53 protein-coding genes are annotated in these 57,671 nt (G+C 66.9%); 27 read left to right on the top strand and 26 right to left on the bottom strand.

Annotated features, from left to right (window positions below):
• From N5079_RS14525 to N5079_RS14535, 3 genes are all read left to right on the top strand, one after another.
• Positions 1–491, top strand: a 491-nt coding sequence (locus N5079_RS14525; protein WP_261584270.1) for an acyl carrier protein, incomplete at its 5' end; no start/stop codon positions are given.
• A gap of 113 nt (positions 492–604) precedes the next feature.
• The gene (locus N5079_RS14530) at positions 605–1,786 is read left to right on the top strand and encodes an acyl-CoA dehydrogenase family protein (protein WP_261584271.1); all 1,182 of its coding nucleotides are present in this window, start codon (positions 605–607) and stop codon (positions 1,784–1,786) included.
• A 129-nt stretch (positions 1,787–1,915) separates the two neighbouring features.
• On the top strand, positions 1,916–2,152 hold the full coding sequence (locus tag N5079_RS14535) for a ferredoxin (protein ID WP_261584272.1): 237 nt from the start codon (positions 1,916–1,918) through the stop codon (positions 2,150–2,152).
• A gap of 241 nt (positions 2,153–2,393) precedes the next feature.
• On the opposite strand, the gene N5079_RS14540 is transcribed toward N5079_RS14535, so the two are convergent.
• Entirely contained in the window at positions 2,394–3,314 is a 921-nt protein-coding gene (locus N5079_RS14540) for a prephenate dehydrogenase (RefSeq protein WP_261584273.1), read from the bottom strand.
• 210 nt (positions 3,315–3,524) lie between these two features.
• Between N5079_RS14540 and N5079_RS14545 the strand changes: the two genes are divergently transcribed.
• On the top strand, positions 3,525–4,316 hold the full coding sequence (locus N5079_RS14545; RefSeq protein WP_261584275.1) for an alpha/beta hydrolase: 792 nt from the start codon (positions 3,525–3,527) through the stop codon (positions 4,314–4,316).
• 299 nt (positions 4,317–4,615) lie between these two features.
• Here the strand turns inward: N5079_RS14545 and N5079_RS14550 are convergent, their stop codons facing one another.
• Positions 4,616–5,131 carry a hypothetical protein gene (locus N5079_RS14550; RefSeq protein ID WP_261584277.1) on the bottom strand — a complete coding sequence of 172 codons (516 nt, stop codon included), beginning with the start codon at positions 5,129–5,131 and terminating at the stop codon, positions 4,616–4,618.
• 371 nt (positions 5,132–5,502) lie between these two features.
• On the opposite strand from N5079_RS14550, the gene N5079_RS14555 reads away from it, so the two are divergent.
• The 3 genes from N5079_RS14555 to N5079_RS14565 all read left to right on the top strand — a co-directional run bounded on the left by N5079_RS14555 (position 5,503) and on the right by N5079_RS14565 (position 7,634).
• Positions 5,503–6,444, top strand: a complete 942-nt coding sequence (locus tag N5079_RS14555) for a DUF5996 family protein (RefSeq protein WP_261584512.1) — start codon at positions 5,503–5,505, stop codon at positions 6,442–6,444.
• Positions 6,445–6,496: 52 nt separating this feature from the next.
• Positions 6,497–7,270: an SDR family NAD(P)-dependent oxidoreductase gene (locus tag N5079_RS14560; protein ID WP_261584278.1), complete on the top strand. Its 774-nt coding sequence runs from the start codon at positions 6,497–6,499 to the stop codon at positions 7,268–7,270.
• A gap of 145 nt (positions 7,271–7,415) precedes the next feature.
• On the top strand, positions 7,416–7,634 hold the full coding sequence (locus N5079_RS14565; protein WP_261584279.1) for an EF-hand domain-containing protein: 219 nt from the start codon (positions 7,416–7,418) through the stop codon (positions 7,632–7,634).
• Between the two features lie 79 nt (positions 7,635–7,713).
• On the opposite strand, the gene N5079_RS14570 is transcribed toward N5079_RS14565, so the two are convergent.
• The gene (locus tag N5079_RS14570; RefSeq protein ID WP_261584280.1) at positions 7,714–8,475 is read right to left on the bottom strand and encodes an SDR family NAD(P)-dependent oxidoreductase; all 762 of its coding nucleotides are present in this window, start codon (positions 8,473–8,475) and stop codon (positions 7,714–7,716) included.
• 319 nt (positions 8,476–8,794) lie between these two features.
• Here N5079_RS14570 and N5079_RS14575 point away from each other — a divergent pair, with 319 nt between their 5' ends.
• From N5079_RS14575 to N5079_RS14605, 7 genes are all read left to right on the top strand, one after another.
• Positions 8,795–10,804, top strand: coding sequence for an ATP-binding protein (locus tag N5079_RS14575; RefSeq protein ID WP_261584281.1), 2,010 nt, complete (start codon positions 8,795–8,797; stop codon positions 10,802–10,804).
• Positions 10,805–11,024: 220 nt separating this feature from the next.
• Positions 11,025–12,014, top strand: a complete 990-nt coding sequence (locus N5079_RS14580) for a hypothetical protein (protein ID WP_261584282.1) — start codon at positions 11,025–11,027, stop codon at positions 12,012–12,014.
• Between the two features lie 268 nt (positions 12,015–12,282).
• Positions 12,283–12,552, top strand: a complete 270-nt coding sequence (locus N5079_RS14585; protein ID WP_261584283.1) for a hypothetical protein — start codon at positions 12,283–12,285, stop codon at positions 12,550–12,552.
• A 258-nt stretch (positions 12,553–12,810) separates the two neighbouring features.
• On the top strand, positions 12,811–13,050 hold the full coding sequence (locus N5079_RS14590; protein ID WP_261584285.1) for a hypothetical protein: 240 nt from the start codon (positions 12,811–12,813) through the stop codon (positions 13,048–13,050).
• 283 nt (positions 13,051–13,333) lie between these two features.
• Positions 13,334–14,503: a DNA cytosine methyltransferase gene (locus tag N5079_RS14595; RefSeq protein ID WP_261584286.1), complete on the top strand. Its 1,170-nt coding sequence runs from the start codon at positions 13,334–13,336 to the stop codon at positions 14,501–14,503.
• 115 nt (positions 14,504–14,618) lie between these two features.
• Positions 14,619–15,437: a GIY-YIG nuclease family protein gene (locus N5079_RS14600; protein WP_261584287.1), complete on the top strand. Its 819-nt coding sequence runs from the start codon at positions 14,619–14,621 to the stop codon at positions 15,435–15,437.
• Between the two features lie 7 nt (positions 15,438–15,444).
• Entirely contained in the window at positions 15,445–15,996 is a 552-nt protein-coding gene (locus tag N5079_RS14605) for a very short patch repair endonuclease (protein ID WP_315967834.1), read from the top strand.
• A 216-nt stretch (positions 15,997–16,212) separates the two neighbouring features.
• Here N5079_RS14605 and N5079_RS14610 read toward each other — a convergent pair whose 3' ends face one another.
• The 8 genes from N5079_RS14610 to N5079_RS14645 form a co-directional block, all read right to left on the bottom strand.
• On the bottom strand, positions 16,213–17,127 hold the full coding sequence (locus tag N5079_RS14610) for a DUF3883 domain-containing protein (RefSeq protein WP_261584288.1): 915 nt from the start codon (positions 17,125–17,127) through the stop codon (positions 16,213–16,215).
• Between the two features lies 1 nt (position 17,128).
• Positions 17,129–19,012, bottom strand: a complete 1,884-nt coding sequence (locus tag N5079_RS14615; RefSeq protein ID WP_261584289.1) for a DEAD/DEAH box helicase — start codon at positions 19,010–19,012, stop codon at positions 17,129–17,131.
• Positions 19,009–20,322, bottom strand: a complete 1,314-nt coding sequence (locus N5079_RS14620; protein ID WP_261584290.1) for a hypothetical protein — start codon at positions 20,320–20,322, stop codon at positions 19,009–19,011. Before N5079_RS14620 ends, N5079_RS14615 begins: the two co-directional genes overlap by 4 nt.
• Positions 20,323–20,324: 2 nt before the next feature.
• On the bottom strand, positions 20,325–21,167 hold the full coding sequence (locus tag N5079_RS14625; protein WP_261584291.1) for a hypothetical protein: 843 nt from the start codon (positions 21,165–21,167) through the stop codon (positions 20,325–20,327).
• Between the two features lie 993 nt (positions 21,168–22,160).
• Positions 22,161–22,685, bottom strand: coding sequence for an NUDIX domain-containing protein (locus tag N5079_RS14630; protein ID WP_261584292.1), 525 nt, complete (start codon positions 22,683–22,685; stop codon positions 22,161–22,163).
• A complete protein-coding gene (locus tag N5079_RS14635) occupies positions 22,660–23,571 on the bottom strand; it encodes a hypothetical protein (RefSeq protein WP_261584293.1) in 912 nt (303 codons plus the stop codon). The genes N5079_RS14630 and N5079_RS14635 overlap by 26 nt, the downstream gene beginning before the upstream one ends.
• A gap of 712 nt (positions 23,572–24,283) precedes the next feature.
• Positions 24,284–25,771, bottom strand: a complete 1,488-nt coding sequence (locus N5079_RS14640; protein WP_261584294.1) for a serine/threonine-protein kinase — start codon at positions 25,769–25,771, stop codon at positions 24,284–24,286.
• A 7-nt stretch (positions 25,772–25,778) separates the two neighbouring features.
• Positions 25,779–27,191 carry a DUF4407 domain-containing protein gene (locus tag N5079_RS14645; protein WP_261584295.1) on the bottom strand — a complete coding sequence of 471 codons (1,413 nt, stop codon included), beginning with the start codon at positions 27,189–27,191 and terminating at the stop codon, positions 25,779–25,781.
• A gap of 249 nt (positions 27,192–27,440) precedes the next feature.
• Between N5079_RS14645 and N5079_RS14650 the strand changes: the two genes are divergently transcribed.
• The 3 genes from N5079_RS14650 to N5079_RS14660 all read left to right on the top strand — a co-directional run bounded on the left by N5079_RS14650 (position 27,441) and on the right by N5079_RS14660 (position 32,023).
• A complete protein-coding gene (locus N5079_RS14650; RefSeq protein WP_261584296.1) occupies positions 27,441–28,862 on the top strand; it encodes a hypothetical protein in 1,422 nt (473 codons plus the stop codon).
• Positions 28,863–28,961: 99 nt separating this feature from the next.
• A complete protein-coding gene (locus N5079_RS14655) occupies positions 28,962–29,978 on the top strand; it encodes an ATP-binding protein (protein WP_261584297.1) in 1,017 nt (338 codons plus the stop codon).
• Positions 29,979–30,358: 380 nt separating this feature from the next.
• Complete coding sequence (locus tag N5079_RS14660; RefSeq protein WP_261584298.1) at positions 30,359–32,023, top strand: hypothetical protein; 1,665 nt, start codon at positions 30,359–30,361, stop codon at positions 32,021–32,023.
• 77 nt (positions 32,024–32,100) lie between these two features.
• On the opposite strand, the gene N5079_RS14665 is transcribed toward N5079_RS14660, so the two are convergent.
• Positions 32,101–33,150 (bottom strand): SDR family oxidoreductase, encoded by a 1,050-nt coding sequence (locus N5079_RS14665; protein ID WP_410007789.1) that lies wholly within the window; start codon positions 33,148–33,150, stop codon positions 32,101–32,103.
• Positions 33,151–33,336: 186 nt separating this feature from the next.
• Between N5079_RS14665 and N5079_RS14670 the strand changes: the two genes are divergently transcribed.
• Entirely contained in the window at positions 33,337–33,813 is a 477-nt protein-coding gene (locus N5079_RS14670; RefSeq protein ID WP_261584300.1) for a vitamin K epoxide reductase family protein, read from the top strand.
• Between the two features lie 112 nt (positions 33,814–33,925).
• The gene (locus N5079_RS14675) at positions 33,926–36,247 is read left to right on the top strand and encodes an ATP-binding protein (protein WP_261584301.1); all 2,322 of its coding nucleotides are present in this window, start codon (positions 33,926–33,928) and stop codon (positions 36,245–36,247) included.
• Positions 36,248–36,290: 43 nt separating this feature from the next.
• Here N5079_RS14675 and N5079_RS14680 read toward each other — a convergent pair whose 3' ends face one another.
• The 4 genes from N5079_RS14680 to N5079_RS14695 form a co-directional block, all read right to left on the bottom strand.
• Positions 36,291–37,079, bottom strand: a complete 789-nt coding sequence (locus tag N5079_RS14680) for an SDR family NAD(P)-dependent oxidoreductase (RefSeq protein ID WP_261584302.1) — start codon at positions 37,077–37,079, stop codon at positions 36,291–36,293.
• Positions 37,080–37,469: 390 nt separating this feature from the next.
• Complete coding sequence (locus tag N5079_RS14685) at positions 37,470–38,477, bottom strand: acetylxylan esterase (RefSeq protein ID WP_261584305.1); 1,008 nt, start codon at positions 38,475–38,477, stop codon at positions 37,470–37,472.
• The gene (locus tag N5079_RS14690; RefSeq protein ID WP_261584306.1) at positions 38,474–40,990 is read right to left on the bottom strand and encodes a glycoside hydrolase family 95 protein; all 2,517 of its coding nucleotides are present in this window, start codon (positions 40,988–40,990) and stop codon (positions 38,474–38,476) included. The genes N5079_RS14685 and N5079_RS14690 overlap by 4 nt, the downstream gene beginning before the upstream one ends.
• Positions 40,991–41,116: 126 nt before the next feature.
• A complete protein-coding gene (locus tag N5079_RS14695; protein ID WP_261584307.1) occupies positions 41,117–42,286 on the bottom strand; it encodes an ROK family transcriptional regulator in 1,170 nt (389 codons plus the stop codon).
• Positions 42,287–42,407: 121 nt separating this feature from the next.
• Between N5079_RS14695 and N5079_RS14700 the strand changes: the two genes are divergently transcribed.
• Together N5079_RS14700 and N5079_RS14705 are read left to right on the top strand one after the other, a co-directional pair.
• Positions 42,408–44,537: an alpha-galactosidase gene (locus tag N5079_RS14700; protein ID WP_261584513.1), complete on the top strand. Its 2,130-nt coding sequence runs from the start codon at positions 42,408–42,410 to the stop codon at positions 44,535–44,537.
• 208 nt (positions 44,538–44,745) lie between these two features.
• Positions 44,746–45,006, top strand: a complete 261-nt coding sequence (locus N5079_RS14705) for a hypothetical protein (protein ID WP_261584308.1) — start codon at positions 44,746–44,748, stop codon at positions 45,004–45,006.
• A gap of 64 nt (positions 45,007–45,070) precedes the next feature.
• On the opposite strand, the gene N5079_RS14710 is transcribed toward N5079_RS14705, so the two are convergent.
• Complete coding sequence (locus N5079_RS14710) at positions 45,071–45,550, bottom strand: hypothetical protein (protein ID WP_261584309.1); 480 nt, start codon at positions 45,548–45,550, stop codon at positions 45,071–45,073.
• Between the two features lie 106 nt (positions 45,551–45,656).
• Entirely contained in the window at positions 45,657–46,175 is a 519-nt protein-coding gene (locus N5079_RS14715) for an NUDIX hydrolase (RefSeq protein WP_261584310.1), read from the bottom strand.
• A gap of 174 nt (positions 46,176–46,349) precedes the next feature.
• Here N5079_RS14715 and N5079_RS14720 point away from each other — a divergent pair, with 174 nt between their 5' ends.
• Positions 46,350–46,973, top strand: coding sequence for an HAD-IA family hydrolase (locus N5079_RS14720; RefSeq protein WP_261584311.1), 624 nt, complete (start codon positions 46,350–46,352; stop codon positions 46,971–46,973).
• Positions 46,974–47,116: 143 nt separating this feature from the next.
• Here N5079_RS14720 and N5079_RS14725 read toward each other — a convergent pair whose 3' ends face one another.
• Together N5079_RS14725 and N5079_RS14730 are read right to left on the bottom strand one after the other, a co-directional pair.
• Positions 47,117–48,694 (bottom strand): aldehyde dehydrogenase (NADP(+)), encoded by a 1,578-nt coding sequence (locus tag N5079_RS14725; protein ID WP_261584312.1) that lies wholly within the window; start codon positions 48,692–48,694, stop codon positions 47,117–47,119.
• Positions 48,691–49,320 (bottom strand): isochorismatase family cysteine hydrolase, encoded by a 630-nt coding sequence (locus N5079_RS14730; protein ID WP_261584313.1) that lies wholly within the window; start codon positions 49,318–49,320, stop codon positions 48,691–48,693. The genes N5079_RS14725 and N5079_RS14730 overlap by 4 nt, the downstream gene beginning before the upstream one ends.
• Before the next feature lie 22 nt (positions 49,321–49,342).
• Between N5079_RS14730 and N5079_RS14735 the strand changes: the two genes are divergently transcribed.
• The gene (locus N5079_RS14735) at positions 49,343–50,092 is read left to right on the top strand and encodes a TetR/AcrR family transcriptional regulator (RefSeq protein WP_261584314.1); all 750 of its coding nucleotides are present in this window, start codon (positions 49,343–49,345) and stop codon (positions 50,090–50,092) included.
• Positions 50,093–50,226: 134 nt separating this feature from the next.
• Here N5079_RS14735 and N5079_RS14740 read toward each other — a convergent pair whose 3' ends face one another.
• Entirely contained in the window at positions 50,227–50,655 is a 429-nt protein-coding gene (locus N5079_RS14740) for a VOC family protein (protein ID WP_261584315.1), read from the bottom strand.
• Positions 50,656–50,740: 85 nt separating this feature from the next.
• On the opposite strand from N5079_RS14740, the gene N5079_RS14745 reads away from it, so the two are divergent.
• A complete protein-coding gene (locus tag N5079_RS14745; protein ID WP_261584317.1) occupies positions 50,741–51,697 on the top strand; it encodes a helix-turn-helix transcriptional regulator in 957 nt (318 codons plus the stop codon).
• A gap of 206 nt (positions 51,698–51,903) precedes the next feature.
• On the opposite strand, the gene N5079_RS14750 is transcribed toward N5079_RS14745, so the two are convergent.
• From N5079_RS14750 to N5079_RS14760, 3 genes are all read right to left on the bottom strand, one after another.
• A complete protein-coding gene (locus N5079_RS14750) occupies positions 51,904–52,902 on the bottom strand; it encodes a hypothetical protein (RefSeq protein WP_261584318.1) in 999 nt (332 codons plus the stop codon).
• 300 nt (positions 52,903–53,202) lie between these two features.
• On the bottom strand, positions 53,203–53,373 hold the full coding sequence (locus N5079_RS14755) for a hypothetical protein (protein WP_261584319.1): 171 nt from the start codon (positions 53,371–53,373) through the stop codon (positions 53,203–53,205).
• 23 nt (positions 53,374–53,396) lie between these two features.
• Positions 53,397–54,032, bottom strand: a complete 636-nt coding sequence (locus N5079_RS14760; protein WP_261584320.1) for a CGNR zinc finger domain-containing protein — start codon at positions 54,030–54,032, stop codon at positions 53,397–53,399.
• Between the two features lie 154 nt (positions 54,033–54,186).
• On the opposite strand from N5079_RS14760, the gene N5079_RS14765 reads away from it, so the two are divergent.
• Both N5079_RS14765 and N5079_RS14770 read left to right on the top strand, forming a co-directional pair.
• Complete coding sequence (locus tag N5079_RS14765; protein ID WP_261584321.1) at positions 54,187–54,993, top strand: SDR family NAD(P)-dependent oxidoreductase; 807 nt, start codon at positions 54,187–54,189, stop codon at positions 54,991–54,993.
• Between the two features lie 146 nt (positions 54,994–55,139).
• Complete coding sequence (locus N5079_RS14770) at positions 55,140–55,355, top strand: hypothetical protein (RefSeq protein WP_261584322.1); 216 nt, start codon at positions 55,140–55,142, stop codon at positions 55,353–55,355.
• Here the strand turns inward: N5079_RS14770 and N5079_RS14775 are convergent.
• Both N5079_RS14775 and N5079_RS14780 read right to left on the bottom strand, forming a co-directional pair.
• Positions 55,341–55,631 carry an HAD-IA family hydrolase gene (locus N5079_RS14775; protein ID WP_261584515.1) on the bottom strand — a complete coding sequence of 97 codons (291 nt, stop codon included), beginning with the start codon at positions 55,629–55,631 and terminating at the stop codon, positions 55,341–55,343. The genes N5079_RS14770 and N5079_RS14775 overlap by 15 nt on opposite strands.
• Positions 55,632–55,640: 9 nt before the next feature.
• Positions 55,641–56,741: a hypothetical protein gene (locus N5079_RS14780; protein ID WP_261584323.1), complete on the bottom strand. Its 1,101-nt coding sequence runs from the start codon at positions 56,739–56,741 to the stop codon at positions 55,641–55,643.
• Positions 56,742–56,863: 122 nt separating this feature from the next.
• Between N5079_RS14780 and N5079_RS14785 the strand changes: the two genes are divergently transcribed.
• Entirely contained in the window at positions 56,864–57,037 is a 174-nt protein-coding gene (locus tag N5079_RS14785; protein WP_261584324.1) for a hypothetical protein, read from the top strand.
• Positions 57,038–57,671 lie beyond the last annotated feature (634 nt).

Below are 57,671 nucleotides of genomic sequence, written 5' to 3' on the forward strand. Positions count from 1 at the left end.
CGATTTCCGCGCATCCCCCGTCGAGCCTTTCCCGGTCTTCGGCGGGGGATGTTCTGTTCCGGCTTTCTCGTGAATTGCGCAATTGGTCGGGCAATCTCAGAGATGCAGGTCATTCGTTCGGCCGAGACGATGTGACGAGAATCCGAATACAGGTCAGCAGGCGACAGATCTGCGCACGCCTCATGGACATTCGTCTGGCAAATGGAGGGCATCGGATGACTGGCAACCTTCCCACCGAGCTCAGTTTCTCCGCGATTGAGGAGAAAGTCACGGAGATCTGGAAGCACGTACTCGATGTGCCGAACGGGATGGAGGATGCCACGTTCTTCGACCTGGAGGGCGAGTCGATTTCCGCGGTCCGGCTTGTCTCGCGGATCGAGGAGCAGCTCGGCATCTCGGTTGATGTGGGGGACATCTTCGAGGAGGACCCGAACCTGGAGGCCCTCATCCGAAGGGTGGCCGCCAAGGCGGAGATCTCGTCCCTCGCGTAAGCGGCTTCGCCGTACATGGCTTCCGCCGTACTTGGCTTCCGCCGTGAAACCGGCGGCTCTCGCGTAACCGGCCGCGCACGGCGGCCGCGGGTCATTCCCCAGGAGGAAAAACGATGTTGACGACCGACGTGACGACGCGGGAAGAGCTCGTTCGCCGCGCATCCGAGCTCGTGCCGACATTGCGGAAGAACGCGGCCTGGTCAGAAGAGAACCGGCGCATTCATGACGAGTCGATCGAGGCCCTGGCCGACGCCGGGATATTCAAGATGCGGGTGCCCGCACGCTACGGCGGCTACGAGTCCGACACCCGCACCCTCGTCGAGGTGGCCGCCCAGCTCGGGCGGGCCGACGGCTCGACCGCGTGGACGGCGTCCGTCTACTGGATCCCGACCTGGATGACGTGCCTCTTCCCGGACGAGGTCCAGGACGAGGTGTTCTCGACCCCGGACGTGCGGGTGTGCGGGACGCTCAGCCCGACCGCCATGGCCGCGCCGGTCAGCGGCGGCGTCGTGGTGAACGGCAAGTGGGGATTCGTCAGCGGCGCCTGGCACGCCCACTGGCAGGAGATCGTCGCCATCCAGGTGTCGCCCGAAGGCGAGCCGATGCCGATCATGGCGCTCGTCCCGCGGTCGGAGCTGGAGATCATCGACGACTGGCACACGTCGGGCCTGCGGGGCACCGGCAGCGTCACCACCGTCGCGCAGGACCTGTTCATCCCGGCCGAGCGGGTGCTCCCGCTGCCCGCGATCCTCACCGAGCAGTACGCGTCGAAGCTCAACGCCGCCTCCCCGATCTACCGGGCGCCGCTGCTCCCCGTGGCCTCCGCGTCCTCGGTCGGGACCGTGCTCGGCCTGGCGAACGCCGCGCGGGAGGCGTTCTTCGAGCGGCTCCCCGGACGCAAGATCACCTACACGAACTACGAGAGCCAGAGCGAGGCCCCGCTCACCCATCTGCAGGTCGCCGACGCCACCATGAAGATCGATGAGGCCCGGTTCCACGCCGAGCGCCTCGCGGCCACGGTCGACACCAAGGGCGAGCGGGGCGAGCCGTGGACGCTGGAGGAGCGGGCCAGGGTCCGCGCCGACATGGGCGCCGTGTGCCGGCTCGGCAAGGAGGCCGTGGACATCTTCGCGCTGGCGAGCGGCGGATCGTCGATCTACACCGACGTGCCGATCCAGCGCATCGCCCGCGACGTCCAGAGCGTCAACCTGCACGCGCTCATGCACCCCAACACGAATGCCGAGCTGTACGGCAGGATCCTCTGCGGCCTCGAGCCCAACACGTTTTACATCTAGAGGTCGTGGGCGTTGCCGTACCGGACGCGGACCCCCTGTGGGCGACGCGAAGGTACGGCAGCGCCTGGACGACGCGGGTGCGCAGCAAAGGGCGACACGACCGAGAACCGAGCCGTTGGGACACGTGCGATGACCGAAGCTCCCCGATGGAAGCTGGTCGTGGACCAGCGGGTCTGCCACTCCTCCGGCGTCTGCGTCGCGATGGCGGACGGCCGGTTCGAGCTCACGGCCACCGGGTCCCGCCCGGTCTCGGACGAGATCCCTCCGGACGAGGACGTCATCGACGCCGCGGAGTGCTGTCCCGTGCAGGCCATCCGGGTCCTGGACGCCGCGACCGGCGCCGCCATAGTCCCCGAACCCCTGTGACCCCCGTGCCGGACCGGCGCTGACGCGATGGTCCGGAAGCGACGCCCCTCCATGGCCGCCGAGCGGCGCGGGTCACCCCTGCGCCGCCGGCGGCCAGCCCATGTTCGACTCCCAACCGCTCCGCCACCGGCCACCGGTCGCTGATCACCGGCCACCGGCCATCGACCGCTGGTCACCGGCCATCTACCGCCGGCCATCTACCGCCGGGCATCGACCGCCGGGGCATCGGCCTACCCGGCTTTCAGGCCGCCAGCTGCGCGTCGCGGCTCGCCGCGTCCGCCGCGTCCGCCGGGGCCGGCGCGCTCGCCTGGTCCGCGTGGAGGATGAGGGCGCGGCCCCGATTACCTCTGACGAGCAGGTCGGCGAGCACGTCGGAGACGCCGTGGCCGGGGCTCCGCAGGGCGGCCGCGGCCGCGGAAAGGTCCCGGATCACCGCGTCGAGCACCGCGGCCACCGAATCGGCGTTCTGCCGGAGGATGTCGGACCAGAGGCCGGGGGCGCCGCTCGCGACCCGCGTCACGTCCTGCAGCCCCCGGCCCACCAGCGAAAGCGTGATCTCGTCCGCACCGGCGAACCGGGCCGCGACGGCCGCCGACACGAGATGCGGCGCGTGCGAGACCATGGCGACGGCCTGGTCGTGGACGTCGGGCTGGACCAGCGTGTGCCGCGCCCCGCACAGCGCCGCCAACTCCGCCGCCAGACGGACCCGCCCCGGCGGGGTCGCCGGGTGCGGGCACAGCACCCACCGCCGGCCGGTGAACAGATCCGCCTGCGCGGCGCCGGGACCTGAGAGCTCCCGGCCGGCCATCGGATGTCCGGGGACGTAGCTCGTGAAATCGCATCCGGCCGACTCGGCGTCGGCGAGGATTCCCGCCTTCGTGCTGGCGACATCGGTGTACACGCCGCCCAGCCCGCGTGCCTGGGCGTCGCGCAGCACGGCGACGACCGTGGAGGGCGGAGTGGCGATGACCACCACGTCGGCGGGAGGGTCGTCCGATGTCAACGCGACCCCCGCCCCCATCCGTACGGCTTTCGCCACCGACTCCGGGTCACGGTCCGACAGCCGCACATGGACGCCGGCTTTCCGGAGCGCGAGCGCGATCGACGTTCCGATCAGGCCGCAGCCGAGCACCGAGACGTGGCGAATCGTCGTCGCAGTCATCAATCCTCCCGAGGGGCATTCCTTCAGGTGCGATACTGCGCATTTCACGGTCTGGGAACCAGGGAAATCGGCATCAGTAAGATGCCGGTCCCGAACAACTTCCTGCCACCGCGTGCCCAGGACGGCTGTTCGGCTATTCATGAGGTGGCTCGGCGGATAAAGAGCTGTAGAAAAGATGGGCCATTTTCCCAGGGGAAGTACGATCTGCTCATGGCCTACCGCGACCTGCTGACCCGTCCGTCCAGGTCTCCGGACTCCGTCATCCGCTACGGCGAGCACCCCGACCAGATCATCGATCTGCGGTCCGGCGGGAGCGAGCCGGACGCGCCCGTCGTCGTCCTGCTGCACGGCGGTTTCTGGCGAGACCGGGTCGACCGCATGCACACCCGTCCCATGGCGGACGCCCTGGCCGCCGCGGGATACACCGTGTGCTCGGTCGAATACCGGCGGACCGGCGGGGAGGGCGGCGGCTATCCGGGCACGTTCGACGACGTGGCCACGGCGGTCGACGCGATCCTGGCCGCGCCGCCGACCGGGGGAGGTGTCGTCCTCGTCGGGCACTCGGCGGGCGGGCAGCTCGCGCTCTGGTCGGCCCTGCGCCAGCGGCTTCCCGTCACGTCGCCGTGGCACGAGACGTTGAAGATCGACGGAGTGGTGGCGCTGGCCGCCGTGTCCGACCTGGGGGGGTCCATCGAGACCGGCCTGGGCAAAGGAGCGGTCTCCGACCTGCTGGGCGGCCGGCTTGAGCTGCTCGGTGAGACGGACCCGCTCCGGCTGCTGCCGTACGGCCACGATCGTCTCGTCCTGCTGCACGGAACCGAGGACGATGTCGTTCCCATCGCGCTCAGCCGCCGCTTCGCCGAGCGGGAGAAGTCGGCCGTGCTCGTGGAGTTGGAAGGCGTCGAGCACTTCGGGTTGATCGACCCGCTCTCCGACGCCTGGCCGTACGTGCTGGAAGCCATCAGGTCGATCGTCGGGGACCCGTCGAAATCACCGGCCTGACCACCGGTCCGATCACTGGTCTTATCACCGGCCTGAGCTCTGGCCCGAGCGCTGGCCCGAGCGCAGCGGGCCCGGTCGCACGGCGTGCGGCGTGCGGCCGGGGAGACGGCTGACCGGCCGGGGGCGTCCAACGGTGTGGGGTCCAGCCGGGGCGTCCTACCGCGGGTCCGGCCAGGGGCGTGCAATCGTGTGGGTTCCGGGATGCGCGAAGGCTCCGGCGGAGTTCCGCCGGAGCCCTTGAACCGCACGTGCTGGGAGATGCGGGGCCGTATGGGTGCGGCCTCGGCCTCCTCATCGCGTCAGTCGTCGCAGTCGTCGTCCCGGTCGTCGTCGCAGCCCCTGGCCCAACTGTCGATCTCGTTGAGCCAGTTGCTGTCGTCGCACCTGCTCCGGCTGTCGTTGTTGCCGCAGGCGTTGTTTCTCTTGAAGCTGATGCCCTTCCCGAGCCCGCCGCCGAGGCCGCCGCCGACGCCGCCGAGGCCACCGCCGAAGCCGGTGCCGCAGTTGCCGAAGCCGTTGCCGCCGCCGAAGCAGAAATTCTTGCTGCAGCAGGAGGCTTCACAGCCGTTATTGCAGTTGTTGCAGTTATTGCAATTGCTGTTGCAGTTGTTACAGTTATTGTTGTTGCAGTTGTTCTCGTTACACTCGTTGTTCTTGTTGCAGTTGCTGTTACACCCGTTGTTGTTGCCGGGGTTACAGCCCCAGCTCCCGTTGGCCGGAATCGTCGTGGCATTCGCGGCCGTGGCGCTCATGGCCAGGGCGCCGCCGGCGAGGGCGGTGCTGAGCGCCATCCCGGCGAGAATTTGCTTGAACACGGGCGGTCCTCCTTAATGGATTCGATTGCCCAAATTCTTCTGGTTCTCTCCCGAGTGGGAAGAAAAATGCGCCGTCGCCCTCTAGTGGGCTATCTTCCGGCGCTGTCTTGATTTCCAGGCTTGACTTGCCACAAACGAGGACTCGGCGCTTTGAATCTCTTATTATCAATTTATATACTGCTTAAGACCACTAATGACGGCTTTGTGTCTAAATATCCGATTCCATGTGTACGGGGGACCGAGTGGGCCGTACAGCGCCTCGACGACGCGCGGTCTCGGCAGGCGATCACGGCGGCGCTCGTGAGGTGAAGATCTTGCTTTCCGCGGTCCTGACGGTCTTCGAAACGAGCAGCAGGGGAACGGTGGGTCTCATGGAGTTGTTCGGGGCCATGCCACTGGCCGAGTGGCAGGACACCAAGGCCACGCTGCACCGGTTCGCTCAGGTGGTGGGCAAGATCCGGCTCGCCTCCGGAGTCCGGCGCAACCACTGGTGGCACGCGCCGTTCCATCTCACCGGGCGAGGTCTCACCACCCGGCCGATGGGACAGGCCGACGGCAACCCGATCTTCACGATCGACTTCGACTTCGTCGGACACCGGCTGATCGTCACCACGGTCGACGGCCGGGCGGTGTCCTTCGCCCTCTACGGCCAGTCGGTGGCGTCCTTCTATCGCGACACCATGCGGGCGCTGGAGGCGCTCGGTGTGCGGGTGCGCATCGACATCCCCCGGCCGTACGACCTGCCCGACTCCGACCGGCCGTTCGCCGACGACACCGAGCACGCCGCGTACGATCCCCTCCTGGTGACCCGTTACTGGCAGGTCCTCAGCCAGGTCAACCTGGTGCTGGAGGAGTTCGCCGCGGGCTACTCCGGCAAGATCAGCCCGGTGCACCACTTCTGGCACACGTTCGACATCGCATGCACGAGGTTCTCCGACCGGCTGGTCGATCAGCCGGCGCGGGTCGATCCGGTGACCCGGGAGGCCTACTCCCGGGAGTTGATCAGCTCGGGCTTCTGGTTCGGCGACGACAACTTCCCCGAGCCGGCGTTCTACTCCTACACCGCCCCTGAGCCCGAAGGACTCGACGGGGAGGCCCTGCGGCCCGAGGCTGCGGAGTGGATCACTCAGCGAGGCGGTCATCTGGCCGTGCTGCGCTACGCCGACGCGCGGTCCGCGCCGGACCCGTGCGCCGCCGTACTGGCCTTCTACGAGAGCGCGTACCTGGCCGGAGCCCGGCGCGCCGGCTGGGACATCGTGGGGCTCGCCTGTCCCGGCGGAGTCACCGATCCCCAGCTCATCGCTCCAGCGTGATGGCCTCCAGCCGACTGAGAACCGGGCGGTCGAGATCTCCGAAAGGGTGGACGTGGGCCGTTCTTACGTAGTCACAGGAGGCGGTCAGGGCATCGGCCGCGCGATCGTCGAGCGACTCCTCGGCAACACCGACACCGTGGTCGTCATCGAGCTCGATCCGGCGGCGCTCGCCTGGACGGCCGGCCACCCGGCCGGTCCACGCGTGGTCGCGGTGGCCGGCGATGCCGCGGACGAGACGGTCACCGAGCGAGCCGCTGACCTGGCGGAGGCCGCGGGGCCGCTCACCGGCTGGGTCAACAACGCCGCGGTCTTCCGGGACGCCTCCTTCCACGAGGTGCCGGCGCGCGAGGTTCTCGACCTGATCACGATGAACCTCAGTCTCGCCGTGGTCGGGTGTGCCACCGCCATCCGTCGTTTCATCGCGGCGGGGGGAGGGGGTGCGATCGTCAACGTCTCCTCACATCAGGCCCAACGGGCCGTCCGCGGGGCCCTGCCGTACGCGACGGCCAAGGCGGCGACCGAAGGGCTGACCCGCGCGCTGGCGGTCGACTACGGGCCCCGCGGTGTCCGGGTCAACGCCGTCGCGCTGGGTTCGATCGGCACGGAGCGCTATGCGGCCTTTCTCGATCAGCAGGAGCCCGCCGCGGCCGGCCGCATCGAGAACGAGATGCGGCTGCTGCATCCGCTGGGCAGGGTGGGACGCCCCGACGAGGTGGCGGCCGCCGTGACGTACCTGCTGTCGGACGAGGCGAGCTTCATCAACGGGGCGATCGTCCCGGTCGACGGCGGCCGGTCGGCGCTCGGACGCGACCCCGAGGAGACATGACGGGCTCGGGCATGGGCCGCAGCCCCGGAGCCGGGCATGGGGCGCAGCCCCGGAGCCGGGGTCGGGGCCATGTTGGAGCTCCTTCTAAGCTGGCGGAGGTTTGTCGCCGTCCGAGGCGAACGTACTGAAGGAAAGACAGGTCACGGTGTCCGAAGAACTCCCCGAAGAGCGACTGGCTGCCCTCAAGAGCGAATTCGAAGCGATCGACCGCGACGGCGACGGCTACATCACCGAAGCGGAGCTGGTCGAGTATTTCCCCCAGTTGCCCCCCGAGGCGATCGGCTCGCTGGACCTGGAGGGCGACGTCGACGGGGACGGCCGGTTCTCACTGGAGGAGTTCATCCGGCTCACGGCCTGGGAGTGAGCTCGTTGCCAGTGCGCTGACGCTCGGTTCTTCCGTACGGCCCGCACCGAAGCGGGTGACGCCCTGCAGCGAGAGCGGGTCAGGCAGTGACCCCGCCGTCGGCCACGAGGTCGTGCCCGACGACGAAGGCGGACTCGTCCGAGGCGAGCCAGAGCACGGCCGCGACGACCTCGGCCGTCTGGCCGACTCTCCCGAGGGGAACCGCGGTGGCCAGCCGGGCCGCGCGGCCGGCCTCGGTCTCCCCCGGTCGCAGCGACATGGTGGTGTCGGTGGCGCCGGGGCTCACGGCGTTGATCCGCACGCCGTCCTTGATGTGGTCGAGCGCCGCCACTCGCGTCAGCGCGCTCACGGCGGTCTTCGACGCGGCGTAGGCCGCCATGCCGGGGCGGCGGCCGTGGTAGCCGATGTTGGAGGCCATGTTGACGATGACACCGCCGCCGTGGTCACGCATGTGGCCGATCTCGTACTTCATCGAGAGCAGGATTCCGGTCAGATTGACCGCCAGGGCGGCGTTCCACGCGTCCAGATCGAGATCGGCGACCGGGGCGGGCTTGGGGAAGACTCCGGCGTTGTTGTGGGCGATGTGCAGGCCGCCGTGACGCTCGACGGCCGTCTCGACGAGCCGGGCGACGTCGTCGGGGCGGGAGACGTCGGCCACCACGGAGCTGGCCTTGCCGCCCTCCTCCCCGATCAACCGCACCGTCTCGTCGATCGGTTCCGCCCGGCTCCCCGTGGCGACCACGGTGGCGCCTTCGCGAGCGAACGCCAGGGCGCTGGCGCGGCCGATGCCCGATCCGGCTCCGGTCACCAGGGCGACCTTGCCCTCAAATCGTGCGGACATTTCCCAACTCCTCGATCTCGCCGTGTTTCGTCGTTCTTGGTCATGCTCGGTCGTGCGGTGTGTCCAGTGGTGCTCCAATGATTCCGTTGCCGAACGCCGCCAGCCGGCGGTCCTTTCTCTTTCCAATGATCGGCGCGGGAGAGTATCGTCACTACCAGGGCATATGCGGGCCGCGTGCCCGTCAAAGCCCCTCTGCGGGGCGGGCGGTTCCCGGATCGCCGCGCCATCTGAGTGGTGGATCACCATGATTGTCCACGACGAGCTCATTCGAGATCACCAGCCGGCCGAGGCCTCCAGTTTCATCGGGCGTAAGAGAGAGATGTCCGATGTCAGGCGGCTGCTGCCCAAAACGCGGCTGCTGACCTTGACCGGCGCCGGCGGGGTCGGCAAAACCCGGCTGGCGCGGCGGGTCGCCCCATCCGTGCGGGGGTGGTTCCCGGACGGGGTGGAGTTCGTCGAGCTGGCCACGCTGGAAGACGGCGAGCTGCTGGAGCCCGCCGTGGCCGCGTCCCTGGGCCTCAGCGACACCCGATGGCACGCGATGCCCGGCCTGACGGCCTATCTGATGGACAAGCGGTTGCTCCTCGTCCTGGACAACTGCGAGCATCTGCTGCAGGAGTGCGCCGACCTCGTGGACGGGCTGCTTCGCGCGGCCCCGCGGCTGCGGATCCTCGCCACGAGCAGGCAGGCGCTCGGGGTGTCCGGAGAGCAGGTCCTCAAGGTGCCGTCGCTGCCCGTCCCGGACCTCGCCGACACCGTTCGCGGCATCGCCCGGTGCGACGCGGTGCGGCTGTTCGTCGAAAGGGCGGTGAACGTACGGCCCGGCTTCGTGATCGACGCGGCCAACGCCCTGACCATCGCCCACGTGGCCCAGCGCCTGGACGGGATCCCCCTGGCCATCGAGCTGGCGGCGGGACGCCTCCGTGTGGTGCCGGTGGAGCAGCTCGTCCGTGAGCTCGACGAGCGCTTCCAGGTGCCAGCCAACGGCGACCGCGCCCTGTTGCCGCGCCACCAGACCCTGCGGGCGACCATGGATTGGAGCTTCGCCCTGTGCTCGCCCGATGAGCGGCAGCTGTGGGCCCGGCTCTCCATGTTCCCCGCCGGCGTGGACCTGGAGACGATCGAAGCGGTCTGCGGGGGTGACGGGATCGACCGTGACGACGTGTACGAGCTGGTGGCGGGGCTCGCCGACAAGTCCGTCCTGACCGTCGAACACCGGGAGCCGGAAGTCCACTACCGGATGCTGGAGACCCTCCGCGCGTACGGCCGTGAGCACATGGCCGCCGCGGAGGAGCAGGCGTTGTCCCGGCGGTACCGGGATCACTATCGGCGCCTGGCGGACCGCAACGGGATCGACCGGATGGTTCCGGACCAGTTCCAGCGGTTCCGGACTCTGCAACGCGAGCTTCCGAACATCCGCGCCGCCCTCGACCTGTGCTTCGCCCGGCCGTGCGACGGGCCGATGGGGCTGGAGATCGCCTCCTCGCTGTGGGGCTACTGGGTCGTCTCGGGTGCCCTCAACGAGGGCAGGCACTGGCTCGATAGGGGACTCGCTCTCGTGCCGGAAGCGAGCACGGCACGGATGGCCGCTTTGGCGGCCGACTGCGAGATCGCCGTCCATCAGGGCAATCTCGACGCGGCGACGCCACGGCTGAACGAATATCGCACCCTCGCACGACAGATCGGGAACGAGTCGGTCATCGCGCTCGGCGTACAGATCGAGGGGGAGGTCGCGTTGGTCTCCGGCCAGTACCGGCGCGGGCTGGCGCTCATGGACGAGGCCCTCGCCCGCCATCGGGCGATCGGCGACGTCAACGCGGTCAGCCGCACCCTCTTCCAAGCCGCCGCCTTCAGCTCGCCCGAAGACCCGGACCGGGCCAAAGTGTACGGTGAACAGCTACTCGCACTGTGTGAAACGTACGGCGCACCCCTCTACCGGCCGTACGCGCTGCTCGTGATCGGCATCTCCACATGGAGGCAGGGCGACTGGCGCCGGGCCGAGGCACTGATGAGGGAAGCGCTCATGCCCTTGAGGATCGTCAACGACCAGTGGTGCCTCACTCACTGCGTAGAGGTGCTCGCCTGGACCGCCGGCGCACGCGGCCTGCATGAACGCGCCGCCCGGCTCCTGGGCGCCGCCGACACGCTCTGGCAGGGCATCGACTCCTCGCCGACCGAGCTGAGATACACCATGAGCTCGCACCAGCGCTGCGACGAGCACGCGCGGCAGGCGCTTCCGGCCCAGGCGTACACGAGGGCCTTCCGCAGCGGGACGAAACTCAAGCTGGACCGCGCGGTCGCCTACGCGCTCCAGGACCAGGAGCACTGACCCGCCGGGCCTGATCTCGGTGTAGGCCGTGAGGCCGCATTCGGAGCACCGGCGGTCAAAGGGTACGGAGTGTCAGCACGTGGATTCAGAGTCCGGTTCACTGCGGCATACTGACGTTTCGTCATGCCTCATTCACTGACAAGTGTCTTCGCGCATCTCGACGCCCCCAACGCCTTGCTCTACCGCCGGGTGATGAGCGCCTTCATGCGACGCGGGGCGGGTGGAATACGACCCTGAGGTGCTCGACACGTTGGTGCAGGCTCGGTTCACCCGGCCCGGACTTGAGGAAGAGCGAGCGTACTCCCAGCTTCCCGTGGCCTGCCGCCCGCGGCGGAGCTCGCCGAGGCGGCGGCGAAGCGCGATCGTCCGACAGCTGGTGGCCCTGGCCGACTGGGCGGGGGCGGAGGGACGGCCGCTCACCGGCACCGGGAATCTGCGCCTGGCCGACGCGCGGGAACTGGCCGGAGTGCTCGGCACGGGCGAGCAGGACCTGAAAGTGCGCAGCTCGGCGGAGATGCGCAAGGTGAGCCTCCTGCTCGCCTGGGCCAAGGGCCCACGCCTCGTCCGGGTGAGCAAGGGCCGCCTGCTCCGGGTAGCCAAGGCCGCCGCACTCCTACGCGATCCGGAAGCGCTGTGGTCAAGGGCGTTCGAGGTGTTCTTCGATCTGGGCGACGCGGTGGCCGCGCCCGCCTCCACGTGGATGGACTCGTCGATGCTCGTCAAGGATTTCGACGAGCTGCTGCCCGACGTGCTGAACAGCGTGTACGGCATGTCGAGCCCCGTCCCCGTGGTCCGGCTCCAGGAGACGGTCTGGCTGGCCTGCCAGGATCATTTCTTCTTCAAGCCTGATGCCGTAAAGGAAGAGGTGTGGCGGCGGCAGACCGACCGAGACCTCGTCGCGGCCCTGGAGGTGCTGTCCGAACTCGGCGCCGTCGAGTTGAGCCACGGGATGGCCGATGAGTTGTACTCCAGCGAGTACGAGCACGACATCGCTGTCGAACATTTCGACGGCGAGCATCCGCTGCCGCCCGCGGTGCGTGCCCGCCTCCTCACGCACCTGGCCGAACCGGGAGCCCTCGTCCAGTTGACGCCCCTGGGGCTGCGGGCCGTACGGGAGCGGATGCTGGCCGATGGACGGGACGTCCCGCTGGTCGGAGAGTTGGTGGATGCCCCACCGGGGGAGCTGCTGGGTGTGCTGGCGGAGCGCTAGTCGCCGGAGACCGCCGCAGTAGAGCTTGAAGGCTGGCTGGCGGCGCACGGCGAGGACGTCGAGCCGCTGCTGGATTCCATACGCGCCTGCCCCTTCCGCACCCGAGCGGCCGCCATGCTCTCCACTCTGGTGGAGGCGCGAGCGGACGGACGGTCGATGCTCCTGAAGTTGCGCGGGGATCGAGTGCTGGGACCCGTCGCCGTGACCGCTCTCCTCGACGCCCGGGGATCTACGGCCCGAGGACCTCACCACTGCAGAGCAACTGTCCTTGCTGGCCGAGGGGCTGGTCACCCTCCTGGAGCTGGGCGGCCCGGAAGCGGCGATGGACCAGATCACCGAGATGGCCGGGAAGGACGCGCTCGGGTTGATCGAGACGGTCCTGGAGTCTGGCCATCCCTCCGAGGTGAGCATGGAGGAGCTGCGCACCTTGGTGGCCGAGCCGATGCGAGCCCGCGCTCACCGGTTGCGGTTCGCGAACACCCCGGCACCCGGCTCCCGTGGCCGCCGTAGCGGCCACGGCAAGAGGCACAAGCGCTGAAGCCAGCATGATCGTGCCGGCGGGACCTCCGTCTTGCCGCACGATCACACCACCCATACGTCAGCCTTCCTCGACAGCCAGCCAGTCAGCCGTGCCGAGGAGCGTCGGAAAGTACATCAACACGCTTACCCTCGCTCAGGTCAGGACCCTCGATTGCGGGCGCGAAGACGTTGCCGGAGTTTCCGGGCCAACGGCCGGCCCTCGATGCTCGTACGCCGCTGCTGAGCAAGGTGTATCGGCACCGACGCGTTCTCCCCCGTGCATGGGTTCCCGCAGAATGGCAAGGTCACCGATCCGGGCTACCGCCCGTACGTCACCAAGACGATGGTCGACGAGGCGCACAGCCTCGGCATCAAGGTGATCCAAGCACTGACACCCCACCGCCTCGCGCGGGCGCCTTTGGGGACGCCCGCACGAGGCGGTATCGGGCGCGAACGATCACACGTTGGCCAGCAGCTCGTTGATCTCGCGACGGGATCGTCAACCGCGAAGGTGTGAGGGCCTGCCGTACGGCAAGGCCTCGGCACCTCGCCGTCGCCATGGAGTTCCTGGCATCCCAAATGCCAGCGTGCGGGAGGGGGCACGCGCCGGCGGGTTGGGGTGAACCTGCATGGCTTCACCAAGGCTGCCGCAAAGGGTGATCGCAGATGGAATGCTGTCGGTTGCTGAAGGGCGGCACGGGATGTCAGTGGCAACCTGTAGAACATCTGAGCGAGAGATCCTCGCCAGGACTCGATCGACACTGGGTCGGTCAGGTACGCAAGCAAGGAGGGGGTGTCATATGGTCACTACCGTGACTCTTGCGCCGGAGCGTGTGGTTCGACCGCAGCTAAACCTGGATCTTCAACCCACTGTGGCCGAGTTCTTCGCTGGGATCGGCCTCGTCAGGATGGGATTGGAGCGCGCAGGATTTCGGTGCGTCTGGGCGAACGACTTCGACCCCCAGAAGAAGGAGATGTACCGGACCCACTTCAAAGGTTCTGGAAATCACTACTTCTCGGGTGATGTCGCCGATGTGGACATCGCCAAGATGCCTCGGAAGATCTCACTCGCGTGGGCGTCCTTCCCCTGCATCGACGTCTCCCTGGCGGGGTGGCGTCGAGGTCTCAATGGAAAGCACACGGGCACCTTCTGGCACTTCATCCGTGTGATGAATGACCTCAAGAGGCAACACAGATTGCCGGCGGTTGTCGCTCTAGAGAACGTGAGCGGACTCGCCACTAGTCATGGTGGAAAAGATCTAGTAGATGCAATCATGGCGCTCAATGAGATCGGCTACTCCGTCGACGTTCTAGCTCTGGATGCTCGACACTTCGTGCCCCAGTCGCGGCCCAGGCTATTTTTGGTTGGAGCCCTCAGCAAGCCGATAGAGACACAAGAAGACGATCTGGTTCTTCGACCTGCGCGACTTCAGGCAGTATTCGACAACCCATCTCTTGTTACGCATAAGGCGGCTCTTCCGCGGCTCCCGCCCCCTCTCACCGCCGGCCTAGCCGACGTTGTGGATCCTCTACCTGCGCATGACGAGCGCTGGTGGGATGCTAAGCGGACAACCGCCTTCCTGGAGTCACTGTCACCGGTACAGAAGAAGCGGCTGGAACAACTTATGGCCTCCAAGCGGCTTGCCCACCGCACCGCATACCGGAGGACCCGGGATGGGAAGCCGATGTGGGAGATGCGCGCCGATGAGATCGCTGGATGCCTCCGCACCGCACGCGGCGGATCGTCGAAGCAAGCTCTTGTCCAGGTGAACGGCAATGAGATCAACGTCCGCTGGATGACCGAACGTGAATACGCCCGACTGATGGGTGCCAGAGACTATAACCTCGACGGGCTTCGCCGGAATCAAGCCCTGTTTGGCTTCGGCGACGCAGTCTGTGTCGATGTGGTTGAGTGGCTGGCCAGACACTATCTGCGTCCCCTTGTCGAGGCTGCCGAGTCGAACAGATAACGAGTCTCGTGCTCAGGCGATCGCTGAACAACCCCGTCTGATTGACCGGGTGAGGTTGTTGCCTAGACTCTGAAGATCCATCAGAGTCAACGATCTCACCCGAGGAGGTCCGCGGGTGCCCAGTGGACAGGGCAAGACCGGCAAGGGGCAGAAACCGTTAAAGAGCGAGCTTCCTGCACCGGCCGTCCGGGATTTTCGTAGATCACTTGATGACGCACTTTCGCAGACTGACGAAGCAGGTCAGGTCTGGGCGAACGCGCAGTGGGGGGTCTATGCCTTCTACGACTACGACGGCGAGCCCATCTATGTCGGCCAGACCAACGAGCAGCTCAGGGTTCGAGTACGTCGCCATTTGACAAACCAGCGGACCGACGCAGTCGCAATGCGCATCCTCGACGTCTTCGAGGTCGCAGAGATCGAACTCTGGCCCCTATGGGACCTGGAGGGCACAAAGAACGCGGACAAGACTGCCCGTCGTCGCCTCGACTCTGTCGAGTACTCCGTCTACGTGCAGGCAATCGAACGGTCGCGGTTCGGCGCCATCCTCAACGAGAAGATCCCTCCCGTAAGTGCCCGCGCGCCTTTGCCTGACTCCATACGGGTCGATCTTATTGGCTCCGAAGCACGCCAGGAGCGAGGGCATGCGGACACCCGGATCGCCCGACGTGCAGAAACGCTCGCCAGACTGGCGGCTGTAGCTCATGAGCGGGGAGAAGTCTCGCCTGGTCTGCGGCGAGTGATCGTAGTCCAGGCCGTCCGTCTCGCATATCTTGCTGCTACCCGCTTGGCGTTCGTCGATGGCCGGCCCGAGCCTGATGCGAGTGCTATCGATGTGGAGGCACTGGTGGGATCTTTGTTGTCCGAGGTGTCCGACCCGACTGGTCCTACGGACACGGATCCCATGCTGCTCATCGACGAGGACCTTGGGCTATAGCCATCGGATGTCTACGGGCGCGTACCATCCTGTTGTGGCCGACTCTTGGGCAAGCACATCTGCAACTCGGAAATCGATGCAGGCGAACCGCAGCCGAGACACCGCCCCAGAGCTTGCTCTTCGTCGAGCCGTCCACGCTCTCGGTCTCCGATATCGGGTATGCGCACGACCAATCCCCGAAGTCAGACGAACCGCCGACATGGTCTTCACCAGGGCGAAGGTCTGTGTAGAGCTTCGGGGATGTTACTGGCACGGTTGTGAGCAGCATCATCGCTTGCCAAAGGCGAACCAAGGCTATTGGCAGGAGAAGCTTGAGAAGAATCGAAGACGCGACGCAGCTCTTGAAGACATACTAGCTGCTGCAGGCTGGACACTCATCGTAGTCTGGGAGCACGAGGATCCGCACGGGGCGGCTCTACGTGTTGAGCAAGTCGTCCGCAGCAAGCGCATGGGAACCGATCGGCGTCGACGGGCTATGAGTACGGATGTGCCTGAGGCCGCGACCAGCAGCGGGACCAGTGAGCGTATGAACGCAGCCCCGAAGGGAGCTGATCTCTAAGCTTCCCGCTTTTGCCACGGCCGCCACCTGACAGTCGTTTCATGAGTATGCGCCCGGATACACCAACTGACCTGTGTCTTTACAAGGTCATCCACGCCGACGAGATTCACACGCCTAGGGCAGCACCGTCATTGATCCAGCCTGCGGAGGCCGCAGCCCGGCGCAGATCCGATTCGCTGCGCAAATCCAGCCGAACGGGTTCTGGTGCCGGTCTAGTCAATCCGCGGCTCTTCCGATTCCGGGGATCTTGAAGTCCGGATCCGGGACGAGTCTCGGAGAGCACCAGGCCGTGTCTGGCAGGGATAGCAATGCGGACCCCTCCCAGGCGAACTGCGGAGTGTCCGGCGGAACGACCTGCTGAAGGGTCCCAGGGGCTAGCTGGTGGACGGCCCCGACATGCGAGGCGTCTATTTCGTCGGCCACGAATGCAGCGCTATTAAAAATGACCTGGATGAGACGCCACTGCTTGCCGTACTGCAGGCTCTTCACGTACTCGTTGCGCGTGAGATGAAAAGTTCCGCGCGTCGTGGGTCCTGCCGCCTTCACCTCGATGCGATCGATACCGGTTCCGCGAACCTCAATGTCATAGCCGTATGCGTCGGAGATCTGGGAGACACGGACCGGCTTGTGCCCCATGTGCCGAAGCGCCGCGAACACGACGAGTTCCGCGGCCTCGCCGATCCGCTTACGGATCTCTGCCTGGTCGGGCTGGTCGAGTTGTACGTAAGTATCAAGGAGTATCCGGTCTAGCTCGGGTTCGAGCCAGAGCAGGGCCTTGAGATCCTCGGCGGGGATGTACTCCCGCGAGACGCTGCCAGCGGAGACGGCGAGGCGGAGCCAGGGCGGCGGGGCGGCGGCTAATAGGACGCGCGAGACGTCCTGCAGGGTCACCGTGGCTCCGAGGTCAGCGATTCCGGCGAGCCGCGGACTCAGCAGAACGGGGTCGGTAAGACTGACGAGACCGCAAGCGGCCAGGGACCTGGCGGAGGCCTCAAGGTCAATGGCCGAGGCGAGGTAGGAGCCATGGGCGCGGGCCGCATCCGCCCAGTCATCGATGCTCCTCCGGGGGGCCAGGCTGGCCACCCGGACGAGCAGTAGGACGCTGTAGGTCAGTCCGTGCCGGGGAAGCACGTCACCCGCCGCCTTGCAAGTGCGAGATCAAGGCCACTACGTCGTCACTGGCGACTGGCTGATCGGAGGCGTCCTCATCCGGTTCTGGCAACGCGACCTGGACCAGTCCGGGATCGTCCATCAGCCGGGAGAGCGCGACAATCTTTTCGCGCAACCTCCCTTCAACGGTCTGGTCGATTGTTCCCTCGCTGAGCAGGATCGTGAAGCGGGTGATCGTGCCTTCTTTAAGACCGAGGCGGTGAATGCGATCTTGGCTCTGTAGGTAGTGCCCTGCGTTGAACGTCCTGTCGAGGTAGACCGCGTGATGGCACCAGTGGTGAAGACTCACACCCTCGCCACACGCCGCCGGATTGGCCAGAAGGACGCTGCAGTTTGGGTCGTGACGGAACCTGTCTAGTTCGGCGTCCCGTGTCAGAACCCCCGGCGGAGCACCGTCTTCAGGCGGAACTCCGCCATGAACGATCGCCGGCTGGAACTCCTTGAGGTGGCCGCCCAAGAGCTTCAGATTGCGAACGAAGGTCGACCAGACGAGCACCTTCTCGTGCCTTGCCGCAGCCTCACGGACGATCTCCGCGATTCGGTGGTACTTCCAGGGCACCTCGTGTTCACGGTATCGCTGTAGCAGGTCGGCGATCGCCTCGTTGCCGCGGAGTTCGAGGGGCGGATGTTCGAATCCCTCCTGGTCGGACTCGTCGGATCCCGCCACCAACAGCATGGGGTTCGTCGCGGCCTCGAGCAGATACATCATGATCCGCCCAAGCCGGTCGAACCGGCGTCGCTCATCTCGATCGAGCTGAAACTCCCCTCTGTACCTCCCAAGGAGAGCCTCGTAAATCGCCTGCTGAATTGGGCCCATCGATTGAACGCCTACAACGAACTGTGTGGCGGGCAGTTCCAGCCGCGACTTCGGCGTCCGCACGAAGTAGCGCGAGATCGCTTTGCTCGTCGCGTTTAGGACCTCCGGGTCTCTCCCGTCACGCTCGAAGTAGGCGCCGGCCGGAAGGATCTGATGGTCCTGCCCCGGATACAGGAACCGGATCGGCGCAATCAGGTCGTAGGCCCCTTGCGGCGCGGGTGTCCCGGTGAGCACGTCTCTGCGCTTTGCCGCATAAGCGAGGTCGAGGACCGCCCTACCATGCACCCCCTGCTCGCCCTTCTTGATCCGGTGCGCCTCGTCCAGGACGATCTGAGTTGGCCGAAGCGCCACGAACTGCCTGATCCGGTCGTAGTCGGCGGCGACCCGGTTGTAGTTGGTGAGGAGGATGTCGACATCTTCGGGGATCAGCGATCCTGGCCTGGTGTGGATGGCGACCCACGTTGCTGGGCTCAGGCACGCCGCAGAGTCCTCCTTCCAGGCTTGGAAGGCCGCGATTGGACCGATGACCAGCAGTTGTTCGACCCTGCCACGCGCCCGGTTGAGAGTGAAGTTGGCCAGTGCGACGGTCGTCTTCCCAGCACCGGGTACGGAGAAGTCCGCCCCGTGCGGCAGCCGCATGATCGTAGCCAAGTTTTCGAGCTGGAACGGCTTGAGGCCCCTGCGGAAGCCGGCTCTCTCGAGCTCTGCCTCAAGTTCCTCCAACGGGACCTCTACGGGGTCCGAGACCGCTATCTCGCGCGCCTTCCGGTCGCGGGCAAGCGATCTCAGCTGCTCTGTAAGCGTCGGCCCGAACTCGAGGATTTGGCCAAAGAGCGAGCGGACCTCTCTGACCGCGCCTAGCTCTGCGAGGAAGACATCCGCTCGTACATCTGCGCGCTTGGCCGATCCGCCGATCACGCCGCGAGACATCGCCTCCTGAAGCCGCGCCCAGGCTCCGTCGTTGGAGTCGTCCCCGCGTTCGAGGATGACGATGGGACGGCCGCCGCGATAGAGCTCAGCGAAGATCAACTATCCTCCTTGATCTTCGCGAGGAGCTTTTCCATCTGGTCGACCTTCTCCAGCAGGCTCCTCTGATCCCACTCGTTGAAGGCGCGGGCCTTAGGGAGGGTGGACAGCACCCGCTTCAACTCGGCGATGGCTCTGTTGGCTCTGACCAACGGGGCGGTTACCGCGCTCTGGTCGCGTTGCTCCTCCGCCGCCTCGTTCGCCGCTGCGGTGATGGCGCTCTTTAAGCTCGCGAGGAGGTCCTGCACTGCGACCTTGTCTCCGCTGTGGAGCGTGACGTTGGCCCCCGGTCGCTTGGTCGCGACGAAGCTGAGTAGGTTGTGAAGTGGAGACTCTGGTCCACTCCCGCCTAGCACGTCATCCAGCAAATCGTCCTCGGTGTCGCCGGAAGGGGATGGCTCGGCGATGTCAAGCACCGGCTTAAGCGCAGCGTCGTCCTCGATTTCCCGCCGTACCAGCTCCGCAGCGTCAGCTCGTCGCAGGTGGCGGAGATTCCGGTACTCAGTTCCTGCAAGTGTGCCGAGGAAGTAGACGGCCTTGACTGCGGCGGCCTCCTGGGCTGGCTTGTTCTTGATGTGTCGGGCCAGTTCGTCAAAGGCTGATTCGTTCTCGGTGAAGTCCACATGGAGACGAGCACCCTGCGACAGCTGAACCAGTTGATGAACCTGCTGCAGCTTGTCGTAGAGATCACGAACTTCGCTGACCTTACGGTGCATTCGCGCGGCCACCTGTTTCCAATCCCTGCCCGCGCCGTTGAACAGGTCCTCGATCAGCATCGCCTCGTTGACCCAGGAGTAGGCCTCCTTGAAGTCACGGGCGACCTGGAGTTCGGCTTCGAGGTACAACAGTTCCGGCTTTGTCGCGTCCTGCGGCAGGACGAGGCACTTGACGTACTGGAATCTGAGATTATGGTCCTCATAGAGAGACCGCATCGCCGCACAACGCCGGTTGCCGTTGATCAGCACCCCTTCGGCAGTCAGGATCGCCGGCTCCTGCTGGCCCCTCTCTTCGAGATCGGCCTTCAAAGCGTCGAAACCCTCCTGGCCGCGCAGGATGTCGTACTGGGCTTGCTGCGCCTCCGGGCCCAGCGGGTCTGTCCTGAAGAGATCATCACGGCCGGTTCGGTGGATTTCCCGAAGCTGCTCGGCCTTGGTCCGATGGTTCAGCGTCGAGAATCGGACCCAGGTGACGTCGACTTCGACCTGAGGAAGATCCTTGTCGCTCCGGGGCCACGCAGGCACCGTGACCTGAGACCGCTTCTCCCGGGCCTCAAGAAAGGCGGCACGGTCTGGGTCGAGGTTGGGAATGGACATCATCAGTTCCTAAAGGTGACAACTCGCCCAGGACCGAAGCGAGAGGTGATGGTGGTACGAAGGGTGCCTGTCCGCTTCTGGAACCCGATGTAGCCGGTGAAAGATGGGGCCTGCTCCGGTGAGATCCCGAACGCGCTCAGCAGGATTTGCGGAAAGAAGCGGTGTTTGCCGCCGTCCCAGTTCCATTCGGTTGCGCCGTCCGCGCGGTCCGGCATCACGTAGACACAGGGCGGAGGGGCGTCGACATCGCCAAAGCGCACCGCGTTGCTGATCTTCGGGCACGGTCGTTGTCCCGTCCCGCAGAGGTGATTGTGAAAGATCACACCGTCGACCGTGTCCGGGTAGTCGCCGAAGAACCTCTGACGGAGACGATTGATGCCCTTCGAAAGGTGTTCGCCGGGCTCGTAGCGCATGCTGTCGCACAGCCACCACAGATAAGTTTCCCGCGCCCATGTCGGCGCGGACCACTGGACACTGCTGTGCTTGCCGTCCGGACAACCCTTCTGGATGACGGCTACCTCTCCGAAGCCGTCGATCGTCAGGCGGTAGACGGTGTCATCACCGTAGTTAGGCTTCTCAAGATCGTTGATAACGCCTTTGGCCAGCATGCCCTGAAAGAGGTTGGCGAGAAAGGCCTTCCGGTCCGCGACGCTGGCGCTCATGCTGCCCCGAAGGCCTTCGATGGCAGCGGGCAGAGCGGCGGTGTACTCCTGCGTTGTCAAGCCATACCGGTTGAGAAGAGTGTTTTCGGCTCCTAAATCCCTGATGAGAGCGGAAACCGAATCGACGATCGCCTGCGGAGGTGCACCCGCATGCCTGCACGGCATTGAGTCCTCAGCGTCCACGCGCAATCTCCTCATCTGGACCGCAGGCGACGTCGTCGAGGTGGTTACCCGGACGCCCCTTCGTTGTTCCTTGCATCGGTCCCGCTTCACCATAGATTGTCAAGGTTCTATTCGCAGAACCTTGATCTCTCAAGGTACAGGCCATGGGCGACAAACAGGTCGGACCGAGAGAGTTCACGTCGTAGCTCCTGCGGAGCACCTCCATGCGGGTCTACTGACCAATTGAGGGGCGTTTGATCGTTTTATGGGGTATCGCACAATTTGCCCAACCGAACGAACGCTGCGTTTGTCTGCTTTCAGTCCATATCCGAGTGGCGGGCTTCATTTAGCCGACCAGCAAGGACCCGATCTGCAGCTGAAAGTCCTGTCTATCCTGAGATGTGGCACTTTGTCCTTACCTGCCGGTGATGCACAGGTTTGGGCGGCCGACGCGCCTGGCGGTACGTCGCAAGCGTGACCGAACAGTGATCGTATCCAGCGACCTGTCCGGCGCCCGCTGGAAGCTCATCGAACACGGTGCCGCGCTCGGCATCGACATAGAAGTCATGATCCGCCCGTCCATGATCGATCTCATGTCTAGCGCGCCGGCGAAGCCACCCCGACCTGGCGAAGGTGCTTGAAACCGAACAGACTGCCGAGGTTGACAGTTCAGCAGGCAAGTCGAGGGTTACGGAAGGTGACTAACCTGCCGGGACTCATGTCACGCCTGGAAAGGAACTTCTAATGATTTCTAGGAGCTCCGCTGCGGCTTTGCGGTCAAGCTGGATAGTCTGGCTGACCTTCTTCTCGGATCGCCGTGTGTCGGAACCATACGTGCTCAGCTGTAGCAGGGGGCCATCTTCCGTGTGGATCACCTGATAGCCGCACTCGACCTCAGTGGGATGGGGGCTCGCGGCCTTGGTGACTTGGAAGAACTCCGTGATCTTCGCCATTGTCCCATTCTGGCCAGCGATCTGTGATTGAGGAAGAGGAGAACGCCGCTAAGACTGCTGGCTACTGAGGCAAATCTCCGCGTTCGTGATAGTTTGACCGATTCTCTTGCAGAGCGTGCAACGCGGAGCGGACACGGAGCCCCACGTAGGGCCTTAAGAGGCACATGGCCTCCGCTGGATCGGCGAAACGGAGACCCATGAGCTCTCTGTCCACTACGTGTAGAGCATCGGCTTGGTCATCACTTAGAACTCCTCCATCGAAGATGAACATCAGGGAGTCGTTCCAGGGGCCGTGGGGGGAGACCCAGTCGACGACGAGTAGGTGGCCGATATCCAGGTCCAGGCCGAGCTCCTCTTTGATCTCACGCCGTGCGGCGGCGGCGGGGGACTCGTTGGCTTCGGCCATGCCTCCCGGTAAGTCCCAGTCCGGCTTGTACTTCGGGTCGACCAGGAGGATTCGACCCTGCTCGTCGCGGATCAGGACGTCGGCTCCGACACGTTTCCGGGCCTGCTTGGCATTGCCCTCGGCGAGGTAGGCGTTCCAGGCTACGGGATCGCGCTCATAGAGCGGGACTTCCGGGTCCACGATCAGAGCCTCCCCACTGATACAGCCAGCGCCGTTCCTTCAGGGCCTCATCCAGGGCGGCCAGGAAGTCGGCGACGATCTCCTCCCCACGATACGCCGCGAGAAGGACTTGGAGATCTGCCAATTGGCGCGTGACGACGAGTGAGCTCAGGGAGCATGTGTCGTCAATAACGCTCTTCGTGACGCCGCACGCTTCCTCGGGGCTGCCCTCTGCCAGCAGCACCTTCGCTAAAACGAGCTGCGCCAACGCCCGGCTGCGCGTGCGATCTCCGGAACGGAGGGCGACAGCGCGATCTGACTGCTGACGCGCCTCCCCGAGTCGGCCGAGCGCCAGCATGGAACGCGCCGCATCGAGCGCCAGCGAGCCCTCGTCGAACGGGCCTATCCACGGCGAAGGTCTCTGCTCACGTTCAAGGGTGCGTTCGGCCTGGAGCAGCAGGCTGGCACACTGCGTGGAATCCCCCAGTGAGGCGAAGCTGCGAGCGGCCATGGTGAGCAACCGCGCCTCCATCGCCGCAGCAGACGTACGGGTGCTCCTCAGCATCTCCGTTCCGCGGCGGGCCAGCCGTACGGCATCGGTCGCGCGCCCGCGGTGCTGGGCGAGGTGGCTCATGCTGCCGAGGATGTGGGCTTCGAGCTGCCGGTCGCCTCCGACGGCCACAAGGTCGAGCGCGCGGGAGAAGTGCCGGCCCGCGGTGTCGTCCCGGCCGGCGTCGTGCGCCATCCATCCGGCCATCTCGGTCAAGGCGGCGGCAGCGACGACCGCTGTCGGCCCGTCGGCGCCTCCGAACAGGCGTGGGGCCATATCGCGCTCCAGGTAGCCGACCACCGTGGCGTAGAGATGACCGCCGCCCACGCGCCGATCCGCGCCACGAAAGGCCGTCATCGCGTTGAGGTCGTGCCGGGCCGCGGGCGGACAGTCAGCCGGATCGCCGGATACTCCTGAGTCGCCGGGAGCAGGGGCCGCGTCTGCGAAGAGAGCGTCCTCGTCCATCCTCAGCGCTCGGCAGAAGAGCAGCCGGTATCGCTCGCTCAGAACCGTGATCCGCCCTGACTCCCAGCGACGGATGGACCGTACGAGAGCCTCATGATCAGGAAGGTCGCGGCGGTCGTCGCCTGCCGCGACGCGCGGACGCCGGGCCATGGCACGGACGTCCCACAGCCGAGACTTGCGCTCCGCGCGGATCCGCATGGCCCATTGGGGGAGTCGGCCATGTTCACCTCTGTACAGGTTCGAACACGGATCGTGTCCGCCGGTGCTCCTCATTGTCATCCTGCTTCCGCTCATCCGCAGGCCATCTACTTGGACTGATCCCACATCCGGCAACGCGAGGGCACCCACATGAATGAGAAGGCGAAACAGGCCGTGCGGGAGACCCGGCGCTCAGCCTTGCTTCGACGCTCGTCGTCTGGGTGAGTCTCCAGCATGGGTTCCTTTGGGTCGGTCGCGACTGGGGCTGGCAGTCGCACCCGCTCCACGATGCGTCCGGCGCCGCTCGGCTGATCGCCCCGCTCTACTGCGAACGCGTCCGCGACGTCGATGAGGCCGGAGCCGTTCGAGAAGAGGTTCTATAGCGATTCGGTCAGGTGGGGCAGTGCTATTTGAGGTGGCGGAGAACCTCGTCGCGCACTACCGGGTCGAGGTGTCTGAGGAGAAGATCGCCGCGTCCGTCCGTTGACGCCTTGAGCAGTTCCGCGATTCTGGCCGGGTGCACGTGGCTGAGCACCTCGCATGCCTTCTCCACCGACATCGCCTCGATGAGCGGGATGGCGCCGGCATGTTCGGCGAGGCGGCCCACGATGGCGCCTGCCGTACGGCCGTCGGTATGCCGGAGGATGGCCGCGGCGTCGCCGGGCGGGATGGCGTTCAGCAGTGGCGCGGCCTGGGATGTCTTCATGTAGCCCACCATCCCGGCGGCTCGCTTGGGCGGCAGTGCTGTCAGCACGCGGGCGGCCTCAGGCACCTTGACGGCCATCAGGTCCAGCCTGCCGGCCGCGTCCTTTGTCGGCAGCGCGAGCAAAACCGCGACAGCCTTGTCCGTGGAGAGGCGTAGCAGTACGGCCGCCGCGGTCTCGGGCTCCGCCCCGCTCACCATCCGTACGGCGGCGTCCTTGGACAATCCCGCTAAAGGCGGAACCTCTGCGAGAGGGGGAACCTCTAGGGGTGGCGATGGCTTTTGCGGTGTTCGAGGGGGCACCTTGTCGTGCTTGATGTCCCGGTGCTTGATGTCATGGTGATCGCTGTCCTCGCGCCGCTGCCGTCGATCGGGTTCGTGCGCGATCGCGTCCAAGGCCACGGCGAGCCGGTCCGCGGTCATGCGCTGGGCGGCGTCCTTGCGGAGCAGCTTGACGATCACATCGGCCAGGGGCCCGGGGCGGGTAATGGGAGGAAGGTCGTCCAGGAGGATGGCGCCTAGGGTGGCCTCCAAGCTCCTCCTGCTGAACGGCGATCGTCCTTCGAGCGCGTAAAAGAGGGTGACGCCGAGTGACCAGAGGTCGGATGACGGCCCCGGATCACGGTCGTTGATCCGCTCCGGCGCCAGGAACTCCGGTGACCCCACGAAGAGATGCGTGGCGGTTACCTTGCTGTCGCCGAGGATCCGGGCGATCCCGAAGTCGACGAGGAACACCCGGCCCTCATCGCTGATCATGATGTTGGCCGGCTTGATGTCACGGTGGAGCACGTCGGCGCGGTGCGCGGCGTCCAAGGCGTCCAGCACGTCCCGTCCGATCTTGGCGAGCCCGCGTTCCCCCGGCTGGAGGCCCTCGTCGATCAGGTCCTGAAGCGTGCGGCCCTTGACGTAGGCCATCACGATCCACGGGTGATCGTCCTCTTCGAACATGTCGTAGATTTCGACGATCCCCGAGTGCCTGAGCCGCGCGAGGGCCTTCGCCTCATCCTCGGTGCGCCTTCTCCGTACGGCCCAGCTCTCCCCGGTCGGGGAACGCCCGAGTTCCTTGAGGGCGACGAGGCGGCCGAGCCGTACGTCCTCGGCCAGCCAGACCACGGCCATGCCGCCGTTGCCGAGCCTGTTCAGCACCCGATAGCGGCCGTTGATCAGCTGGTTGGTCCTTTCAAAGGTCACAGGCGGCTCAGTCGTCCTCGGGGAACAGTTCGAAGGTGCCGGAACGCGCGGGCGTGGAGCCGGATGGGTCCGATGTGCGGGCCCGCGCCCTGCGCGTGTCGTGCATGGTACGCAGGCGCTCGTCATCCATTGAATGCTCAGAGGTCGCGTCTGAATGCTCAGAGGTCACGTCTACGGGATCCGGCCGGGTGGGTGACGGCACTGGAGCCTCCCATGGGTCCGGCATGGGCCGAGTCCGGTCTGGCGCCGGTTTCTCCGCGTCCGGACGATTCCAGATCTGGAATACGGATCCGTGGTCGTCGGCCGTGCCCGAGCGCGACAGGGGGGACGAGGGGATGAAGCTGTTCTTCGCCTCGCGAAATTCGTGCTTCTCCGCGAGTTCGAGGATTCGCTCGTAGTTGCCCGGCTTCATCATGAGCTTGACCGTCACCGGCAGGCACTCGATCAACAGGAAGAGCAGGAAGAGCAGGAGGTGGGCGCCCCGAAGGGTGAAGTCCTGACCTGACACCTCGTTGAGCGCCTGCAGGCGGATGAGCAGTCCGTTCGTGACCTTGTTCTCCGCGTCGAACAACGCCTGCAGGTCACTCTGCCGCTGGACCGCGGCGTCCAGCGACTGCTGAGCCTTCGGCAGCTCGGTCTTGGCGTCGTTGAGCCGTTCCTGCTTGGCCTGGTCGTCGTTGGCGCTGAGCTCGCTCTTCCGCTTCTCGATCTGCCCGTTCAGTTTGTCGACCTGGCTCTGTGCCTTCCGGTAGGCCTTCTCGCTGGCCTGCGCCAGGACACCGGGCCCCTTGCTGGGGCAGGTCGGCCCTCCGTAAAGCTGGCACTGCCACTCCTTGTAGTGCTGCTTCGCCTGGGCCCGCTGGTCGTCGCGCTGCTTGGTGAGCGCGATGACCAGCGGATCCCGGGTGGGGTCGATCGGGACGTCGCCGCCCGAGGTGATCACCTTCTGCAGGTCGGCGATCCTCTTGCGGTCGGCGGCGATTTCCTTGCCGATGGTGTCCTGCTGCTGTTGCTTGGCGAACTGGTTGGCCCGTGCCTGCTTGATCACCACGATCTGGGCGTCGATCTCGGACTTGAAGATCTGCAGGACCAGCGGGGTTGAGACGACGGCGCCGATCAGGACGGCCATGACGATCCGGGGGACGGCCAGTCTCCACCGGCGTGAGCCGCCCGAGTGCATGGTGCTGACCAGCCACCGGTCGAGGCTGAGGATGGCCAGGCCCCACGCCAGGGCCGCCGGGATCGCCAGAAAGATGTTGAGACCGAGCGCGCTGTTCAGCGCGAACGTCATCGATACGGTGGCCAGCACGCTGGTGGTGAGTACGGCTCCGCCGACACCCTCGAATTTGCCGCGCTCGCCCGGGCAGCGGTCGAGTATTTCGGGACGGGCACCGGATAGGGCAAGTAGATACCTTCTCATCGGTTCCCTTTCCCGATTTGTCCGTCTTTCCTAACGTGCCTCTGCCGACGTTGTGGTTCCCCGAAGCGTGAGGCATCATAACATGCCAGTAAATAGGCCACATGACTAAGAAAAATGGCTATTTAGCGTGAAGCGGACATGCAGGGCGATTTTCACGTCGATCCCGGCATTCGGGGACGTCTGTACTCATTTGGCGCGTCCTGCGGTGAGTGTTATGCGAAATCTACTGACCTCTCGTGGAGGCCCGAATTGACCGTGCCGCGTGAAGTGCCGCTTCCCACGGCTCTCGCCGACGCGACGGAGAAATTGGACGGAACGGGTCGCGTGGTCGTGGTCGAACTCGGCGCCGGAGGCATCACCACGTACCGCCTCGACCGCGACGACGTGGGGTTCCTGCGGTGCCGAGGCCGGAACGTGCCCTGGCCCGTCCTCCTCGGCGGGCGCACCTCGTGGGACAGCGGCGATGCCGAGGGGGAGCGGGCCGTCCTGCGGGCCGCCGGTGATCTGTCCGGCGCCGTCGTGTTCTTCGTCTGTCCGCTACCCGACGGTTCGCCGACCGACACGGCGATCGCATGGCTGCGGAAGGCGCGCCCGGAGGCCCGCATCTACACGGCCGATGCCGTGGTGGTCGCCGACCTGATCCGCGCGGCGATGGCCAATGACCCCCTGCGCTGGCCGTACGACCTCGTCTTGCTTCGGGCGCACCCGGACGGCCGGCTGGAGTTGACCGCCGAGCAGTTGTTCCCCTTCGGTGCCCGGCGCGGCAAGCTTGTCCGCCGAGAGCTCCGCTGCGAACCGAGCGACGCGAAGGGTGTCGCGTTCGCCGTGGTCTCCTGGCAGGACCGGGATCCGGTGCTGGTGTCGATTCAGGCCGCGCGGGTGCCGGCAGGGCGGCACGAGCTGACCGCCGAGCTGAGGCGGCCGGGGCTCGTCCGGATGAGCATCAGGGGGGTGCCCGAGCTCACCGAGGACGAGCGCGATTGGGCGGAACTGGTTTCCGCAGTGCCGCTCCGGTTGGCCTCTCCCAGCGGCCCCATGCACCTGATCTGCGCGGTGGAGACCTGTGGGGCTCCCGCCAAGGTCGAGGAACGGCTGGGGCGGATCCGTCAGATGATCACAACGTTGTCCTCTGAGCTGCCCGATCGTCTTGACGTGTCTCTCGTCGCCTACGGGGCGCACTCCTACGACGCGCGTGACCCGGACCCGCCGATCGACGTCGCGGCCTGGACGGCGTCCCCCGTTCGCGCCCTGGAATCGCTGCGGCGCCTGGAGGATGCCGGAGCGGACGCGAGGGGCTACCCGGACGCCGCACGGCTGGAGGACATGCTCGCTGAGGTGGACAGGCGGCTCGGTTCCGCCGCCACCGGGCGGACGGCGCTTCTCACGGTCGGGGAGCGGCCGCCGCACCCGCCACGGGTGGAGTCGGAAATCCTTCCCTGTCCGGCACGTCATGACTGGTCCCAACTGCTGCGCCGGCTGGAGAACCGTCCGGGCATGACCCTGGGCGCGATCTGCGACAGGCCCGGGGAGCGGGCCGGCCGTGCCTGGTCGCGCTTGGGCGGGGGAGCGCCGGCCCACCTGGAGGCCGTGGACGTCAGGACGCTCGCGGCGCGGATGGGTCTCCGAAGGCCGCCAGATCAGCTGATCCCCTTCCCGCTGACCGTGGACTGAACCGGAACACGGCTGAAACCAGGGCTCCCGATAACCAGGGCTCCCGATATCGAGGCCGCCCCAAACAGGACTGTTGAAACCGAGAGAAGAGGCCCTGCCATGCACCCTGATCCGGGATCGGCCCGCCCCAGCCACAACATCGCGATGTGGGGCGCCCCCGGAAGCGGTAAGACCACGCTCCTCGCGTCCCTGAGTATCGCGCTGATGCGTAGGCGAGGGCCTTGGAAGATCATCGGTGCGGATGATCCGTCCGCCGAATTCCTGGAGGAGAAGTCCCTCACGCTGTCCAGGGGGGAGTTTCCGCAGGCGACTCTCGACATGGAAAGTTATCGCTGGGTCCTGGTGGGGGAGCCGAAAGCCCCGGAGAGACGGCGTGGTCGCCTGTTCGGCGGTCCGCCCAAGGCGGCTCCGGCCCCCCGTGTCGGCATCAGCCTGCTCGACCCGCCCGGCGGGCTCTACGGCGACCGAGGCTCCGTTTCCGCGACCGACCAGAAGGAACTGCTCGACAACCTGGTGCAGAGCCGGGGCATCGTGTTCCTTTTCGACCCGATCCGCGAATTCGACAACGGAGACGCGTTCGACTACCTCTATCGGGCGCTGGTCCAGCTCGCCAAGCAGATCCTCGCCGGGGACGATCACGGCGATGGGAAGTTGCCCCACAGCCTGGCGGTCTGCATCACCAAGTTCGATGACCGCAGGGTATTGCAGACCGCGGAGCGAGACGGCCTGCTGACGGTCGACCCCGACGATCCGCACGGATTTCCGAGGGTCGAGCCCGAGGACGCCGCGCGGCTGTTCCACCGCCTTTGCGAGGTGTCGAGAAGCGGTAACGCCGACCTCGTCGTCAACGCGCTCGATCAGTATTTCCGGGAAGACCGAATCCGGTTTTTCGTAACGTCTTCAATCGGGTTCTACCTCGACCCGGAGAGAAACGTTTTCGACGCGCGCGACTTCCAGAACATGGTTCCCAACGTCACGGGCAACCAGCAAGGTCTGAAGGCCGGCGCCAGCAAGTTCCGGATTCGGGGACGGGTACATCCGATCAACGTGATGGAGCCGATGGTCTGGCTCGGCGAGCAGTTTTACAACAGTCAGCCGAACAACGGGACGATCTGATGGGCACGGCGCACCTGACCGTCCATTGGGCACTGGAGGGGAAACAGCCCGGCAGCAGCGACGAGTACGGGATCCTGGCATGCAGCCGAGGCCCGTTCTCCCCGGCGCACTTCATGGACATCAGGGCTCGATACTCGACCGGTACGCCGGAGAACCTGCCCCAGGTGACCATCGGCTGGGTCGGCGGCGGACGCCAGGACAGGTGGCTCCTCCTGTCCATTCGACAGTCGTCCGCCGAGACGGATGGGACGGGCCGCGCCATTGCGGAGACCCGTTACTTCTGTGTGCCGTACGAGCAGGTCACCGAGCACCACCTGTCGTACGAGGCGCTGCACGCGGCGCTGGAGGCGTGCGAGCCGGTCCGTGACGAGCCGTTGGCTGTGAGCGTCGAGGCGCCCAATATCGAGGACATCGCCGCTCGGGTCGGCCTTGAGGCCATCAGCGCGGCCGCGCTGCTGTTGACCGACGAGCCCGTCTGCGTCGTGGGAGGCGAAGCCCTCCCATGGCTGGAACGCCTCCGGTTCCTCGACACCGTGTTCTCTCTGCTCCCGTACGGCATGCGGACCAGGCTCAGTGCGTCCACCTGGACGAGCAGCACGGCCGGCCGATGGTGGACCAGCAAGGCTCGCAACGAGTGCCGGCTGTCGTTCACCAAACATGCGCCGGAAGGCGTTCACAGCGTGCGCTGGGGGGCTCTGACAGAAGTGTCCTCATCGCGCCATGATGCGCATCGCTACCAGAATCTGCTGGTGGATCGCTGTGGGCAACCCACCGCGCTGATCGAGTGGCTGGCCGCCGGCACCGAGCCCATGTCCTTCAGCCCGGACGGTCGCGCTCGGGCGCTGGCGCGGCTCTCCGAGTTCACGGCTCGCGACGACGCGGCGACCCGGGCCATCAGCGCGGACCAGTTCACGATGGAGCGCCTGCTCAACGAGTGCGCCGACTTCCTGAAGTCCAGGCAGGACGGGAAGCTCGCCGAGCACCTGGATCGCCTCGGCAACATGGTCAGCAGGCAGGGCGGCAGATTCTTCACCGGTGAGCAGCGTCGTTACCAGGAAGTCATCGCGGAGCGGCAACTACTGTGGACGTGGCAGGACGTCGACGACGACCTGTTGTTCCAGCTCCACGCGGTGATCTTGAAGGTCGGCTACGGCCCGAAGCTGTCAGCGCGGAACATGGACGAGATTCTGGATGGCGTCGGAAGTCCCGGCAGAAGTCTGTTGCTGGCGATGTTGCGGATGCCCTCCGACGCCGTCGTGCGACTCACCCTGGCATGCCGCCTGGACGACAAGGCGGAGCTGAGGAGAGCCTTCGATCAGCACTCGGCCGGCGACCTGGTCAACGTGGCGGCTCGAGAGCCTTACGACGGCAGACTGATCCAGGAGATCGTGGACGAACTGGCCAGACGCGGCTCAGCGGAGGAGGGCCTGGACATCGCAGGTGCTCTGCGAGAGCACAACTACTTGTCGGACGCGATCAAGGCCCTGCACCCGGCCTCCATTGAGAATCGGACCCGCGTTCTTCGGAGGTTGCTGGTCGCGGCGTACGGCCAGAACCTTGAGCCGATGGAGTTCGCGGAAATCGTAGGCCTTCCGCCCGGTGGGGAACCGTTACTCGCCGCCGCCATCCTCTCTCACGGCGCGGGTGCCGGCGAGACCTTACTCCAGACGGTCGTTCTCTCCTACCTCGGCAATGCCGGGCTCGACCCTACGACTTTTATGAAGGTGAAGAGCGCGCTGCTTGAGCCGAAGCTCGGCGGCCCGGCGCCTTCCGACGATCCAGAAGCGTATGAGGACGGCTCAGGGAACCTGAACGCTCCTGAGGGCGCGGTGTCACGCATCCTCAGGAAGCTGCGCAACCCCATGTCACGAGGACGGAGTGTGCGCGTATCCAGCAGGCACGGTCACCTGGAGGAGGCCGCAGGACTCCGCCGGCAAGACGGCTCCGGCGGCAAGGACTGGCTTCCTTACGTACTGCTCGCCATCCTCGGTGTCGCGGTTGTGCTCTTCTTCGTGCTCGGCTATGAGCTGCTGAAATCACTTTGAGTCAGGGGCCGAGCCGTAAGTCGGCGAGTGGCGCCAGATGTGCTGGCAGCAGTCGACGCGGTCAGGAGCCGATGCGGTCAGGAGCTGTGCTGGAACGGTAGCCCGCGGACCGCGCCCAGCCGGGTGGCGGCGGTGGCCAGTGCGGCTCCGCCGACGGCTATTGCGGCCACGAGCCTGCGGTGGCGGGAGAGCCAGGATTGCGGGCTCCGGGAGTGCGACCGGGAGTCGAAGCGGCCGTGGGCGCCGAAGTCGTGGCCGTCTTTGCCGTCCGCCGGCTCCCACAGGTTCGCCGGGCTGTCGGGCCGGTGGGGCTCGTCGGTCTGCTGGGAGGCGTACCCGGTCCTGCCGAGGTAGCAGTCGATCAGAGCCGGAGCGATCCGGTTGGCCAGCAGTGTGGCGGCGGTCGTGGCGCCCACCCAGAACTCCTTGCGTTCCGGGTGGTCGGCGGCGAAGACGACCGCCCGGGCGGCCACCTCCGGCTGGTAGATGGGCGGCACGGGCTGCGGGCGGTGTGGCAGCCGCGACAGGACCCAGTCGAACTGCGGCGTGTTGAGCGCGGGCATCTGCACCATGGTGACCCGCACCCTGCTCTTGTCGTGCAGCAACTCACACCGCAGAGACTCGGTGAAGCCCTTGATCGCATGCTTGGCTCCGCAGTACCCCGACTGCAGCGGGATGGCACGGTACGCCAGAGCGGAGCCGACCTGGACGATCGTGCCGTGATCGCGCGGGAGCATGCGGTCGAGGGCCGCCTTGGTGCCGTGGACGTAGCCGAGATAGGTCACCTCGGTCACCTTGCGGAACTCGTCCGCGGTGATCTGGGTGAATGGAGCGAACACGGTGCTGAAGGCGACGTTGACCCACACGTCGATCGGTCCCCACTCCTGCTCCACCCGGTTGGCGGCGTCCTCCACCTGGCGGTAGTCGCCGACGTCCGTGGGAATGACCAGCGCCCGGCCCCCGGCGGCCTCGATTTCGTGGGCGGCGGCCGCGAGCCCCGTCTCTCCCCGGGCGAGCAGTGCGACGCTGTCGCCTCGGGCGCCGAACATCCGGGCGGCCGCTCGTCCCACGCCCGCGCTGGAGCCGGTGATCACCACGATCCTGGGTTCGCCTCGCCTCATGTCCATCACCTTCGCCCGCGCCCCGGCTTGGCTCTTACCAATGACGCTGCTTGTTCCTCCCTCACCTGGGCAATCCCTCGACGACCGTGAACGGCTCAAGAACCCGCCAACCTTCCGGGCATCGAGATTGTCCCGGGCGGTGAGGGTAGGCGGACAAATATGCGTGATGGTCCCTCTTCCCTCACAAGCCGCGTGCCGATCGCCTTCCTCGCTCTCATCGGCTGCGCCATCTCCACCTACCTGGCGCTGTATCAGTACGGCGTGCTCCACTCCGTGTGGGACCCGATCTTCGGGGACGGCTCGCACAAGGTCCTGACGTCGGCCATCTCCCGCATGCTTCCCGTGTCGGACGCCAGCCTCGGCGCGGGCGCCTATCTCGTCGAGGCCGTGCTGGAGCTGAGCGGAGGGCGGAGCCGCTGGCACGACCGGCCCTGGATCGTCGTCCTGCTCGGGCTCACCGCCGCCGTTCTTGCCCTCACGGGCGTCGTCCTGGTGATCGCTCAGCCGATTCTGACGGGAACCTTCTGCACGCTCTGCGTCACGTCGGCGGCGCTGTCATGGCTCATCGCGGCGCTCGTGTCGACCGAGGTCCGGGCCGCTCTGGGACGAGTGGCCGAGCTACGGCGCGACGGCCGGTCGCTGGCGGCCGCGGTCCGAGGGGATCGATAAGGCGATCAAGGCGATAAAGGCGAATGATCGCGTGGCATGCCGGTGCGGCGGCCCCGATCTGATGTCAGCCGCGGCCAAGTGCCATGTGGGTCCAGTCGCATAGCATGAAAACATGCGGCAGCGAAAGGGGAACCTGCCAGCCGATGTGACGAGTTTCGTCGGACGACGATCAGAGTTGTCCACCATACAGAAACTGATGACCTCGACACGGTTGCTGACCTTGACCGGTGTCGGCGGTGTGGGCAAGACACGGCTGGCCATCCGGGTCGCCGCGGGCGCACAGCGGGCCTTTCCCGATGGTGTGTGGCTCGTCGAGTTGGCCTCACTGCAGGATCCCCGGCTGCTCGCCCAGACGGTCGCGGACACCCTCGGCCTCCGAGGTCATCCCGTACAACAACGGCAGATGGACACCCTGATCGACTATCTGCTCGACAAGCACCTGTTGCTCATTCTGGACAACTGTGAGCATCTCCTGGACGCCTGCGCCGACCTGGCCAGCGCTCTGCTGCGAACCGATCCTGAAGTGCGGATCCTGGCCACGAGCAGGGAGTCCCTGCGCGTCCCCGGCGAACGCCTGTTCGTGGTTCCACCGCTGTCGCTCCCGAAGCTGGATGAGGTGGCCCAGTGCACCCCGGACGCCCTGTCGTCCGAGGCGGTGACCATGTTCGCCGAGCGAGCCGCCGCGGCGGAGCCCACATTCACCTTCAATGCCGAGAACAGTCAAAGCGTGGTACGGCTGTGCCGGCGACTCGACGGCATTCCTCTCGCGTTGGAGCTCGCGGCGGTGCGGGTGCGTGCGCTGTCCATTGGGCAGCTTGTCGCTCGCCTTGACGACTGCATCGGCCTGCTGGACTGCGGCAAACGCGCCGTGAGGCCTCCACATCGGACGTTGCGCGCATTGATCGACTGGAGCTTCGATCTCTGCACGCCGGACGAGCGAACGCTGTGGGCCCGTCTATCGGTCTTCTCCGGCGGCTTCGACCTGGAAGCGGCTGAGGCGGTGTGCGGTTCGACCGGCCTCGCCGACCATGACATCCTTTCCCTCCTTTCGGATCTCGTGGATAAATCGATCATCACGGTCGACCGGTCCCACTCGTGGCTGCGCTACCGCATGCTGGAGCCGCTCAGGCAGTACGGCCGGGAGAAACTGGCCGCCTCCGGCGAAGAAGCGGCGCTTCGCCGCCGGCATCGGGATCACTACCAGCAGATCGCCGAACGCATGTACGACAATTGGTTCGGCCCCGGCCAGGAGGACTGGTACTCCTATGTGGCGGCGGAGCACGCCAACCTGCGTGCCGCCATCGATTACTGCCTGACCGTGCCGGGCCAGGCTGAGGCGGGGCTTCGGATCGTCTCCGCCCTCCGCGTTTTCTGGATTTCCAGCGGCTTCTTCGCGGAGGGGTGCCGTGCGCTCGACCAGTTCCTCGCCCTGGACGCCAGCCCCACGCCCACGCGAGCCCGCGCGCTTCGTGATCGTTGCTGGCTCGCGCTCCTCCAGGGCGACATCGAAACGGGCCGCAGGATGCTCCCTGAGCAGCGGGCATTGGCCGAGGCGCTTCAGGACGGGCTCTCCTCCGCGTGGACCACGCTTCTCACCGGGCTGACGGTGGGCATCGGCGGTGACCTGGCACGGGCCGAGGCGTTCTTGGATAAGGCCGTCGCCGAGCAGCGCGAGACGGGCGATCCGATGGGCGAGTGTTGTGCCCTGTTCTACACAGCGATCGTCGCTGTCTTGCGTGGAGACGTAGATCGCGCGGCCGCCTTATGCGACGAGGCGTATGCGGTGAGTGCCGAACGGGATGAACACTGGTACGCCTCTTGCGCTCTGTGGACGGGCAGCATCGTGGCGTGGCGGCGGAGCGACATCGCGAACGCTCGCAAACTGGTATTGGAAAGTTTGCACCTCAGAAGGCATTTCGTCGATTGCAAGTATTCCGTGATCCAATGCTTGGAGGTGCTGACCTGGATCCATGTCTCTGAGGGCCATTTCGCGCTGGCCGCTAGGTTGTTCGGGGCGCTGTCGGTCCTGTGGAGGCGTTGTGACGCGGTGTTCTTCAAGCACCTCGAGATCTACCACGACGAATGCGAGCAGCGCACAGCCGCCGCGCTCGGGGAGAAACGATTCGCCGACCTCATGGCGCGGGGTGAGACGCTCAGCCTGGACGCGGCCCTTGCCGAGGCGATCGGGGAGAAGCCCGCTGGTCACGAGGAGGACTCCAAGGCGGCGGCGGACGGCCCGCTGACGCATCGTGAACGCGAGGTGGCGCGGCTTGTCGTTCAGGGCTTGACCAACAAGGAGATCGCGGCGACTCTGGTCATCGCTCAACGCACCGCCGAGGGCCACGTCGAGAACATCCTGAACAAGCTCGGTTTCACCTCGCGCGCCCAGATCGCCGCATGGGCATCACAAGAACTACCGCAACTCCTGCCCTGAGATCGCCGGCGGGAGCGCACCGGTCCGGGATCGTTCCCGCGAATCACACGATCACCAGGCCTCCATCGATCATCACCACCTGGCCGGTGAGGTAGTCGGAGTCGGAGGACGCGAGGTAGAGGGCGGTGCCCACGATGTCCTCCGGCCGCGCGGGACGACCGAGCAGGCTGTTCGCCGAGAGGTCTTCCATCACCTGCCCCGGCCACTCTGAGGCGCCCATGTCCATGAGGTCCTTGTTGAGCTGAGTCCACAGGGGCGTGTCGACGACACCTGGAGCGAACGCGTTGACCGTGATGTCCTGCTTGGCGAGACCGCGCGCGCCCGCCTGGGTCAGGGCGATGACGGCGAACTTGCTGGCGCAATAAGGGGCCCAGTCCGGGTAACCCTGGCGGCCGGCGACGGAGGCGGTGTTGATGATTTTCCCGCCGCCACCTTGGGCGATCATCTGCTTGGCCGCCTCCTGCATGCCGATCAGCGTCCCGAGTGCGTTGACGTCCATGATGGCCCGCCAGTTCTCCTCGGTGATGTCGAGCAGACGCATGGGCTTGTTGAAGCCGGCGTTGTTGAACTGGACGTCCAATCGGCCGAAGGCTCCGACAACGCCGGAGATGGCCCGCCGGACGTCACTCCGTACGCTCACATCGCCCGTGAACGCCGCGGCGGCGCCTCCGCTGGCATTGATTTCAGCCACCGTGGAGTCGGCCGCGGCCGCGCGCAGGTCGAGCACGCCGACCCGGGCGCCCTCACGCGCCAGGCCGGCCGCGATCGCCCGCCCGATGCCGCTGCCGGCTCCCGTAATCAGCGCCACCCGTCCGGCCATCCGACCTGTCATTGTTCGCTCCTTCTCGCTGCGCCCGCGCGGTGCGAAAGGCCTCTAATGATCATGATCTGAGAGGGCCGTCGTGCTCCGTAGGCTCCGCGCGCCGCCCTGCCTGACCCGTGCGGTCGCCCCCACACGCGGACGCAGCCTCCGGCCCCCGGCGCCCTCCCTTTCAATGTACGACGGCAGGTCGCCTACCACCGGCTCGCAAGGGGGTGCGCCCGGCGGACCGGCCACCGCGTGATCACAGACAGTGCCGGCACTGATCAGACCGCGTACGGCGGAATCCGTGCATGGTCACGACCAGGGAACTCCACGTCCCCGGGGTTTCCGGGAATCCCTGCATGATCACGGCGATGGGTTGGCCCGTCGGCGCTCCAGGCGATCGTTTCGGTCACACCGCTACGGCGTCCGCTCCTTCGCGGAGAGCAAGGAGTGGAAGGCGTCCAGGGCTATTTCCAGGTCGAGTGAACCGCCCGCCTCGTGTCCGTTGTACTCCCATACCGCTATTTCCTTCCTTCCCCCGTACGCGTTGAAGGCGGCGAAGGCGGTCGAGGGGAGGCAGACGTCGTCCATGAGCCCGGTGGAGAACCAGGCGGGGGCGTTGGCCCGTTGCGCGAAGGCGATGCCGTCGAAGTAGGCCAAGGTCTCAAAGACGCTCGCTATCGAACCCCGATGTGTTGCGAGAAATCCAGTAATTTCCGTGTACGGTCCATTGCCGGTTATCCGGGTCGCCTGCCGGATGTCGCACAGCAGCGGCGCCTGGAAATGGGCCGCGCGCAGGTCGGGGACCAGGCCCGCCACCGCCAGCGCGATCCCGCCGCCCTGGCTCGCGCCCACGACGGCGACCCTCCCCGGATCGACCATGTCCACGGCCCGCACCGCCTGGACCGCCCGCACCGCGTCGGTGAACACCCGCCGATAGAAGTACGTCTCCTTGTCGGCGATCCCCTGAGTCATGAAGCCCGGATATGTCGGACCTGTGCCGCCGACCGGGTCCGCAGTGTGCCCGCCTGCCCAGCCGCCGCCCTGGCCGCGAGTGTCCATCAGCAGATGCGCGTAACCGGCGGAGGGCCACAGCAGGTCCTCCAGCGGGTGGCCACGGCCGCTGGAGTAGCCGTGGAACTGCACCACGGCCGGCAGCGGACCGCTCCGATGTCGCGGGACCCGCAACCATGCCTTGACCGGGTGACCGCCGAACCCGCGGAAGGTCACGTCGAAGACGTCGATGGTCCGCAGCCTCGTGCCGACCGGGGTGAGGGTCACGTCGAGCGGGTAGCCGGCCGCCGAGTCGAGGGTGTCGCGCCAGAAGGCGTCGAAGTCCGCCGGCGCCTCGTAGGGGCTCCGGTACGCCCGGGGATCGGCCTGCTCCTCGCCGGGAAGATCCCCGGGAAGAATGTCAACCGTCATCGGCTCGCCGTCCTTTCACGTACGTTCAGCGACGGCCCGAGTCGGACCTCTTCGCCCCCGCCGACGGACACCTCGGCCGTCGTCCCGCCGTGGCGGACGCGTGCCGTACGGACTCCATCGGGAATATCGTTCCGGATGGTCAGCGCGGTGAGCTCGCCGCCTCGCCACGTGAGATCGACGCTCCACCCGCCGCGACAGCGCACGCCCCACACCGACCCGTCGGGCCATTCTGCCGGGACGGCCGGGAGGACCCGGATGACGCCGCCGTGGCTCTGCACCACCATTTCCAGCAGCGCCGCCATCAGCCCGTAGTTGCCGTCGATCTGGAACGGCGGATGCGTGCTGAACAGGTTCGGCAGAAGCCCGCCCCACACCGAACCGTCGACGGGCACGTTGACCACCGGGTCGTCGCTGTACGGCCGGGTCGCCTCCAGGAACAGGTCCCGGGCCGTACGGCCGTCGCCCAACCGAGCGCGCAGCGCGATCTTCCAGGCCCACGACCATCCCATCGCGCCCGGACCCCGGGCATCCAGTGACCGTACGGCTGCCGCCGCGAGGTCGGGCGTCTCAACGGGATCGATCTGGCCGAGGGGGTAAACGCTGATGAGATGCGACAGATGCCGATGGTGCGAGTCGTCTTCCGTGTGGTCCTCGGCCCATTCCCGCAGCCGGCCATCGGGCGCGATCCCCGGAGGGCGCAGCCGGGGCAACGCCGCGCGGATCCGCTCGCTGAACGGATCGTCCAGCCCCAGCGCCTCGGCCGCGTCGAGACAGTGCGTGAACAGGGCACGGATCAGCGCCATGTCCATGGCGGTGGAGAACGAGAGCGACTCCGGGGCCGATCCGCCGGAGACGAACGAGTTCTCCGGCGACGTGGAGGGGATGGTGTCGAGCCATCCGTCCGGGCCGTCGACCAGCCAGTCCAGGCAGAACTCGGCGCAGCCGCGCAGCAGGGGCCAGCCGCGTTCGCGGAGAAAGCCCAGGTCCTGGCTGAACTCGAAGTGGTCCCAGAGGTGCTGGGCCAGCCAGACGCCGCCCATCATCCAGATCGCCCACGAGGGGTTCCCGTGGCCCATGCCCACAGGCAGGGCCCATCCCCACATGTCGGTGTTGTGATGCGCGACCCAGCCGCCCGTGCCGTACAGCTCCCGGCTCACTTCACGCCCGGTCCGCGAGAGCCGTTCGATCAGGTCGAGCAGCGGTTCGTGGCATTCGGGCAGACCGGCGGGCTCGGCGCCCCAGTAGTTCATCTGGGTGTTGATGTTGATGGTGTAGTTGGACGACCAGGCGGGGCGCAGGTCCGCGTTCCAGATGCCCTGCAGGTTGGCGGGCGGCCCGCCATGGGGGCGGGAGGCCGACGCGAGCAGATATCTGCCGAGCTGGAACATCACCGTGGCGGCCAGGCGCTCGTCCGCGCCAGTGAGAACGTGTCGCTCGACATCGAACGTGCCCGCCCGCCGGGTCCCGATGACGAGCCCGGTAGCGTCCATCAACGCGCGGAAATCCTCCCGATGCGCACGCAGCAGCTCGCCCGCGCCCGCCGCGACGGCGGCCTCGGCGCGGCGTACGGCACGCTTCAGATGCACTTCCCGGGTGGCCGAGGACGACGCGGAAGACGCCGAGGGCGCCGACGGGGCCGCCCCGGCAGGCCGCGCCCAGAAGTCGGCCGCGCTGGTGGAGCTGGTGAGAACCAGCAGCGCCCGGGTCATGCCGCGAACCGACCAGGCGTCTCCGGAGCCCGTGCCGCCGGTTTCCACCGAGCCCATGCCTTCGGTTTCCAGCGAAACGTGGCCGTCGGTCTCGATCCGTACGGCTACCGCGGCGAACGGGTCGTAGCCGCCGGGGACCGGAGCGCCATAGCGCAACGGCTCGGCGACATCCGGCTCGTGCAGGGGAGCGCCGTCGACGGGAATCTCGATGCCCAGGGCGAGCCCCGACACATCGGCCGTGCGGCTTACCACGCGCAGCGGGGAGGACAACTCCACCCGCATGTCCGCGGTGCCGCCCTCGACGGTGATCTCGACGCAGACGGCCTCGGCCGGACGGCTCGCCCAGGTCAGCCGCCTGACGGTGCGCCCGCCGAGGTCCATGACCTCGGTCACCACACCGTCGTCGAGGTTCAGCGTGCGCCCCTGATAGACGGCGTCGTCACCGGCCGCCAGGCTCATCCACAGGTCCGTGAAGGGCAGGTACTCCTGGCTGTACCGTCCCTCGAACGACATCAGCAGGGCCTCGGCTCGCCGGTAGTCCCGGTCGCGGACGGCCTGCCGCACCTCGGCGAGCCGTTCCGGGCCCGCACCCGAGGCGAGGACCTCGGCGAGAGCCTTCGCCGGGCCCTCCGGCTCGCCTGACCAGACCGTGGAGTCGTTGACCTGGAGCCGGCTCCGGTGGACTCCGCCGAAGACCATCGCGCCGAGCCGGCCGTTGCCGACGGGCGCGGCCTCGAACCAGTTCGACGCGGGCCGCGGCCACGCCAGCATGAGATCACCGGCGGTCATCTGTCCTTTACTCACTTTGATATCCATACGTCGGTGGTGATGAGACGCCCGCCACCACCACGAAGGCGGAGACGGCGCGGCGACCAGTGTGGTCGCCATGAGACCCCGCACAGTCTGGCGGGGCCTGTGAAATCGGCGGGGTCAGGGGGCGACGAGCGACTGGATGCTCACCGCGGCCGCTCCGCGGGCCCATTCCTCGAAGGGCAGCGGGCGGATGGACAGGGAGCACTGGACGGCGGCGCCGAAGGCCTGGCGCTCGAAGCCCGTGCGGATGTGCGCCTCGAACAGGTCGTAGGCGGCCAGCCCTTCGCCGGACACGACGATCCGGTCCGGGCCGACGAGGTTGGCGACCGCCGCGATGCCGGAGCCGATCGCGTGGCCGGCCCGGGCGAAGACGGCGCGGATCTGCTGGTCGCCTCCGCGCGCCAGGGCCACCGCGTCGTCGATGGACATGTCGGGCAGGTCGGAGTGGTCCCGGGCCTGCCGGACGATGGCGTGGGTGCCGGCGATGGCCTCCACGCAGCCGCGGCCGCCGCAGTGGCAGCTCGGCCCGGCCATGTCGACGCCGATGTGGCCGATCTCGCCGGCCACACCGTACGCGCCGGAGACCATGCGGCCGTTGACGACCAGGCCGCAGCCTATGCCGGTGCCCACGGTGACGAGGGCGAACGACTCGGCGCCCACGCCCTCGCCGAACCAGTGCTCGGCCGTGGTCAGCGCCTTGACGTCGTTCTCCACCGTCACCGTCAGTCCGGTGATCTTCGCCGCGTGCTCCATCAGCGGCACGTCGCGCCACTTGAGGAACGGCGAATATCGGACAAGGCCGGTGGTGCGGTCCACGTCGCCCGAAATGGCGAGCCCCAGCCGGCGGGTGCGGTGCCGGTAGCCGCCGGGGCCGTCCAGCAACTCGCCGACGAGCTCACCGAGCGTGTTGACGACGGCGTCGACGCCGTCGCCGGCGAGCGGCCGATGGGCCGAGGTCCGGATTTCGGCGCGGAGATCGCACACCACCCCGATCAGCTCGTCCTCGGTGATCTTCACCCCGGCGAAGAACTCGCGGTCGGCGCGTACGGCCAGCGGGCTTGCGGGCCGTCCGGCGCCGAGGCCGGTCCTCTTGGTCGCGGCGAGCTCCCGCAGGTAGCCCGTCTCGATGAGCGGACGCGCGGCCTTGGTGACGGCCGCGGAGGACAGCCCGAGCCGGCGCGCGAGGCTGACCCGGCTGAGTGGTCCTTCGGTCAGCACCATCGTGAACACCGCCGTCGCCGCCGGGGTCACGGTGAGCGCCCCGAGGGTGCCGGTCTCGAGAAACATGGCCGAAACTTAGGAGTAATAATTTCCTTCGTCAAGTATTGATTTCCGGGCCGGGGCCGATTTACGCTCAGCGACACTCAACTGGCCTGCCCGCCGAGACCGAGGACCAGACTTGCCCGCTGTGCTGTACCACCCCGACCACCGACTGTGGCTGCTCCGCGGCCCGGCCACGGCGTATGCCATCCGGCTCGCCGAGGACGACAGCGTCCAGCACGTCCACTGGGGAGCCGCGATGACGCTCGCCCAGGCGGCCGAGCTGGCCGAGCGCACGTCACCGGCGGCGAGCAGCTTCGAGTCGGTGGCCGGCGCGGACGAGCTGGCGGCCGAGGGCGGCGCCCGCTTCGGGCCGCCCAGCCTGCTGGTGCGCTTCGCCGACGGCACCCGCGGTGTCCAGTGGCGATACGCCGGCCATGACATCGACGGCGGACACCTGCGCATCCACCTCCAGGACCGGCACTACCCGCTGCGCGTGACGCTGAATTACCGGGTGCACGACGACAGCGACGTGATCGAGCGCTGGACGATCATCGAGAACCTCGACGACCAGGCCGCCGGGTCCGCGGTCACCGTGCTGCGCTGCGACTCCGCCGCCTGGACGGCGCCGCACCGCACGCGCTACCGGGTGAGCCACCTCGTCGGCGGCTGGAACAGCGAGTTCCAGCTCCGGCAGGCCGACATCCCAGTGGCCGAGACGGTCCTGACCAGCCGGCGCGGCATGACCAGCCACCACGCCAACCCGTGGCTGGCCGTCGACGACGGCACCGCCGGTGAGGACCACGGCGAGGTCTGGAGCACCGCGCTCGCGTGGAGCGGCAGCTGGCGGGTCACCCTGCACCGTGACCCGGTCGGCCGGACCACCTGGACGGGCGGCTTCGGCCACGAGGGGCTCAGCTGGTCACTGGCACCGGGCGAGGCGCTGGAAACGCCGGTGTTCGCCGGCCTCTACACGGCGGACGGGTTCGGGACCGCCAGCCGCGCCTGGCACGGATACGTCCGGCGGCACGTGCTGGCCCATCCGGACGAGACGCGGCCGGTGCTCTACAACTCGTGGGAGGCGACCGGGTTCGACGTGGACGAGGCCGGCCAGATGGCCCTCGCCGCTCGTGCCGCAAGCCTCGGCGTCGAGCTGTTCGTGATGGACGACGGTTGGTTCGGCGCGCGCACCAGCGACCGGGCCGGTCTGGGCGACTGGGCGCCCAACCCGGCCCGGTTCCCCTCCGGCCTCGGCCCGCTCGTGGCCGAGGTGCACCGGCTCGGCATGCGCTTCGGGCTCTGGGTGGAGCCGGAGATGGTCAACCCCGACAGCGACCTCTACCGGGCCCACCCGGACTGGGTGCTGCACATGGCCAACCGCGACCGGACCGAGATGCGCCACCAGCTCGTGCTCAACCTGGCCCGGCCGGACACCGCCGAGTGGACCCACTCGTGGCTGGACCGGCTGGTGGCCGACCACGGCATCGACTTCCTCAAATGGGACGCCAACCGCCCGTTCACCGAGGCCGGATGGCCCGGCCACCCCGATCCCGACCGCGTGTGGATCGATCACACCCGCGCGGTCTACCGGATCATGGACCGGCTCCGGGCCGATCACCCGGGCCTGCGCATCGAGGCGTGCGCGGGCGGCGGCGGGCGGGCCGACCTGGGCATCCTGAGCCGCACCGACCAGGTGTGGATCTCCGACAACACCGATCCGGTCGACCGGATCGGCATCCAGCACGGTTTCAGTCAGCTGTACCCGGCACAGGTGATGAGCGCCTGGGTCACTGACAGCCCGAACGTGGCCACCGCTCGGCGGACTCCGCTGCGCTTCCGGTTCCACGTCGCCATGGCCGGCGTCCCCGGCATCGGTGGCGACCTGACCACGTGGAGCGAGGAGGAGCTGAAGGAGAGCGCCGAGCTGGTGGCCGCTTACAAACGCATCCGGCCGGTCGTCCAGCACGGTGACCAGCACCGGCTGCGCGGGGACGGCACGCTGACCGCGTTCGAGTACGCCCTTGGGGACGACCACGTGGTGCTCGCGTGGTGCCCCACCCGCCCGTACGGCCACGGGCCCGCGCCGTTGCGCCTGGCCGCGGTACGGCCGGAGGCCGTCTACCAGGACCTTGAGACCGGGAGGACATATCCGGGAGCCGTGCTCCTGCACTTCGGCCTACCCCTCGACATGCCACGGGGCGACCACGCCAGCGCGCTCGTCCGCTTGCGGCGCCTCAACAGCACACCTGGAGGAATCGACCCAGTAGCGGCCCTGTAGAAGATCCGCGGCACCCGCCTCTACCAGAGCATCTTCTTCACCCCGGTGATGCTCTCGCTGGCCATGGTCGGGGATCGTCTGGCAGCTCGTCTACGCCCGCAACGAGGGCCTGGTCAACAACCTGCTCGGCATCGCCGGGACTCCCGGCGCCGTCGACTGGTGGTCGTGGTCATCACGGTCATCGAGGCGGTAGCGCGCCTTCGACATCGTGTACCTGATCAACCGCGGCACCAACGGGCTCGAACTGCTGAGCGTCCTCGTCATCCAGAACCTCGTCGGCGAGGGCCAGGTGATCGGCGACCGGCCGCCGATCACCACGGGCATCACCAACCTGCAGGGACAGTTCCTGCTCGACTACAACATGATCGCGGCCGGGGCCACCATCACGGTGATCCCGACTCTCGTGGTCTATGTGGCTCTGCAGCGGCACTTCGTCGCCGGTCTCACCCTGGGAGCCGGCAAGGGCTGACAGCGGTGTTCCCAATCACGCGTCCGGCCGGGTGGCCCGGCGCCCTGCGGGATCCGGAAGGGGTTCAGCCGCAGTTGCCCCAGGTGTTCCGGCCGCCGGTGGCGATCGCCGCGTCCCTCCGGGTGTCCCAGATGGTTCCGGAGTATTTGACGCACAGGCCCTTGGCGTACAGCTTCACGGGACCCGCGTAGTACTTGTACTTGCGGCCGTCCGTCTTGCTCGCCGTCCGAACAGGTTCGTCGCGGACGCGCCTGGTCTGGGTCTTCAAAGTGGCGGAGGTGTACGTCTGCGTCCCGACGTACGCGGTCTTGATCGTGACGACGCAGTTGTAGCCGGTCTTACGGTTGTAGAGCAGGTAGACGTAGCCGAAGATGTCGCCGGAGTAGGTCTTCACCGCTCGCTTGCTGTCGGCCACCCGCCCGAACCCCGCTCCGCAGACACCCTCAGGGCTGTAGCCGGCCGCGAGCGCGTGTGCCGGGCTGACGATGACCCCGCCGATGGTCAGGGCTGCGGCAAGGAAGATCCTCTTGATGGGCTTGAGCACGCACTCTGTCCCTTCATCGACTGCCGCCAACGAGTCGGGCGGCTCGGCGACTGATCATCCTGCCACAGAGTCAAGCCCATGATGACATAAACGAGGAGAATCGGACCTACAGGAAATCCGTGGGCTCGGGGTGGTGCCACGGCAGGATGACCGGTTCACGAGGCAGGTCTCCGGTAAGCAGGCGTTCCAGCAATTCAGCGAGGCCGAGTGGGATGACGCGCTCATCGGTGGTCTTGAGCTCCGGCAGTGTCCACCAGTGGTAGCGGTCGATGAGCGAGCGTTCGAGATCCTCCATGTGGGAGATGTCCACCTCCACTTCCCGCACGCGGAGGAAGAAGAAGGAGTCATCGGCGCGGAACAACTGGCCGTCGGCTCTTATCCAGTGGCCCGAACTGGTGGCCACGATCGGTCCGAAAGCGCCGGGGCTCACCGCGTGCCCCGTCTCCTCCTCAAGCTCACGGGCCACGGCCTCGGTAAGGGCCTCACCCGGCCTCACGCCGCCGCCTGGAGTGAACCAGGCGTAGTCGGGATTCTTCGTCGGCCCAAGACCCCGGAACAACAGGATCCGCTCCTGGTGGTCGACCAGCAGGATGCGGGCGGATGGGCGGAGGATCACGTCAGGCACGACGGCGAGCATAGGCAGCGCGACGCCGGCAAGGCGATCGGTTTTCCTATCGGCAGTTCTCGGTCTTGCCCACGCCGGCCGACGCGGAGAAGCTATGGCCGGATGTGGCACCCGCGGCCGAGCACGGCACCCACCCCCTGGCGTGCACGGCTTTGTCCCTGAGCAGGAGTCCTGATGACCTTGCCTTTTGAAGCAGTGCTGTGTGACTTCGATGGCGTCATACGGTTCTACGACACGACTGAACTGGTCACGCTGGAGCGGGCTGCCGGGTTGGCGGAAGGTGTCACAGCGAAGATCGCGTTCGCACCCGAGCAGGACCTGCCGGCGCTCCTGGGGGAGATCACGACCGAGCAGTGGGCCGAGTCGATCGTGACCGCGCTCTCCGGCCTGGCGTCGGAGGCGAAGGCACGCGAGCTGGCCACGGCATTCGCCAACGCACGCTTCTGGGCTGATGAAGGCGTGCTGGACCTGCTCCGGAAAGCGCAGGCTCATGTGCCTGTCGTGCTGGTGACCAACGCGACCACGAGCCTGGAAGACGACCTCGCGTGGCTGGGTCTGGCCCACTTCGCGGACGATGTGGTCAGCAGCGCCCGCGTCGGGGTCGTGAAGCCGGACCGGCGCATCTACGACATCGCCGCGCAGAGAGCGGGGGTTCCGCCGCAACGGTGCCTGTTCGTCGATGATCGCATGGAGAACGTGGAGGCCGCCGTGGCGCTCGGCATGACCGGAGTCCTTTACACCGGCATCTCAGACCTGGAGCAGGCGCTCGCCTCCCTGTTGCGTACGGCCGGGCCGTGATCGAGGACCGCAGCGGAGGGCCACGACCGTCCTGTCCCCGCGGTCGCGTATGCCTTCGCCGCCGTGGCGCTCGCCGACGGGTCAAGCCGTACGACAGCGGCCGGTCGACGACTTCGAATGGGCCCGCATAGGCGAGGTTCGGCTCAGTCGCGGGCCAGTTCGCCGTCGACGAGTCGCCACAGCCCCCACGGGTTGGCCTCGCGGAGCGACTCCGGGAGCAGTCCATCCGGGAATTCCTGGTAGGTGACCGGGCGCAGGAATCGCTCGATCGCGCTCATCCCGACGGAGGTGAAGCGGCTGTCCGAAGTCGCCGGGAAGGGACCTCCGTGGACGGTGGCGTAGGAGACCTCTTGCGGGATCGAGAAGGCGTTGACCACGATCCGGCCTGTGCGGCGCTCCAGGATCGGCAGCAGTCGTGCGGCGTCGGCGTGGTCGAGTTCTTCGATGTGCATCGTGGCGGAGAGTTGTCCCCGGAAGGCGCGAGCCACCTGGAACAGTTGCTCCAGGTCGGTCAGCCGGACCAGCAGGATGGAAGGACCGAAGACCTCCTCCCGGAGCGCCGGTTCGGCGAGCACCTGCTCGCCGGTCACCTCGTACAACAGCGACTGGCCGTCCCACTCGCGGATCGGGTCCGGTCCCGCGCCGATCCGCGTGGCACCGGAGTCCTCCATCCGTCCCACGTTGCGGACGTAGGAGTCGTGGATGCCAGGCGTCAGCATGGTCCGCGCGGCCACCTTTCGCACCTCGGCCATCGCGGCATCGCGCAGGTCGTCGAAGCCGGGGCCCTCGATGGCGAGGAGGATGGCCGGCTTCAGGCACATCTGCCCGACCGTGTACAGCGCGAGCCGGCCGAAGCCCGCACCGATCTCCGCGCCATGGGCAGCCAGGGCGGCGGGCAGCACGAAGGTCGGGTTGACGCTGGTCATCTCGGCGAACACGGGGATGGGGTCGGGGCGCCGCTGAGCCCGGTGGTACAGGGCCATGCCACCACCCTGGGAACCGGTGAAGGTCACCGCCCGGACCAGCGGGTGGTCCACCAGTGCCTCGCCGATCTCGTTGCCGGCACCACGCACCAGCGAGAAGACGCCCTGGTGCAGCCCCGCGTCGGTGACGGCCTGCTGGATGACGCGTCCAGCCAGCTCGGAGGTCCCCGGGTGGGCATTATGTGCCTTGAGTACGACCGGGCAGCCGGCGGCCAGAGCTGACGCCGTGTCACCACCGGCGACCGAGTAGGAGATCGGGAAGTTGCTGGCGCCGAAGATCACCACGGGGCCGAGGGCGACCTTCTGCATCCGGTGGTCCATACGCGGCGCGGGCCGCCGGTCCGGCTGGGCGGGGTCGATGGTCGCCTGCAGGAACCTGCCCTGCCGTACGACGATGGCGAACTTGCGGAACTGCTCGGCGGACTTGACGGTTTCGCTCTCGAACTGCGCGGCGGGCAGGCCCGTCTCCAGCGAGGCGCGTTCGGCGAGCTCCTCCTTGACCGCATCGAGCCTGTCCGCGATGAGGTCGAGGAACGCCGCCCGCTCGGCCGGCCCGGTGTGGCTGTAGCTGTCGAAGGCCTCGTCGGCGAGGCGCACCGCCCGGTCGACCTCGGCCGCGCCGCCGAAGGCGAACTCCGGCTCGATGAGCTCCCCGGTCGCCGGGTTCAGCGCCTTCATCGTCCCCGCGGTGGCGGGTACGGACGTCCCCCCGATCAGCAGTTCTCCGGTCAGTGTCATGACTGCGCTCCCCCGAATGCGGTGACGATCTCTTGCGTGGTGACGATGGCGTGGGCGTAGGTGGGGCCGTTCAGCTCGTGGGCGGCGCGCATCATCTCGGGTCCGAAGGCCGCGGTGGCGTCGCGCACCAGGGTCACGTGGTAGCCGAGCTCCATGGCGTAACGGCTGGTGGACTCGATGCAGGTGTTCGCCAGCAGACCGATCATGACGACGTGGGTGACGCCGTGCTGCTTGAGCTGGAAGTCGAGGTCGGTGTTGGCGAACCCGCTCTGTGCCCAGTGCTCCTTGGCCACCACCTCGCCCGGCTGGGGCTGGAAGTCGGGGTGGAACTCCCCGCCCCAGGTGCCGCGGGCGAACGTGTGCCGCGCCTGGATGCCGCGCTGGGTCGGGTTGGGGTGGGCCCAGGTCTCGTAATCACCCGGCTCCCAGCGGCGGTGCGGGACGAACACTACCGACGCGCCCGTTTCCCGGGCGGAGCCGACGACGGCGCGCAGGTTGTCCAGGAGGCCGACCTCCTTGGCGATGGACTCCACGAGCGGCCAGGCCTTGCCGCCGTCGGAGATGAAGTCGTTGTAGGGGTCGACCAGCAGAACCGCCGTCCGGCGGAGGTCATAGGTCTCGGTCACGGTGGTCCTCCATCCGATGTGGATGTCTTACATCATCCAGACTGAGGATTACTCTCCCGCCGTCCTCTCTGTCAAGTCCGTGCAGTTCACAGGCTGGATCGGAGGAATTGTGTATGATAACAATCATCTAGATTGCTCAGCGGCACATCAGGCCGCCCTGTCGGATCGGAGACTGAGCAGAATGGGTTATTCGCAGGCCGAGAAGGCGGCGTCGCGCGAGCGCGTGCTGGGCATCACGGCCCGCAAGGTCCGCGCAGAGGGCGTGAGTCGCCCCTCCATCGCCGACATCATGAAGGAAGCGGGGCTGACGCACGGCGGCTTCTACAAGCACTTCGCCTCTCGTGACGACCTCATCGGGCAGGCGGCGGCCCTGGCCCTGGCCGAGGGCGAGGCGAAGATGGAAAGGAGCGCGCGGAAGAACAAGGAAGAGCCCGGGACCGGCCTCATCGAGGCATACCTCGGAAAGCGGCACCGTGACTCGCCGGATACCGGCTGCGCGCTCGTAACGCTCGGCGCCGCCGCCGCGCGCGGGGATCAAAGCTTCAGGCAGGCCTACGAGAAGCAGGTGCGTAGCTACCTCGACCTGATCGCCGACCTTGACGACGATCCCGCGAAAGGCCGAGCTGAGGCGATGCTCACCCTCAGCGCCCTGGTCGGTGCCATGCTCATGGCGCGGGCCGTGAACGACCCGGAATTCTCCGACGAACTACTGGAGAACGTCGCCGAGCAACTGAAGCGGCGCGAGTCGGAATCCCCCTCCACTGTCGCCTGATGGCAGGCGCGCTCGACCTCAGCCAGTCCGGCCGACCGCATCCGGTCCGTCATGCCTCCTCGCCGGCGCCACCGCACCTCCGTCGCCGAGCTGTGGTGGTTCGGCCGCCGGTACCGCCACGTCGGTGAAGATATTCACGACTCCTCGTTCAGTGAGCGCAGGATCTCGAGGTAGTGCGGGTTGTACATCAGGCCCAGGACGTTGCCCCAGGGGTCGACCACGGAGGCGGTGATGAAGCCGGCGCCCCGGTCGCGCGGCGAGTCGTGCTCCTTCGCGCCCATCGCCACAAGCCTCTCCAGGGCTGCGGGAACGTCGTCGACGTGCCAGAAGACCACGGCGCCCGCCGGCCTGCCGATCGTGCCGGGATCGGCGGTCCTGGCCAGCTCGCTCCCGGCGTAGGAACTGTGGACGAAGCCGAGCTCGTGCTGGTAGTCGCCGATGCGCCACTCCACGTACGCCGGGGTGTCCATGTAGGGCGGGATCCCGAGCAACTCGGTGTACCAGCGCTTGGTCGCCTCGAGGTCGGGAGTGTAGAAGGTGACGGTGGTGAGTCCTCGCAGCATGTCCGGTTCCTCTCTCGCGGTTATGTGACCATCCTCGCGCCTAAAGTGCTCATCAACTGAGCACTTTGCCTGCGAGGATGAGGACATGCGCGCCGACCGTCTCGTAGCCGCTCTCCTGCTGCTCCAAGCGCGTGGCCGGGTGACCGCTTCCGAGCTGGCCGAGGAGCTGGAGATCTCCGTGGCGACTGCCCGCCGCGATCTGGAGGCCCTGTCCGCCGCCGGAATTCCGGTCTATCCGCAGCCGGGGCGCGGCGGCGGATGGTCGCTCGTCGGTGGCGCCCGCACAGATCTCAGCGGGTTGAACGCGGCCGAGTCCCAGGCCCTTTTCCTGCTCCTCGGCCGGGCCGGCACAGCTGAGCCGGAGCTGACCTCCGCCCTGCGCAAGCTCATCCGCGCCCTGCCCGCCACGTTCCGCTCCGACGCCGAGGCCGCGGCCCGGGCCATCGTGTCCGACTCGGCGGATTGGGGCGAGCCGGACCGTGAGCTGCCCGCCCTCACGCAGTCCCTGCGGAACGCCGTCGTACGCAGGCTCAAGGTACGGCTGGCGTACACCGGCAAGGGCGGGCAAGCGACGGAGCGCCTGGTCGATCCCCTGGGCCTGGTCGACAAGGACGGGATCTGGTATCTCGTCGCGGGCACCGAAGCCGGTCAGCGGACCTTCCGTATCGACCGCGTCGCATCCGCGGAGGTCACGGATCTCCCCGTGGAGCGACCTGACGACTTCGACCTCTCGGCGGAGTGGGCGCGTGTGGTAGCGCAGATGGAGCAGCGGCGCTCGCTCGTCTCGGCCGTTGTGCTGATCGACGCCCGGTTCCTCCCGGTGCTCCGCTCGCATTTCGGACGGCATTGCGAGGTCATCGCGCAGGACGAGGGGCGGGTCCGAGCGCGCGTGGCGGCGCACATGGCACGGTCGATCGCCGAGCAACTGGCTGGGTGGGGCGCGATGGTCGAGGTGGTGGAGCCGGAGTCGGTACGCGCCGAGCTCGCCAGGATCGGCCTGGAACTGACCGAACGTTACGCCAAGGGGCCAGACGTTCCCTAACCACGAATCGGTGGCAGTGGAGGCCGGCCCTCCCGAGCAGGGGAGGGGCTGAGCGATGAAGCCTCGCTCCCGGGTGGATATCGAATTCGACGGACGACAACCGCTTCGGTGACCCCGCTGGCCGTGATCGCCGCGGTCGTGCCGTACCGACACAGTGGCAGTGGAGGCCGGCCCTCCCGAGCAGGGGAGGGCCGGCCTACGGGTGATCAGGAAGTGGGAGTCGGGGTCGGGTTGTCCGTGAGCGTCGGCTCAGGGGTGGGAGTCACGGTCTCCGTGGAGGTCGCCGTCGATGTGGGGGTCACGCTCGGGCTGGGTGTCGTGGTCGGCGGCTCGGTGGGGATGACCGTTGGCGTCGGACAGGGCTTGGGGGCGCGCCAGGAGAGCTTGCCGAAGCGCCAGTGGGGGGAGTAGGCAGAGCTCTTGCTGAGGTACCACAGCCTCTTGCTCGGCCGTGAGAGGTCGAAGACGTAGGCGGCCGTCGCCGTCTCCCCCTGAGGGGCGGCGGGCGTCGTCTCGGTCTGCGGGGGGATGGAGTCCGTCTCGCTCGGGGATGCCGGAGATGTCGGGGTCGCCCCGTCCGGAGTGGGGGTCGTCGAGGTCTGGCCCGGAGGAGGAGTGGGGGTGCCTTCAGGAGGCGTGGAGGTGCCTTCGGGAGGCGTGGGCGTGCTTTCGGGCAGCGTCGGCGTGCCGGGCGGAATCGGAGCCGGGCCCTCCGGGGCGGGGGCGGGCGTGCCGGGCTGGACGGCCGCGATCACCGAGACCCAGGCGTCCTGATGGACCTCGCCCCCGCGGCGGGCCGTGAACACCCGCGTGGAGTCGCCGATCGCGTACGACCGCTCGAAGCCGTCCTGGCTTCGGACTGTGATCGAGTCCTCCGCTACGGCGATGGCCTGCCCGGTCTGGGTGAACACCGTGATGGTGCCGCACCGGTCCTTGGTCGGCACGACCACCTCGCCGTGCAGCGCGCCGAGAAACGGGCCCACCAGGGGCACCGCAATGGGCGTGGGAGCGAGGGTGGGCGTCACCGCAGGAGGCTCGGTGACGGTCTCGGTCGGGGTAGCCGTCGGCGTCCCCGTGATCGTCTCAGTGGCCGTCAGCGTTGGCACGGGAGTCTCGGCCGGCGGGGTGACGGGCGTGGCAGCCGAGGCCGCCGCCGCTCCGATGCCGCCCGACGCGGTCAGCACGAAGGCGGTTGCGAGGATCATGGGTTGGGAGATGCGCCGGCGTGGCCCGCCCGGTCCGGACGGCAGTCCTCTCTTCGGGCGGTGGGGGTTGGTCGGCATCGCCGTTCCTCCATATCGTTCGATTCGATGGTCTCCGCCGAACCGGCGGCGTCGTACGGGAGGGCTTCGCCCCGGTACACGACTGAAGTGACCGGCATATTTGTTACCAAACCGTGTCACTCCCGAGGGATTGTGGAGACCTTCCCCGCATGTGCCGACTCCATGCGAGCGAATCTGTGGCTATGAGTCGGCCTGATCGCGTTTCGGCAGTTCACGCAGGGATTAGCCGAATTGAACATTTTTGCGGTGGGTGGCGCGTCCGAAACTGTTGACCGATTGCTCGAGCTCCAGGCCGGGGATGTCCGCTGCGCACCATACGGCTGCGTCCTTCCGGATGAGCAAGGTCGGTGAGGAGCCGAAGGTAAGCAGCTTGGGGGCGTCGCCGCTGCTCACGAGCCATTCCCCGTGGTGCTCACTCACTCGGCCGCGTCGGCGGGATCGCCGTCGAGCGGCAGCCGCCTCCGGCGGGCCCGGGAGGCCCGCAGATTGACGGCGTTACCGCAGATGCGCACGTCGTGCCAGACCCCGCTGTTGTTGCGCGAGCGGTCGTAGAAGGCCACGGCGCACTTCTCGTACCGGCAGATCTTCAGCCGCCGCCAGGTGTCGTTCCGCTGCGCGTCGTACATCTCCCCGAGCAGCGCCGAGGTGATCCATCGGGCGCCCCGTCCTTCCGGGCGCACCTCGACGCGGCCGTCGGAGGCGAGAGCGAGTCGTAGCGAGCCGGTCGGCTCCGGGTCGGCCCGGGTCGAGCCGGGTTCGAACGGGCTCTGTGGGTTCAAGGGGTCCAAGCCTGCTCGCAGCCGGTCCCGGAGCTCACGCAGCCGCGGCAGGTCCCGCTCCGTGAGCGTGCTATCCGGCGGCGGGTCGGCTGCGGTCGTCTCCGCCCACCGCTCCAGCGCAGCGTTCAGCCACTCCTGCGCGGTTCGCACCTCCCGAAGCAGGTCCGGGTGGCTCGGCCCGCCCACGCCGATGGTGTTGAGCAGGTCTTGCACCAGGGCGAGCCCGCCGGGGGCCGAGTCCATCCCGAAGCGTTCAGTGGCCACATAGGACATACCCAAAGCATAGTCGCCTATGTTGAGGCTCGCCTTGTCTGACATAGGCAAAACGCTTATGGTTATGTCGAGACGGGGCCGGCTCGGCGATCCGCGACGAGTTGCCGGTCTCGATCGACATCACCAACCTGAGGTGCGAAGGAATGAGGACAGAATGAGCACAACTGTGGGAACCGCCCTGATCACCGGTGCCTCCTCGGGCATCGGCGCGGTGTACGCCGATCGACTGGCCCGGCGCGGCCACGACCTGATCCTGGTGGCGCGGAACCGGGAAAGGCTGGACGCGGTGGCCAAGCGGATCACAGCCCAGACCGGCCGTACGGTGGAGGTCCTGACCGCCGACCTCGGGCTAGCCGACGATGTGCGCCGCGTCGAGCAGGTGCTGCGTTCGAGGGCGGACATCTCGGTGCTGGTGAACAACGCCGGGTTCGGTGCGGTGGCCCCACTCGTGGCCTCGGACGTGGACGCGATGGAATCCATGATCACCCTCAACGTGACCGCGCTGACCAGGCTCACCTATGCGTTCGCACCCGCCGCGGCGTCCCGCGGCGGCGGCACCATGATCAACATCGGGTCCATCGTCGCCGTCGTCCCCGAGTTGCTCAACGGCGTCTACGGTGCATCCAAGGCGTACGTGCTCGCGCTGAGCCAGTCGCTGCGCCACGAGCTGGGCGAGAAGGGACTACGCGTGCAGGTGGTGCTGCCCGGGGCCACCGCCACGGACTTCTGGGAGATCGCCGGCAATCCGGTGGAGAACCTCCCCCAGGCGTGGGTGATGACCGCCGACGACATGGTCGACGCCGCACTCACAGGGCTCGACGACGGCGAGTTCGTGACCATCCCGGCGCTGCCCGACGTCGAGCTGTGGGATGCCTACCAGGCCGCGCGGCAAGCCCTGAGCGGCAACCTCTCCGGCTCCCGGCCAGCCGAGCGGTACCGGCGCACGTCCGCCACGCACTGAAACCGACCGGCACCCATATGGCGGCCTGTTCATAATCAGGGGAGAAGGCCCCGGGCTGGTCTTGCGACCGAGTCGTCCAAATCCCGCACTGTGCTGCGTCGTACTCACGACGTCCGTCTGGAGGCAGCGAAACCTGAGGAGGCGCGATGCCGGAGTACATGCTGTTGCTGTATGCCCCTGAAGGTGAGGAGCAGGAGGACAGATGGGCGGACATGCCGCTGTGGCTGGCGGTGACAGAGAGCCTCCGGAAGGCCGGGCTGCTCGTTGCGAATGGCCCGTTGCATCCGGTGACGAGCGCGCGCACTCAACCCGCGGCCGCCGACCGCATGCGCCCGCTCGCCGTCCAGTCATTCCCGCCATAGGTCACGTTGGCGGGCGGGAATGACACCGCGCGGGCCCGAGCCGCCATGTCGGCGGGTGAACGGCCGGACGTCGATGACGGCCATTCCCGCGGCGCAGGCTGCGGCCATGCCCTCGTCGCTGTCTTCGTATACCGTGCAGCGGGCTGGGGACACACCAAGCACGTCGGCCGCCCGCAGGAGGATGTCCGGTGCGGGCTTGCCCTGCTCGACGTCGTCACGGGTGACCAGCGTGGTGAACCGGTGGCGTATCGGCAGGTGGCGAAGAGTCGTCTCGATGACCCGTGTCTATCCACTGGGGTCGAGGTCGTCTATCGACTGGCCCCCGACGGGACCTTCGTTCCAGACCCACGCGATTCCGTGGGCGAGATATGGGACGGGGTTGTTGAAGGTCTTGAACAGATAGTGCCCGTCGTCAAGCACCTGTAGATGCTTACCCTCGGAGGGGGTCGGTTCTATGCGACCATAATTGACAGAATTAACGAACCACCAAGCTCTCAAGGGAAATCTATCTCTGCCGAAGACAATTCTCGCATCGTATTGATTGAGTGTGTGCTCGGGTGAATCTAGCCATAAAACCGGATCGGAGATGACTGTGCAGTCAAAGAGCACTCGGTAACCGAATGAATAGAGGCCATCTTCGGGGCTGAGTCGCTTGAATATCTCAAAAATTGTGACGATGGAGTTATCTCCGGTGTGGTATTGGCGGTATATGCGACAGCCGAAGGTTGCCTCAATCGTTATTATTCCCTTTCGGTTTTCGGTCAAGTAAATATTCGCAGTTACTACGAGCGGATTGCTGTCGGGCGCCGGTGCTATCACCGATCTCGTATACTCTACTCGAACGGGGATCCCTGCATCGGAGAAGTAGCTCACGGAGGCAAGCTTCACCGTGGGCAATGAGCCTAATGGGTGCAGTGGGGTCGTCGGGGATGTCGCGTTGGCGGGCTCATCCCTTAGTCTATTAAAAGTGGCATCACCTTGAACCAAGTCCGCTACCACTTCAATAGCCCAGTCCTCCCATCGCTGCAGGGTCTTCAATCCGCGGCGCTCACGCAAAGTGAATGTCGCGAGATACTCTTCCCGACGCTCCCCAAGGTTGCGACCGCGGAAGCGTGCGTCCAAACCTAGTGCTGCCAGTAAGGCTGTGCGCTTTTCTGCATCCCCAAGGCTTTCAACTAGATCCCTCAGTTCACCGATGCATGCTTCCACCGTGGGCTCCTCTCGCCTGTTCTGTAGGCGCTTACAAAGTGCCATGTGTAAAGTCGTGCGAGTGCGTAGGCGTTCCGGTGTACAGCCATAGTCTTTTCTCAACTCCTTGAGGTCGATGATGTACATGTCGTGGGCATCGCTTGAGCCGTGTATGTCTGTTGGCCATCTGTTGTCCACTGGATGTCCTCTGTTCCTGGCGCGTCTACAACTTGACGGATGACAATTTGCTCTCTCTGTGGCGCACTAGAGAGGTGAGGTGATTTCGCCTCACTTCTCGCCGGTACTACGAGGAGGTAAGCATGGCCACGGTGATTCTTCTCTTGGCCACGTTCATCACGGCCTTCATCGGTGGCATGGTGATCGAGGCCATCGGGTACTCGGCGATGAACAGCTGGCTGGACGGTCGTCATCAGGCGGAACTGCGGAGGCTGCGTAGCAAGTTACGAGCATGCCGAACTGGCCAAGATGCATAGTTAGCCGAACGCCGCTCTCGTAGCCGTGATATTTTCCTTCAATCCGACCTCGGCCTCCGATGGTGTGGCCACCAGTGACAGCCTTGGCCTACCAGTACACCCCTTATGGCTCCCGATCGGAAGCCTGATCACGTGGGATGGCAAGATCTACGCGAGGCGACGCGGGGTCTCGTCTACCAAGGTGGGCTATCAGCAGGTCAGGAGGCAATGGCGCGCTCATGCCCGTCCCTAGGAAGCGTGACAAACGGTCGTAGCCCCTCGTGGCTACGCCTGCTCGTTCAGGGGACGGTCGGCCGGCAGGCCTGGCAGGAAGGGGCCATTCCGCAGGGGCGCGCTGCAAGGTCTCGGGCTATCCCGGAGCTTGTCGCTCCTGACGTGTGACCTGGGCGGACACAGTCGATGCCATCCCGCGCATATCCCGCGACCAACGGCCTACGGCTGCCGACAGTGACCTACGACTGCCTAAGATCATTGGACGGCTTCGGAGAAACCCCACGTGAGGGCTGTTCGGCCTGAGCGAAGAGTGCCCCCGGCGAGGGACCCCGAGGAAGGGAAGCCGAAGAGACTGCCTCTGACCAGGCAATCCGCCCTCGCCGGCTCACGGTTGAGATCGTCCGACCCCTTCCGACGCGTC

The organism is Planotetraspora sp. A-T 1434, assembly GCF_025420585.1.
Lineage (GTDB): Bacteria > Actinomycetota > Actinomycetes > Streptosporangiales > Streptosporangiaceae > JAOEGB01.

Excerpts from the sequence above, each read along its gene's own strand:
- N5079_RS14530 (WP_261584271.1), top strand. The coding sequence starts at position 605 with ATGTTGACGACCGACGTGACGACGCGGGAAGAGCTCGTTCGCCGCGCA.
- N5079_RS14535 (WP_261584272.1), top strand. The coding sequence starts at position 1,916 with ATGACCGAAGCTCCCCGATGGAAGCTGGTCGTGGACCAGCGGGTCTGC.
- N5079_RS14540 (WP_261584273.1), bottom strand. The coding sequence starts at position 3,314 with ATGACTGCGACGACGATTCGCCACGTCTCGGTGCTCGGCTGCGGCCTG.
- N5079_RS14545 (WP_261584275.1), top strand. The coding sequence starts at position 3,525 with ATGGCCTACCGCGACCTGCTGACCCGTCCGTCCAGGTCTCCGGACTCC.
- N5079_RS14555 (WP_261584512.1), top strand. The coding sequence starts at position 5,503 with ATGGAGTTGTTCGGGGCCATGCCACTGGCCGAGTGGCAGGACACCAAG.
- N5079_RS14570 (WP_261584280.1), bottom strand. The coding sequence starts at position 8,475 with ATGTCCGCACGATTTGAGGGCAAGGTCGCCCTGGTGACCGGAGCCGGA.
- N5079_RS14575 (WP_261584281.1), top strand. The coding sequence starts at position 8,795 with ATGTCCGATGTCAGGCGGCTGCTGCCCAAAACGCGGCTGCTGACCTTG.
- N5079_RS14595 (WP_261584286.1), top strand. The coding sequence starts at position 13,334 with ATGGTCACTACCGTGACTCTTGCGCCGGAGCGTGTGGTTCGACCGCAG.
- N5079_RS14605 (WP_315967834.1), top strand. The coding sequence starts at position 15,445 with ATGTCTACGGGCGCGTACCATCCTGTTGTGGCCGACTCTTGGGCAAGC.
- N5079_RS14620 (WP_261584290.1), bottom strand. The coding sequence starts at position 20,322 with ATGTCCATTCCCAACCTCGACCCAGACCGTGCCGCCTTTCTTGAGGCC.
- N5079_RS14635 (WP_261584293.1), bottom strand. The coding sequence starts at position 23,571 with ATGACGGCCTTTCGTGGCGCGGATCGGCGCGTGGGCGGCGGTCATCTC.
- N5079_RS14645 (WP_261584295.1), bottom strand. The coding sequence starts at position 27,191 with ATGAGAAGGTATCTACTTGCCCTATCCGGTGCCCGTCCCGAAATACTC.
- N5079_RS14655 (WP_261584297.1), top strand. The coding sequence starts at position 28,962 with ATGCACCCTGATCCGGGATCGGCCCGCCCCAGCCACAACATCGCGATG.
- N5079_RS14665 (WP_410007789.1), bottom strand. The coding sequence starts at position 33,150 with ATGGACATGAGGCGAGGCGAACCCAGGATCGTGGTGATCACCGGCTCC.
- N5079_RS14675 (WP_261584301.1), top strand. The coding sequence starts at position 33,926 with ATGCGGCAGCGAAAGGGGAACCTGCCAGCCGATGTGACGAGTTTCGTC.
- N5079_RS14680 (WP_261584302.1), bottom strand. The coding sequence starts at position 37,079 with ATGACAGGTCGGATGGCCGGACGGGTGGCGCTGATTACGGGAGCCGGC.
- N5079_RS14685 (WP_261584305.1), bottom strand. The coding sequence starts at position 38,477 with ATGACGGTTGACATTCTTCCCGGGGATCTTCCCGGCGAGGAGCAGGCC.
- N5079_RS14695 (WP_261584307.1), bottom strand. The coding sequence starts at position 42,286 with ATGTTTCTCGAGACCGGCACCCTCGGGGCGCTCACCGTGACCCCGGCG.
- N5079_RS14720 (WP_261584311.1), top strand. The coding sequence starts at position 46,350 with ATGACCTTGCCTTTTGAAGCAGTGCTGTGTGACTTCGATGGCGTCATA.
- N5079_RS14725 (WP_261584312.1), bottom strand. The coding sequence starts at position 48,694 with ATGACACTGACCGGAGAACTGCTGATCGGGGGGACGTCCGTACCCGCC.
- N5079_RS14735 (WP_261584314.1), top strand. The coding sequence starts at position 49,343 with ATGTCTTACATCATCCAGACTGAGGATTACTCTCCCGCCGTCCTCTCT.
- N5079_RS14740 (WP_261584315.1), bottom strand. The coding sequence starts at position 50,655 with ATGCTGCGAGGACTCACCACCGTCACCTTCTACACTCCCGACCTCGAG.
- N5079_RS14745 (WP_261584317.1), top strand. The coding sequence starts at position 50,741 with ATGCGCGCCGACCGTCTCGTAGCCGCTCTCCTGCTGCTCCAAGCGCGT.
- N5079_RS14750 (WP_261584318.1), bottom strand. The coding sequence starts at position 52,902 with ATGATCCTCGCAACCGCCTTCGTGCTGACCGCGTCGGGCGGCATCGGA.
- N5079_RS14760 (WP_261584320.1), bottom strand. The coding sequence starts at position 54,032 with ATGTCCTATGTGGCCACTGAACGCTTCGGGATGGACTCGGCCCCCGGC.
- N5079_RS14765 (WP_261584321.1), top strand. The coding sequence starts at position 54,187 with ATGAGCACAACTGTGGGAACCGCCCTGATCACCGGTGCCTCCTCGGGC.
- N5079_RS14770 (WP_261584322.1), top strand. The coding sequence starts at position 55,140 with ATGCCGGAGTACATGCTGTTGCTGTATGCCCCTGAAGGTGAGGAGCAG.
- N5079_RS14785 (WP_261584324.1), top strand. The coding sequence starts at position 56,864 with ATGGCCACGGTGATTCTTCTCTTGGCCACGTTCATCACGGCCTTCATC.